At 49.3% G+C, this 57,671-nt stretch carries 47 protein-coding genes, 1 pseudogene, 1 riboswitch and 1 other annotated feature (2 of these 50 cut by a window edge); of the genes and pseudogenes, 40 read left to right on the top strand and 8 right to left on the bottom strand.

What is annotated here, in order from left to right; genetic code table 11:
- The 6 genes from HW447_RS09615 to glgB all read left to right on the top strand — a co-directional run.
- Positions 1–1,799, top strand: partial view of an alpha-amylase gene (locus HW447_RS09615; RefSeq protein WP_176255083.1) — the 3' portion only. Its footprint begins 181 nt before the window's first position; only the last 1,799 of its 1,980 coding nucleotides appear in the window; its start codon lies beyond the left edge, outside the window; it ends in the stop codon at positions 1,797–1,799.
- Positions 1,789–2,940, top strand: coding sequence for a M20/M25/M40 family metallo-hydrolase (locus HW447_RS09610; RefSeq protein WP_330589151.1), 1,152 nt, complete (start codon positions 1,789–1,791; stop codon positions 2,938–2,940). Before HW447_RS09615 ends, HW447_RS09610 begins: the two co-directional genes overlap by 11 nt.
- Positions 2,941–3,119: 179 nt before the next feature.
- Positions 3,120–5,789: a cation-translocating P-type ATPase gene (locus tag HW447_RS09605; protein ID WP_176255082.1), complete on the top strand. Its 2,670-nt coding sequence runs from the start codon at positions 3,120–3,122 to the stop codon at positions 5,787–5,789.
- Positions 5,790–5,894: 105 nt separating this feature from the next.
- Positions 5,895–6,794, top strand: coding sequence for a fumarylacetoacetate hydrolase family protein (locus tag HW447_RS09600; protein ID WP_176255081.1), 900 nt, complete (start codon positions 5,895–5,897; stop codon positions 6,792–6,794).
- A 25-nt stretch (positions 6,795–6,819) separates the two neighbouring features.
- Positions 6,820–7,284, top strand: coding sequence for a methylglyoxal synthase (locus HW447_RS09595; protein WP_176255080.1), 465 nt, complete (start codon positions 6,820–6,822; stop codon positions 7,282–7,284).
- 25 nt (positions 7,285–7,309) lie between these two features.
- Complete coding sequence (gene glgB / locus HW447_RS09590; protein WP_176255079.1) at positions 7,310–9,964, top strand: 1,4-alpha-glucan branching protein GlgB; 2,655 nt, start codon at positions 7,310–7,312, stop codon at positions 9,962–9,964.
- A 106-nt stretch (positions 9,965–10,070) separates the two neighbouring features.
- Here the strand turns inward: glgB and HW447_RS09585 are convergent, their stop codons facing one another.
- From HW447_RS09585 to HW447_RS09575, 3 genes are all read right to left on the bottom strand, one after another.
- The gene (locus HW447_RS09585; RefSeq protein WP_176255078.1) at positions 10,071–10,427 is read right to left on the bottom strand and encodes a cupin domain-containing protein; all 357 of its coding nucleotides are present in this window, start codon (positions 10,425–10,427) and stop codon (positions 10,071–10,073) included.
- Positions 10,428–10,494: 67 nt separating this feature from the next.
- Complete coding sequence (gene lsrK, locus HW447_RS09580; RefSeq protein ID WP_176255077.1) at positions 10,495–12,057, bottom strand: autoinducer-2 kinase; 1,563 nt, start codon at positions 12,055–12,057, stop codon at positions 10,495–10,497.
- 4 nt (positions 12,058–12,061) lie between these two features.
- A complete protein-coding gene (locus tag HW447_RS09575; protein WP_176255076.1) occupies positions 12,062–12,973 on the bottom strand; it encodes a sugar-binding transcriptional regulator in 912 nt (303 codons plus the stop codon).
- Between the two features lie 305 nt (positions 12,974–13,278).
- On the opposite strand from HW447_RS09575, the gene HW447_RS09570 reads away from it, so the two are divergent.
- From HW447_RS09570 to HW447_RS09465, 22 genes are all read left to right on the top strand, one after another.
- Positions 13,279–14,805, top strand: a complete 1,527-nt coding sequence (locus tag HW447_RS09570; RefSeq protein ID WP_176255075.1) for a sugar ABC transporter ATP-binding protein — start codon at positions 13,279–13,281, stop codon at positions 14,803–14,805.
- A 1-nt stretch (position 14,806) separates the two neighbouring features.
- Positions 14,807–15,838 (top strand): ABC transporter permease, encoded by a 1,032-nt coding sequence (locus HW447_RS09565; protein WP_176255074.1) that lies wholly within the window; start codon positions 14,807–14,809, stop codon positions 15,836–15,838.
- Positions 15,835–16,851, top strand: coding sequence for an ABC transporter permease (locus HW447_RS09560; RefSeq protein ID WP_176255073.1), 1,017 nt, complete (start codon positions 15,835–15,837; stop codon positions 16,849–16,851). The genes HW447_RS09565 and HW447_RS09560 overlap by 4 nt, the downstream gene beginning before the upstream one ends.
- Positions 16,852–16,930: 79 nt before the next feature.
- On the top strand, positions 16,931–18,100 hold the full coding sequence (locus HW447_RS09555; protein WP_207714802.1) for a substrate-binding domain-containing protein: 1,170 nt from the start codon (positions 16,931–16,933) through the stop codon (positions 18,098–18,100).
- A gap of 98 nt (positions 18,101–18,198) precedes the next feature.
- Positions 18,199–19,083, top strand: a complete 885-nt coding sequence (lsrF, locus tag HW447_RS09550; RefSeq protein WP_176255072.1) for a 3-hydroxy-5-phosphonooxypentane-2,4-dione thiolase — start codon at positions 18,199–18,201, stop codon at positions 19,081–19,083.
- Positions 19,084–19,536: 453 nt separating this feature from the next.
- Entirely contained in the window at positions 19,537–20,520 is a 984-nt protein-coding gene (locus tag HW447_RS09545; protein WP_176255189.1) for a TRAP transporter substrate-binding protein, read from the top strand.
- A 225-nt stretch (positions 20,521–20,745) separates the two neighbouring features.
- Positions 20,746–21,351 carry a cytidylate kinase-like family protein gene (locus HW447_RS09540; protein WP_176255071.1) on the top strand — a complete coding sequence of 202 codons (606 nt, stop codon included), beginning with the start codon at positions 20,746–20,748 and terminating at the stop codon, positions 21,349–21,351.
- A 117-nt stretch (positions 21,352–21,468) separates the two neighbouring features.
- Positions 21,469–22,551 (top strand): AI-2E family transporter, encoded by a 1,083-nt coding sequence (locus tag HW447_RS09535; RefSeq protein ID WP_176255070.1) that lies wholly within the window; start codon positions 21,469–21,471, stop codon positions 22,549–22,551.
- Positions 22,552–22,622: 71 nt separating this feature from the next.
- A complete protein-coding gene (locus HW447_RS09530) occupies positions 22,623–23,366 on the top strand; it encodes a MurR/RpiR family transcriptional regulator (RefSeq protein ID WP_176255069.1) in 744 nt (247 codons plus the stop codon).
- A gap of 133 nt (positions 23,367–23,499) precedes the next feature.
- Entirely contained in the window at positions 23,500–24,906 is a 1,407-nt protein-coding gene (ascF, locus tag HW447_RS09525) for a PTS cellobiose/arbutin/salicin transporter subunit IIBC (protein WP_176255068.1), read from the top strand.
- A 17-nt stretch (positions 24,907–24,923) separates the two neighbouring features.
- Entirely contained in the window at positions 24,924–26,336 is a 1,413-nt protein-coding gene (ascB, locus tag HW447_RS09520) for a 6-phospho-beta-glucosidase (RefSeq protein ID WP_456298423.1), read from the top strand.
- A gap of 113 nt (positions 26,337–26,449) precedes the next feature.
- A riboswitch (purine riboswitch) is annotated at positions 26,450–26,546 on the top strand.
- A gap of 176 nt (positions 26,547–26,722) precedes the next feature.
- Positions 26,723–28,003, top strand: a complete 1,281-nt coding sequence (locus HW447_RS09515) for an amidohydrolase family protein (RefSeq protein ID WP_176255066.1) — start codon at positions 26,723–26,725, stop codon at positions 28,001–28,003.
- 107 nt (positions 28,004–28,110) lie between these two features.
- Positions 28,111–28,665: a DNA-3-methyladenine glycosylase I gene (locus tag HW447_RS09510; RefSeq protein ID WP_176255065.1), complete on the top strand. Its 555-nt coding sequence runs from the start codon at positions 28,111–28,113 to the stop codon at positions 28,663–28,665.
- Between the two features lie 178 nt (positions 28,666–28,843).
- The gene (locus HW447_RS09505; RefSeq protein WP_176255064.1) at positions 28,844–29,743 is read left to right on the top strand and encodes a hypothetical protein; all 900 of its coding nucleotides are present in this window, start codon (positions 28,844–28,846) and stop codon (positions 29,741–29,743) included.
- A 634-nt stretch (positions 29,744–30,377) separates the two neighbouring features.
- Positions 30,378–30,599: a binding site (T-box leader), on the top strand.
- Positions 30,600–30,671: 72 nt separating this feature from the next.
- On the top strand, positions 30,672–32,111 hold the full coding sequence (gene proS, locus HW447_RS09500; RefSeq protein WP_176255063.1) for a proline--tRNA ligase: 1,440 nt from the start codon (positions 30,672–30,674) through the stop codon (positions 32,109–32,111).
- On the top strand, positions 32,111–33,415 hold the full coding sequence (locus HW447_RS09495; protein ID WP_176255062.1) for a CCA tRNA nucleotidyltransferase: 1,305 nt from the start codon (positions 32,111–32,113) through the stop codon (positions 33,413–33,415). Before proS ends, HW447_RS09495 begins: the two co-directional genes overlap by 1 nt.
- Before the next feature lie 221 nt (positions 33,416–33,636).
- Positions 33,637–34,005 carry a RidA family protein gene (locus tag HW447_RS09490; protein WP_176255061.1) on the top strand — a complete coding sequence of 123 codons (369 nt, stop codon included), beginning with the start codon at positions 33,637–33,639 and terminating at the stop codon, positions 34,003–34,005.
- Between the two features lie 142 nt (positions 34,006–34,147).
- Positions 34,148–34,723, top strand: coding sequence for a methylated-DNA--[protein]-cysteine S-methyltransferase (locus tag HW447_RS09485; protein ID WP_176255060.1), 576 nt, complete (start codon positions 34,148–34,150; stop codon positions 34,721–34,723).
- 59 nt (positions 34,724–34,782) lie between these two features.
- The gene (locus tag HW447_RS09480) at positions 34,783–35,613 is read left to right on the top strand and encodes an arginase family protein (protein ID WP_176255059.1); all 831 of its coding nucleotides are present in this window, start codon (positions 34,783–34,785) and stop codon (positions 35,611–35,613) included.
- A 12-nt stretch (positions 35,614–35,625) separates the two neighbouring features.
- Complete coding sequence (locus HW447_RS09475) at positions 35,626–36,381, top strand: MurR/RpiR family transcriptional regulator (RefSeq protein ID WP_176255058.1); 756 nt, start codon at positions 35,626–35,628, stop codon at positions 36,379–36,381.
- Positions 36,382–36,560: 179 nt separating this feature from the next.
- The gene (locus tag HW447_RS09470; protein ID WP_176255057.1) at positions 36,561–38,144 is read left to right on the top strand and encodes a PTS transporter subunit EIIC; all 1,584 of its coding nucleotides are present in this window, start codon (positions 36,561–36,563) and stop codon (positions 38,142–38,144) included.
- A gap of 26 nt (positions 38,145–38,170) precedes the next feature.
- Positions 38,171–39,505, top strand: coding sequence for a 6-phospho-alpha-glucosidase (locus HW447_RS09465; protein WP_176255056.1), 1,335 nt, complete (start codon positions 38,171–38,173; stop codon positions 39,503–39,505).
- A 123-nt stretch (positions 39,506–39,628) separates the two neighbouring features.
- Here HW447_RS09465 and HW447_RS09460 read toward each other — a convergent pair whose 3' ends face one another.
- Entirely contained in the window at positions 39,629–40,675 is a 1,047-nt protein-coding gene (locus HW447_RS09460; protein WP_176255055.1) for an FUSC family protein, read from the bottom strand.
- Between the two features lie 158 nt (positions 40,676–40,833).
- Between HW447_RS09460 and HW447_RS18485 the strand changes: the two are divergent.
- Positions 40,834–40,947: pseudogene (locus HW447_RS18485) on the top strand (sulfite exporter TauE/SafE family protein); the annotation flags it as partial.
- A 14-nt stretch (positions 40,948–40,961) separates the two neighbouring features.
- On the opposite strand, the gene pnuC reads toward HW447_RS18485, so the two are convergent.
- Entirely contained in the window at positions 40,962–41,678 is a 717-nt protein-coding gene (pnuC, locus tag HW447_RS09455; protein ID WP_176255054.1) for a nicotinamide riboside transporter PnuC, read from the bottom strand.
- Between the two features lie 375 nt (positions 41,679–42,053).
- On the opposite strand from pnuC, the gene HW447_RS09450 reads away from it, so the two are divergent.
- Positions 42,054–42,923, top strand: coding sequence for a hypothetical protein (locus HW447_RS09450; RefSeq protein WP_176255053.1), 870 nt, complete (start codon positions 42,054–42,056; stop codon positions 42,921–42,923).
- Positions 42,920–43,486, top strand: a complete 567-nt coding sequence (locus HW447_RS09445; RefSeq protein WP_176255052.1) for a hypothetical protein — start codon at positions 42,920–42,922, stop codon at positions 43,484–43,486. The genes HW447_RS09450 and HW447_RS09445 overlap by 4 nt, the downstream gene beginning before the upstream one ends.
- Before the next feature lie 112 nt (positions 43,487–43,598).
- Here the strand turns inward: HW447_RS09445 and spoIIID are convergent, their stop codons facing one another.
- The 3 genes from spoIIID to HW447_RS09430 all read right to left on the bottom strand — a co-directional run bounded on the left by spoIIID (position 43,599) and on the right by HW447_RS09430 (position 46,282).
- Entirely contained in the window at positions 43,599–43,883 is a 285-nt protein-coding gene (spoIIID, locus tag HW447_RS09440; RefSeq protein ID WP_176255051.1) for a sporulation transcriptional regulator SpoIIID, read from the bottom strand.
- A gap of 107 nt (positions 43,884–43,990) precedes the next feature.
- The gene (locus HW447_RS09435; RefSeq protein ID WP_176255050.1) at positions 43,991–44,404 is read right to left on the bottom strand and encodes an EamA family transporter; all 414 of its coding nucleotides are present in this window, start codon (positions 44,402–44,404) and stop codon (positions 43,991–43,993) included.
- A gap of 78 nt (positions 44,405–44,482) precedes the next feature.
- Positions 44,483–46,282 carry a sigma-54-dependent transcriptional regulator gene (locus HW447_RS09430; protein WP_176255049.1) on the bottom strand — a complete coding sequence of 600 codons (1,800 nt, stop codon included), beginning with the start codon at positions 46,280–46,282 and terminating at the stop codon, positions 44,483–44,485.
- A gap of 242 nt (positions 46,283–46,524) precedes the next feature.
- On the opposite strand from HW447_RS09430, the gene HW447_RS09425 reads away from it, so the two are divergent.
- The 9 genes from HW447_RS09425 to HW447_RS09385 form a co-directional block, all read left to right on the top strand.
- Positions 46,525–47,778, top strand: coding sequence for a four-carbon acid sugar kinase family protein (locus HW447_RS09425; protein ID WP_176255048.1), 1,254 nt, complete (start codon positions 46,525–46,527; stop codon positions 47,776–47,778).
- 48 nt (positions 47,779–47,826) lie between these two features.
- Positions 47,827–48,987 (top strand): sialidase family protein, encoded by a 1,161-nt coding sequence (locus tag HW447_RS09420; RefSeq protein ID WP_176255047.1) that lies wholly within the window; start codon positions 47,827–47,829, stop codon positions 48,985–48,987.
- Between the two features lie 64 nt (positions 48,988–49,051).
- Positions 49,052–50,212, top strand: a complete 1,161-nt coding sequence (locus tag HW447_RS09415) for an iron-containing alcohol dehydrogenase (protein ID WP_176255046.1) — start codon at positions 49,052–49,054, stop codon at positions 50,210–50,212.
- Positions 50,213–50,317: 105 nt separating this feature from the next.
- Positions 50,318–51,226 (top strand): 4-hydroxy-tetrahydrodipicolinate synthase, encoded by a 909-nt coding sequence (gene dapA, locus HW447_RS09410; protein ID WP_176255045.1) that lies wholly within the window; start codon positions 50,318–50,320, stop codon positions 51,224–51,226.
- An 18-nt stretch (positions 51,227–51,244) separates the two neighbouring features.
- On the top strand, positions 51,245–52,315 hold the full coding sequence (gene pdxA / locus HW447_RS09405; RefSeq protein WP_176255044.1) for a 4-hydroxythreonine-4-phosphate dehydrogenase PdxA: 1,071 nt from the start codon (positions 51,245–51,247) through the stop codon (positions 52,313–52,315).
- 433 nt (positions 52,316–52,748) lie between these two features.
- Positions 52,749–54,026 (top strand): SLC13 family permease, encoded by a 1,278-nt coding sequence (locus HW447_RS09400; RefSeq protein WP_176255043.1) that lies wholly within the window; start codon positions 52,749–52,751, stop codon positions 54,024–54,026.
- 58 nt (positions 54,027–54,084) lie between these two features.
- Positions 54,085–54,432 (top strand): VOC family protein, encoded by a 348-nt coding sequence (locus HW447_RS09395; RefSeq protein WP_176255042.1) that lies wholly within the window; start codon positions 54,085–54,087, stop codon positions 54,430–54,432.
- Positions 54,433–54,860: 428 nt separating this feature from the next.
- Entirely contained in the window at positions 54,861–56,567 is a 1,707-nt protein-coding gene (locus HW447_RS09390; RefSeq protein WP_176255041.1) for a DUF2264 domain-containing protein, read from the top strand.
- A 12-nt stretch (positions 56,568–56,579) separates the two neighbouring features.
- Positions 56,580–57,671 carry the 5' portion of a glycoside hydrolase family 88 protein gene (locus HW447_RS09385; protein WP_176255040.1) on the top strand. Its footprint extends 81 nt past the window's final position, so 1,092 of the gene's 1,173 nt are visible here — the first part of the coding sequence; the start codon lies at positions 56,580–56,582; the stop codon falls past the right edge of the window.

The raw sequence follows: 57,671 nt of genomic DNA, 5'->3' as shown, positions 1-57,671 counted from the left end.
TGGGCGATGTGCATTTTATGACGGTAAGGGGCAGCTTTGATGATCTGGAATACGCCTTCTGGGAGGATGACAGGGAGACGCCGGATCCCTTTGGACGCCGGTTTACAGGATGGGACAGATGGGGGAAAAGGGACAGTGCAAGGCGATGCATTCGCACTCCCTTTGATGTGCTGCGGGAGAATTTTGACTGGGAAGATGACTGCCGTCCGGCCATTCCTCCTCAGGACTGTGTGGTTTATAAGATTCATGCCAGAGGCTTTACCAAACACATTTCTTCCGGGGTGAGTCCGCAGAAGCGGGGAACTTTTGCGGGGGTGGCTGAGAAGATTCCTTATATGAAAGAGTTGGGGATCACCACAGTGGAAATGATGCCGCCGTCTGAGTTTGATGAGGTGATCCGTTCCCCAAGGGGCGAGGTGTTCGGACTGCCTAAGGAGGGAGCGCCTGCGCGCGGATACTGTGCCGCAGCCGGGGAATCCCGCGGGAGGCGGGCGGGATCGGAAAAAGCAGAACCGGTAAAGGTAAACTACTGGGGCTATTGCCGGGGCTTTGCCTTTGCGCCAAAGACCTCATACGCATCCGACGGGGCCTGTGAAATAAAAGACCCTGTAACCGAGTTTAAGAGCATGGTAAAGGCCCTTCACAGGGCAGGCCTTGAACTGGTGATCGAGCTGTATTTCGACGGAACAGAGACGCCGGGATATGTGCTGGATGCAGTTCGTTTCTGGGCGATGGAATACCATGTAGACGGGGTGCACCTAGTGGGGTTTGCGCCGCTGTCCCTGCTGGCTGCAGATCCTTATCTGAAGGATATAAAGCTGTGGGGCGAGGGATGGGAGACGGAAGGGGATTTTCGCCGAATCTGTGAATACAATTCCGGTTTTATGCAGGATATGAGACGTTTTTTAAAGGGCGACGAGGGGATGCTCAATGCCTTTGCGTACCATCTGCGCCGCAATCCAGGGGGCATCGGCGTGATCAATTATATGGCGAATGTAAACGGATTTACGATGATGGATATGGTTTCTTACAATGAGAAACACAATGAGGACAACGGCGAGGAGAACAGGGACGGAACAGACTGCAACCAGTCCTGGAACTGCGGAGCCGAGGGGACGGTGCGGAAGAAGCGGATCCGTCAGCTTAGGATGCAGCAGCTTCGCAACGCAGTGCTCCTTCTGTTTTTAAGCCAGGGAACGCCCCTTCTTCTATCCGGCGATGAATTTGGACAGAGCAAGCGGGGAAATAACAATTCCTACTGCCAGGACAATGAAATATCCTGGCTGAACTGGGATCTGCTGGAGCGCGACAGCCGCCTGTATGAGTTTGTCAGGGCGGCCATTTCCTTTAGAAAGTCCCACGATCTGTTCCATATGGAACAGGAACCGGGGTTAATGGATTATAAGGGAACAGGACTGCCGGATCTGTCCTATCATGGAGAGAAGGCGTGGCAGCCGGAGTTTGACCGGCACTGCCGTCAGCTTGGTGCATTTTACTGCGGAGCTTATGGAAAAGGTCGGGATGGAAAAGGAGACGCCAGCTTTTACACCGCCTATAATATGCACTGGGAGCCGCATGAATTTGCTCTGCCCAATCTTCCCAAGGGAAGGGAATGGCGGATGGTGTTTAATACGGCAGAGGACAGCGTAAACGGCTTCTGGGCGGAGAAGGATGCACCGGTACTGAAGGATCAGAAGAAGGTTATGGCGGCAGCCCGGTCGGTATGCGTATTTATGGAAGGGACGGTTCATGGAAAAGGGCCTGCGTCGGAAGAAAGAGGGCAAAAAAATGCTGAATGAATCAATGGAGCAGTTTATAAGAGAACATAAGGAGGAGGCCTTTGAACTGCTTAGGACCATTGGCCGGATCCCTGCGCCCTCCAATCACGAAGAAAAACGGGCCGCTTTCTGCTGCCAGTGGCTGAAGGAACAGGGGGCGGAAGGGGTAATTATCGACGAGGCTCTCAATGTGGTTTATCCCGCTGTGACCCGCGAAACGGCTGGTCTGGAGGTCTATATGGCTCACATGGATGTGGTATTTCCTGATAAAGAGGATCTGCCTCTCACAGAGAATGGAGACTTTATTTTCTGTCCGGGAATCGGGGATGATACTGCCTGTCTGGTATGCCTTCTGATGGCTGCAAAATACCTGGCAAGGGCCATAAAAGAGGATCGTCTGGAAGAGGTTTATCCCTCTCATCTGCCAGGGCTTTTGCTGGTGTGCAATTCAGGGGAAGAGGGGCTGGGAAACTTAAAGGGCGTCCGTAAGATATGTGAAAAGTATGGAAACCAGATCAGCGCTTTCTGCACCTTTGACAGTCAGCTGGATAAGCTCGTAGATCAGGCGGTGGGTTCCGAGCGTTTTCGCATTACCGTCCGCACCCAGGGCGGCCATTCTTTCAATGATTTTGGCCGCGATAATGCGATCGAGAAGCTGGCGGAAGTGATTTCCCTGCTGTACCGGATTCCAGTTCCTGAAAATGGCCGCACCACCTTTAATGTGGGTCAGATCCAGGGCGGAACCTCCGTCAATACCATTGCTCAGGAAGCCCATATGCTGTATGAGTTTCGCTCAGATCGCAAAGAAAATCTGGATTATATGCACAAACAGTTCGATGCTGTGATAGAGGAAGCCAGAGCGGCTGGCATAGAGATTCAGACGGAGTTTCTGGGACTTCGGCCCTGCTCTGGAAAGATCGATCCTGGCCGTCAGGCGGAACTTCTTGGGCGGGCGGTGGCTGCGGTGGAGGCAGTCACTGGGATGCGTCCCCGGACAGGTTCGGGTTCCACGGACTGCAATATTCCCATGTCCCTTGGAATCCCCAGCGTATGCGCCGGATGTTATCGGGGCGGGGGCGCTCATACAAGAGAGGAGTTTATAGAGGCCTCTTCGCTGACTGACGGCTGCCGTGTGGTATTTCATATGATGTTTCAGCGATGATCCTCTGTCTGCCCGCTGTCATAAGGGATAGCGTCATTTCATAAATTAAACAGAGTGCACCGACCGGATGCTTCCGGGACCGCTCAAGGAATGGTCCCGGAAGCATTTTTCGTTTCCATGCATTAAAAAAGCTGCGGCGATAAAGGGAAAAACATAAAAATAAGAAGGGGGATGCCGGCATGACAGAGTGGTACAGCAGGTCAGAGGAAGAAATCTTACGGGAGCTTTCTTCCAGCCGCCGGGGGCTGACAGAAGAGGAGGCGGCTATACGTCTGGAAAAATATGGGGAAAATACGATCCATGAAAAGCCGCGCCTTCCCTGGTGGCAGGTTTTTTTGGAGCAGTTTAAAGATCTTCTGGTTGTGATTTTGATTGCGGCAGCCGCGGTGTCCATGGTGACGGGAGATCCGGAAAGCGCTATGGTTATCTTTGCTGTGCTCTTTTTAAATGCCCTTCTTGGTACCATTCAGCATGAAAAGGCGGAGAAGTCTCTGGAAAGCCTGCAAAAGCTCTCATCTCCTGAGGCCAGAGTGGTAAGAAACAGCCAGTCCCTTACCATTCCTTCCTCCCAGGTAGTCCCTGGAGATGTGCTGATTCTGGAGGCCGGAGATCTGGCGGCGGCTGATGGACGCCTGCTGGAGGTCTATGGACTGACGGTAAATGAAAGCTCTCTCACCGGGGAGTCGCTTAGCGTGGAAAAGCACTCGGGTACGCTGCGAACCGGGAATAAGGAACGGCTTTCTCCGGGAGATCAGTCCAATATGGTATTTTCCGGTTCTCTTATCACCTCCGGCCGTGCTCTGGCGGTTATTACCGCTACAGGCATGGCTACGGAAATCGGTTCCATTGCTTCGCTGATGAACGGGGCGGGAAGTCAGAAAACACCCCTGCAGGTAAGTCTGGATCATTTCTCCGGCCATCTGGCCCTGGGGATCATGGCCGTCTGCAGTCTGGTCTTTGGGCTCAGTGTCTGCCGGAAGGAGCCGGTGCTGGATGCTCTGATGTTTGCCGTTGCTCTGGCAGTGGCGGCGATTCCTGAGGCCTTAAGCTCTATCGTCACCATTGTTCAGGCGATGGGAACCCAGAAAATGGCGAAGGAAAATGCCATCATAAAGGATCTGAAGGCCGTGGAAAGCCTGGGCTGTGTATCTGTGATCTGTTCCGATAAGACCGGAACTCTGACCCAGAACCGAATGGAGGTGGAGCAGGTCTTTATAAACGGAAGAAATATGGAGCCGGAGGCGCTGGCTGTGCCGGCGGCGGAAGGCAGAAGCGATGTGAACTTATTTCTCATGGCAGCGGCTTTGAATAACAATGCGTCTCCTTCAGCCAGAGAAGAAGAGGGGGATCCGGCAGAAAATGCCCTCCTGCACATGGTTCAGGCTGCGGGAGCGATCCCGGAACAGCTGCGCCTGCGCTGCCCCAGAAGGGGAGAGATTCCATTTGATTCTGTGAGAAAGAGGATGACTACGGTAAATTGCGTGGGAGAGGAAAAAATACTGTTTGTAAAGGGGGCTGTGGATGTGCTTCTGGAGCGGTGCAGCCGCATGGCGAATCCGGCGGGATCCGGCGCGTTTGGACTGCAAATTCCTTCCCGTTCCCTTTCTGCCTCTGACCGCGCCGCTATCTTGAATCAGAATCGCCTCTGGTCAGAGCAGGGGCTTCGGATTCTGGCATTTGCCTGCCGCCCGGTTGACGAGAGTCTGCCAAGCCCCCTTTCCTCGTCACTGGTTCCGGATCCGGAATCCGAGCTCATTTTCCTGGGAATGGCGGCCATGATGGATCCGCCCCGCCCCGAATCCCGCTCCGCGGTATCCGCCGCCCGCCAGGCAGGTATCCGTCCTGTGATGATTACCGGCGACCACCGGGTTACAGCCATGGCTATCGCGGGCCGCATCGGCATCTATTCCCCCGGAGATCTGGCCCTTACAGGCGCACAGCTGGATCATCTGACAGAGGAAGAGCTCCTAAGAGAGCTGCCCCGGATATCGGTCTATGCCAGAGTGTCGCCGCAACACAAGATTCGTATTGTAGAAGCCTGGCAGAAACTGGGGCATATCGTTGCCATGACCGGAGATGGGGTAAATGACGCTCCGGCCTTAAAAAAGGCGGATATCGGCATTGCCATGGGACTGGGCGGCACGGAAGTCTCAAAGGAGGCTGCGTCCATGATCCTGGCAGATGATAACTTTGCCACGATCATCAAGGCTGCTGCCAACGGCAGAAATGTCTACCGCAATATTAAAAATGCCATCCAGTTTCTCCTTTCCGGTAATATGGCGGGTATCCTCTGTGTCCTTTATACCTCCTTTGCAGGCCTTCCGCTGCCATTTGCCCCGGTTCATCTGCTGTTTATCAACCTGATCACGGACTCGCTGCCGGCAATTGCCATCGGGATGGAGCCGGCAGAGGAAGATTTGCTGCGTCGGCCTCCGAGAGATCCGGGAGAAGGCATATTGACGCCGGGATTTGTATTCCAGCTTCTGATCCAGGGCGGTCTTATGGCGGCTGCTACCATGTGGAGCTACCGTATGGGGCTGAGACAGGGAGGCGAGGGAACAGCCTGTACCATGGCGTTTTCCACACTGACGCTGGCGCGGCTCTTTCACGGCTTTAACTGCCGCAGCTCCCATTCCATTGTCGCTCTGGGACTTTTTACCAATCCAAGCAGTCTCATGGCGTTTTCGCTTGGGGCGGTTCTATTGGCCGCTGTCCTGTTTGTGCCGGGACTTCAGACCTTCTTTGCCGCTGCGGATCTCCTGCCCTTTCAGACGGCCGCCGTGGCCGCAGCTGCTTTTCTGCCGACAGTAGTGATCCAATTTATTAAGATTCTCAGGGAAACCACGTAAATAGACTGAAAAAGTAGAAAAAATCGGAAAAATGTGGTACAGTATGAAATAAGCGGGAGAACCGGGAGATTCCGAGCGCAAATTAGAAAGCACAGGAGGCCGACAATGAGACTTGTTACATATGAGATCGAACATAAAAAGGGACTGGGCGTCATCAGCAGGGATGGGGAGTGGATCTATCCTCTGCGCTCTCTTGACATGGATTATAAGACGATGCAGGAGCTGATCGAGGGCATCAGTGAGTCTGAAAAGCAGCTCCTGGAATATGCATCAGGGCAGGATCCCTATAAGGTCAAAGGGGCAGTTCCCATGAAGGAGGCTCTTCTGCTGGCGCCGATTCCCCATCCTGTACAGGATGTGATCTGCCTGGGCATCAACTATATGGCCCATGCGGAGGAATCTGCCAGATATAAGAAGGAAGCATTCGGCGGGGAACGCCCCTTTGCGGTATATTTCTCTAAAAGGGTAAACCGTGCCACAGGCACAGGGGAAGAGATACCAGGCCACAGGGACCTGGTGCAGGATCTCGATTATGAGGCCGAGCTGGCGGTGATTATTGGGAAAGAGGCGAAAAATGTACCTGCTGCTGAGGTCAGAAACTATATTTTCGGTTATACTGTAATCAATGACGTCAGCGCCAGAACTCTCCAGACCCGCCATAAGCAGTGGTACTTCGGCAAGAGCCTGGATGGGTTTCTGCCCATGGGGCCATGTATCACCACTGCAGAAGAACTGCCGTATCCTCCCAGGCTGTCCATCCAGTCAAGAGTCAACGGCCAGCTGCGCCAGGACAGCAATACAGAGTGTATGATCTTTGATATTGACCATATAGTCAGCGAGCTTTCGGCAGGTATGACCTTAAAAGCAGGAACCATCATTTCCACCGGAACGCCTGCAGGCGTAGGAATGGGATTTGACCCGCCCAGATTTCTGAATCCCGGGGATATAGTGGAATGTTCAATCGAAGGCATCGGTACTCTTGTAAACAGGGTATCAGAATCATAAAAACAGGAAAAGGGAGGCCAGGGAAATGGACTTTTTACCAATGACAATTAAAAAACAGAAAAATATTGCGCTGATCGCCCACGATCAGAAAAAGCATGAGCTTATGGACTGGTGTTTACAGCACAGGGAGATTCTGTCAAAGCATTTTTTGTGCGGGACAGGCACCACTGCAAGAATGATTACAGATTACACAGGACTGCCGGTAAAGGGGTACAACAGCGGTCCTTTAGGAGGAGACCAGCAGATCGGAGCGAAGATTGTTGAGGGAAAGATCGATTTTGTGATCTTCTTTTCCGATCCTCTGACTGCCCAGCCTCATGATCCGGATGTAAAGGCCCTGCTGCGGATTGCACAGGTATACGACATTCCAATTGCAAACAACAAGGCCAGCGCCGACTTCATGATTACATCCCCTCTTATGAATGAAGAATATGAGCATGATGTAATCAATTTCAAACAGAATATTTCAGAGAGGGCGCAGACACTGTAACCAGACAGAAGGGGGAATTGTATTTATGGAACAGACATTGTACGATTTAATGGATTGGGCGGGGATTGAAGAGCTGACCTACTCAGAGTCGGCCGATCCTCACAGGATGCTGGGGCCGCATCTTACGGACAAGGGGCTTTTGATCCAGGCGCTGATTCCAACTGCCGAGGCTGTGACGGTAAAGCTGACCGGCACTGGAAAGACGTACCCCATGGAAATGGCTGATGAGGCCGGATTTTTTGCTGTTCTGATCCCCAGGAAGAATAAAACGGCATATATCCTGGAAGTGACTTATGACAACGGTACAAAAGAGGAACTTCAGGATCCCTACGCCTTTGCCCCCCAGTATACCGAGCGGGAGCTTAAGAAATTTGAAGCCGGTATTTTCTATGATATTTATGAGAAAATGGGCGCTCATCCCATGACTATTGACGGCACAGACGGTGTGTATTTTTCCGTATGGGCCCCCTGTGCCATGAGAGTCAGTGTGGTAGGGGATTTTAACCTCTGGGATGGACGGCGTCACCAGATGAGAAGGGTAGGAGAAGGCGATGCCTGTATTTTTGAACTCTTTGTTCCGGGCTTAAAGCCAGGCTGTCTTTATAAGTATGAGATCAAAACCAGGGCCGGAGAGCCAATGTTAAAAGCTGACCCTTATGCCAATTTTGCAGAGCTTCGCCCCAACAATGCCTCGGTTGTATGGGATATTGGCAAATACCAGTGGCAGGATCAGGAGTGGATGAAGAAACGGGCGGTTTCTGACAGTAAGGACAAGCCCTTTAATATCTATGAGGTGCATCTGGGTTCCTGGATCCGCAGGGAGCCAGCGAAAGACGAAAATGGAAATTATATCGTCGGCTCAGAGTTCTGCAATTACCGGGAACTGGCTGTAAAACTGGCGGCCTATGTGAAAGAAATGGGTTATACCCATGTGGAGCTTCTGCCGGTTATGGAGCACCCCTTAGACGCCTCCTGGGGATATCAGGTTACGGGATATTACGCTCCTACCAGCCGTTACGGAACTCCGGATGATTTCATGTACTTTATGGACTATATGCATCAAAATGGAATTGGCGTGATCCTTGACTGGGTGCCGGCTCATTTTCCAAGAGACGCCTATGGGATGGCCTGTTTTGACGGTACCTGCGTCTATGAACACGCCGACCCAAGGCAGGGTTCTCACCCCCACTGGGGCACGCTGATCTACAATTACGGCCGCCCCGGCGTTTCCAATTTCCTCATCGCTAATGCCCTGTTCTGGGCGGACAAGTACCATGCTGACGGCATCCGCATGGATGCAGTAGCCTCTATGCTGTATCTGGATTACGGCAAAAGCGACGGCGAATGGGTGGCGAATATGTACGGCGGGAACGAAAATCTGGATGCAGTAGAGTTCTTAAGGCATTTAAGCAGCGTGTTTAAGGGAAGAAAAGATGGAGCGGTGCTTATTGCCGAGGAATCTACCGCATGGCCTATGGTTACAGGTAACCCAAAAGACGGCGGTCTGGGCTTTGACTACAAGTGGAACATGGGCTGGATGAATGATTTCACCAACTATATGCGCTGCGATCCTTATTTCAGGAAAAATAATTACGGCGGACTGACCTTTTCCATGCTCTATGCCTACAGTGAGAACTTTATTCTGGTATTTTCTCATGACGAGGTGGTTCATGGCAAAGGCTCCATGATGGGGAAAATGCCTGGAGAGACGCTGGAGAAAAAGGCGGAGAATCTGAGGACGGCCTATGGTTTTATGATGTCTCATCCGGGTAAAAAACTGCTCTTTATGGGGCAGGATTACGGACAGATCGACGAGTGGAATGAAAATGCCTCTCTGGAGTGGGGACTGCTGCAGTATCCTCTGCACAAAAATATGCAGAATTATGTAAAGGCATTAAATAAAATGTATATGGAGCATCCGGCGCTCTATGAAGCGGACTTTGAGCCTGAGGGATTTGAGTGGATCAACTGCAGCTACCAGGATGAAAGCATGGTGATGTTTGTCCGCAGAAGCAGGGGAGGAAAAGAGACGCTGCTTTTTGTCTGCAACTTTGATCATATGGAACACGAAAAGTTCCGTCTGGGAGTGCCGTTTGCGGGTAAATATAAGGAAATTTTAAACAGTGATGCCAAAGAGTTCGGCGGCGGCGGAAGAGTGAACCCGCGCCTTAAGACCTCTAAAAAGATAGAGTGGGATGACAGGGAAGATTCCATTGAGCTTACCATTGCGCCCATGAGTTTTCTTGTATTCAGCTGTACCCCGCAGGCGCCGGTTAAGAAAGCAGGAAGAACGACGAAAAAGGATAAAGATGCGGGGACAGAGAAAAGCGTGAAGAAGGAGTCAAAGACCGTTTCCGGCCGAAAGAGCGCCTCCGGCCCCAAGAATACCCCAAAGAACGCTCAAAAGGCGGTTGGCAGAGAGGAATTGAAACTGCTGACGACAGCCAGGGAGGAGCCGAAGAAGCTGGAAACGGCAAAGGAAGAACCCAAGCGTCTGGGGACAGCCAAGGGGGAGCCAAAGAAGCTGGAAACGGCGAAAGAGAAGCCGAAGCAGCTGGCGACAGCCAGGAAGGAGCCGAAGAAGCTGGAAACAGCGAAGGAAGAACCCAAGCGTCTGACGGCTGCCCCGGAGAAGTCCGCGTTAAGAACTGAGGCAGAGCACAGTGAAAAAGACCGTTAGACGGGCTGGTTTCTGCGGCAGGGCAGTTTAAACAAAGCGAAGAAACAGAGAAACCGGAGATCTCCCCATGATGCAGAGGTCTCCGGTTTAATTTGTTTTCATCAGGCTATTTCTCATAAGTATAATTGTCGACTTCAACCTTATCCGATTCCTGATAAGGGGCTAAGGTAGAAATCATTTTGACAGGGGTATCGTAGTTATTGATACAATAATGGATCTCTGAGGGTTCAATATGGATCAGATCTCCCGCAGATAACGTATTTACCTTCCCATCTACTACAATATCGATTCTTCCCTCTAAAATGAAAAAGTTCTCTTCCATAACATTATGATAATGGGCTTTAAAATCCTGGCCGGGCATAAACTGCACAACTGCAAAGTTCATGCGCGGCCCTTTCATCAGATATTTTGGGCCGCTGTCTCCAAAACGATATTCTTTTTCGTTTTCATTTACAATATACATAAGTTCCTCCTTTTGTGCATAGCACTGTTTGGTTTATAATATATTTGCGCTCTTTGCTTTAGATGACTCAGACACCCGGAGCAGACCACATGGGGGCAGTCAGACCTTCGTTCGTAAGGGCCAGCTGGGCGGCGTAAAGCTTCTTCCAGACAAGATAAATTTCATTGTACAGTCTGTGATTTTCCGTATCAGGGAGGTAGGTGTGATCAATTTTTGCAAGCTTTTTAGCGGTATCAGATATATTGTCATAGATTCCAACCCCATATCCGGCAATCAGTGCGGCTCCCAGAGCAGTCGCTTCCTTTACTGCGGGAACCTTAACCGGGATACCAAGCACATCTGCGAGAATCTGGCTCCAAAGGGGGCTTTTTGAGGCACCTGAAGCAAAAATTACCTCAGATGGCATATGACCGGTGGATTCTTGTACCAGTTCCATATGGCCTTTTGTGACCAGAGCCGTATTTTCAAGGATAGCTCGGTAGAAGGTATAACGGTTAAATTTTGCAGGATCCAGCTGAAAATTCGTAAAAGTCGGAGCAGCGTGTTTCCAGCTGATAAAATTCATTACATCTGAAAAAGTACACATCATGCCATAACAGCCGGCGGGAATTTTCTCTGCCTCCTGATTCATCAGGTCATAGACGTCACAGCCGATTTCAGAGGCTCTTTGCTTCTCCAGCTGGCAGAAACCGTCACGAAACCAGCGCATGACCAGTCCCGGCTTAAAAGCAAGCGCTTCGTACTGCCAAACATCCTTGATTGCATGACAGTTTACGCGGACACGACACTGGGAATCCGTGACTGCACGATTGGTGTTATACTCATACTGCCAGAAGCTTCCGCCGAAAATGGCGGCTTCATTTGCGTCTACCGCTCCTACGCCGATACACCCAAGCTGTGCATCTCCTCCTCCAACTACAACGGGAGTTCCCTCTGCCAGGCCGGTCTCGGCGGCTGCTTTGGAGGAAACAGGGCCAACGATGGAGCCGGCTTCCATCACAGATGGAAAGATATCGCTTTTGAGTTCACAGCGCTCCAAAATTGATGGATCCCAGGTGCGGGTCTTAAGATTCATAAGTCCTGTGGTGGAGCCGTTGGAGGGTTCTGCGGATAAAATGCCCGTAAGCCTGTAAATCAGCCAGTCATTGAACATACCTATTTTGGAGGCTGCCTGATAGATATCCGGCTGCTTGTTTTTGACCCAGAGGAGCCTTGGAAGGGCGTCCAGTGCGTAAGACTGTCCTGATTCGCGGTAGAGTTCTTTTTCCAGTCCGGGATATTTCCGGAGAAGTTCAATTACTTCATCATTTGCTCTGGCATCCACATTTGCGCAGGCCCAGATCTCCCGGCCCTGCGCATCATACAGTATGATCCCTTCCCGCATACAGGTGGTAGAACAGGCTGCAATTTCGCGGGGATCAATGTGGGCAGATGAGATAGCTTCCCTGATACATCCCTTCGCCAGATCCCAGTTATGGATCCAGTCAAAATCCATGCTTCCCGGATATCTGGGGTCTTCTGAATGTTCCCATTCATGCTGGGAGCAGGAAAGCTGGTTTCCTGCCAGATCGAACAGGACCGCGCGCACGCTTCCTGTACCGGCATCGATTGCCATTAAATACTTTGCCATATCCTTATTCTCCTATCAGTTTTTTTGCAGTATCTTCATCTGTAATCAGGGAATCGATATAACCTCCTTTTAACGCTGCCTTGATTACAGTTGTTTTCTGTTCGCCTCCTGCTATTCCGATTACATTGTTTAGTTCTTTTAAGGTTTCCAGGGGTGTGCTGACCAGCCGGTCTTCAATGCTGGTGACCACAGGCGCTCCGTCCTTGTCGATAAAATGCGTCAGCACATCTCCTACAGCCCCTTTCATGGTAAGGTATGTAAAATCATTTTTACTGAGAATACCATTGGAAATAATGGTTGCATCATTGTTCATGGCGCCGATTCCAACAATGGAAAAAGAAGACAGCCTGACCATGCGGCGGATTTCTGTGACGCTGGGTTCCTGTAAAATCGCCTGGCATACCTCCTTGGAGGAGAGAAGCAGGGGCGCCGGATACAGATGAAGCCTTGCCTTAAATGTATTGGAGGCGCTGTTTGGAAGGTAGTAATTCACTCCCCCGGTGAAAGAGACAAAGGAAACCGGGACATCTGTGATGGTTGCAAGGTGGTTTAAAACGCGGGACGGCGTGTCGCCATAGCCCATATTGATAAACGTATTTTCTGTGATCTGGTCAGCCAGATAGTTGGCGGCCGCCATGGCCAGATATTCGTTGATCTTGCTTTTGTTGTCCGGAGTAGGGACAATCAGGACGTTTTTTAAATTCCACATCTCTTTCAGCTTCTGCTCTGCATGAAGGTGTTTTCCCATATCCTGCGAAATCTTAAACTGGATTACCCCGGTCTCTTTGGCTGTTTCCAGAAGACGGATGACCTTCATCCGGGAGATTCCCAGCTTCAGGGCGATGGACTGCTGTGTCATATTTTCAATGTAATAGTACCATGCGGCTTTCAAAACCAGCTCATCATCATATCTCATAATAGGATACCTCTTATCATTTATTTATAAAACCAATCCATGCGATTATAACACATAACAAATGTTTAAATAAATAACAAATGTATCATAATACAACAAAAACGGAAACAAGGCAAAATTGAATTGTTTTGTTTTTCGATGTATAAAATATATAATAAAATAAATAAAAAAGCAAGAGTATTATGCAAAATAAATACTAAAAAAAGTAAAAGCCTTGACAAAGATAGTGAATATGATTATACTGGGCTTATGATAAAAATGTTTAATTGTAAAACAAAAATACAATTTTCAAAGGAGAGGTCGACATGAGCCAGGCAGTCCGTGGGCAGACGAACAAAGAGCTGCTTTCTGTATGTGGGATTACAAAGAGATTCGGTCTGAATGTTGTGCTGAAAGGGATTGATCTGAGTGTGGGAAGAGGGGAGGTTCTGACGCTGATCGGGGGGAATGGTGCCGGAAAATCCACTCTTATGAAGATCATTATGGGGATCTACCAGCCGGATCAGGGGGAGCTGTACATAGATGGGGAGAAGATTTCCAGTTTTAAACCGGTTGTTTCTCTTCAGAAAGGAATCTATATGGTTCCTCAGGAGCCGATGCTGTTTCCGAATATGACAGTGGAGGAGAATATCCTGATTGGTTTTTCAGGAGTGAAGTCAGAACTGCATAACCGTCTGGTAAAAATAATCGGCGATATAGGGTGGGAACTGGATCTGAACAGAAAGGCTCTTAGTCTCTCCATTGCAGAACAGCAGATCGTAGAACTGCTTCGGGGCATGATGAGAAACGCGAAGGTGCTGATTTTGGATGAACCAACATCTGCTCTTACGTTTGACGAGGTAGAGGCTCTGTTTAAGGTTGTTGCAGACTTAAAAAGCCGAGGTATCGGAATTATCTATATTACACACCGCATGGCAGAGGTTTTTACAATCGGTACTCATGTGGCCATTATGAGAGACGGTATTATCACCCTGAAAGGCCCTATCGGTGATTTTACCAGAGATATGCTGGTAAAAGGGCTTCTTCCTCCAAATATGGAAGAGGTGGAAAAAAGGGAAGAGAAAGAAACGGCTATCGATTATACAGATTTAAAACCGGTTCTCAGGCTGGAGCATTTTTCGGGATATGGCTTTGAGGATATTAACCTGGAGGTATATCCGGGTGAAATCCTGGGGGTGGCCGGGCTGGTAGGCGCAGGGAGAACGGAACTTGCCATTACCATTTTCGGAAGGGAAAAGCCTCTTGGGGGAAAGGTTTTTCTAAAAGACAGAGACGTGACCGGACTATCCACAAGAGAAGTGATTGAAGCTGGAATCAACTATGTTCCTGAGGACAGAAGACAGAACGGTCTGTTTGGCATGAGCAGCGTTGCCGCCAATACTACCTCCTCTCTGCTTTTTAATATAGCTATGGGAAAGGTGTTCCTGAATAAAAAGAAGGAGCAGGAAATCACACAGAAGTATATTGATGACTTTCGGACAAAAGTAACCGGGCAGGAACAGTCCTGCGGCAGTCTTTCCGGTGGAAATCAGCAAAAGGTTGTGATCGGAAGATGCCTTTCCTCACTTCCTCAGCTTGTGATTCTGGATGAGCCGACGCGGGGGATTGACGCAGCGGCCAGAGGGGATGTATATTCCATTATTCTGGAACTGAAGAAAAAGGGTGTGGCTACGATGCTGATCTCCTCGGATATGGAAGAGATCATTGAACTGTCAGACCGTGCAGTAGTTATGTTTCAGGGGCATATGACAAAAACACTGTCAAAGTCCCAGATTGATCAGAATACACTGATGAATGCGTCGTTTGATGTGGATGAAGAAGAGGAGGGCTGACATGGATCGAGTGAAGAAAATATTGAAAGCCCGTGAGGCGGGAAGCCTGCTATTTCTTATCCTTCTGGTGCTTTTGGTAGGTCTGATAAATCCGGATTTCTGGCAGCCAGCCAGCCTTTTGAACTGTCTGAATGATTCGGTTGTGTTTACCCTGCTGGCGGTTGGGATTGCCTTTGTTATTCTTACGGGGGAGATTGACGTATCCATTGGAGCTACCCTGGGAATGAGCGCGGCCGTAGGAGCTACCATACTCCGCGACGGAGGGAGCATAGGCGCTGCAATTGGGACGGCGGTTCTTGTGGGGGCGGCTATTGGCCTTGTAAATGGAGTGGGCGTTTCCGTTTTTAAGATCCCTTCGCTGATTTTTACATTGGGTGTTAATGGCGTTGTAAGAGGACTGATTTATGTTTTTACAGGCGGCGCATGGGTAGAAAACCTCCCGGCGTCCTATACCAGGGCTTCCAATATAAAGGTTGTGGGAGAGCTTACGCTGTTTTATGCAGTAACCATCCTTGCAGTTCTTATTGCGAACTATATTGTATCCAGAACCAGAAAAGGCAAATATTTTACTGCGGTGGGAGATAATATTTCCGGTGCGACACTGGTGGGTATCCCGACCATACGCACAAAGATACTGGCGTATGTGATCTGTGGCATTATGGCAGCTGCTGCCGGTATGGTCTATGCTTCAAGAATTGGCTTTATCACACCTACGGCAGGAAACAACTACGAGATGAAGGCAATTGCGGCCTGCGTTCTGGGAGGCGTGGCTCTGACGGGAGGTCAAGGAAGTCTTTTGGGGGCAGCGATTGGTGCGATCATTATGTCATCTATCAGCCGGATCCTGGTATTTCTCGGTTTTTCATCTGATTATGATAATACGATTACCGGCATTATGCTGATTGCCATCGTTGTTGTAACGACGGTTGCCCAGAATCACGCCATCGTTAAAAACCGGCATGAAATACTGATGGCGAGAACTAATAAGGCTGAAAACAATACAAATCAGAAGAAAGGAGAGCAGAAATCATGAAAACATCTTTTCCTGAAAAGGCGAAAAAGTTTTTTTCCAGCTGGGAATTTGTTCTGCTGCTGATCCTGTTCGCTGAAATTGTAGTATTTGCAACGAAAAATCCAAAGTTTCTAATGCCGAGGGTTTTGTTTGGAAGCCTGAATGATATCATTTCCATCTGCATCATTTCTCTGTTTGTGACGTTTGTAATGATTACCGGAGGAATTGATATTCAGGCGGGTTCTATTGTGGGCCTTTCTTCTATCGTACTGGGAGTCGCATGGCAGGACGGCGGTATGAATATCTGGGCAGCAGTTGCCCTGGCAGTTGCAGTGTCGGCTGTCTGCGGAGCGCTTTCAGGCTATTTTGTGGCCTACTGCGGTGTCCAGCCGATGGTTGTAACGCTGGGAGGAAGCTTTCTCTTTACAGGAATTGCCCTTTTGGTTTCCAATCTGTCCGCTACAGAGAGTTACAAGGGGATAAACGGATTTCCGGACAGCTTTTTGCAGCTGTCCCGATTTAAGCTTTTTGGCATCATTCCCTGTCAGGTGCTTATCTTCCTTGCTCTGGCGGTGACAGCGTATATTCTGCTGAACAGAACGAAATACGGAAGAATGATATTTCTGATCGGTATCAATAAAGAGGCTGCTGAATTTTCGGGAATCAATACCAGACTTGTCACAATGAGCACCTATATTCTCTCTGGAGTGAGCGCGGCCATTGCAGGTATTATCTTAACCTCTTATATCGGAACGGCAAAATCAGATATTGGCGTTACATTTACACTTCCCATTATTACGGCGGTTGTGCTTGGAGGAACACTTTCTACTGGCGGAAAAGGATCGGTTGTGGGAACGGCCCTGGCTGCGGTAGTGATTGGTGTATTGAAGTTTGGACTGCCTCTCTGCTTTAAGGTTCCGCAGCAGTATCTGGATATTCCGGTAGGGCTTCTGCTTTTGGTGGTGGTGATCGGGCGCTCGGTTCTTACTAATCCAAGGGTGGTTGCTATATTTCATGGGAAGAGCAAAAATTAGTATCTTAATGGAAAGTCCATTAATATAGAAAAATGGTATGCAGCAGACTGCATACAGAATGAGAAGGAGGATTTATCTTATGAGGAAAAAACTGATTGCAGTAGCGCTTGCAGCGTCTATGGCAGCTTCATTGAGCGCCTGTGGCTCCAAACCGTCAGAGGCTCCGGCGGGAACAACAGAGGAAACCGCTAAAGTGGAGACTGCGGCAGAAAACGGGGACAAGACGGAGACTGCTGCAAAGGGCGGGGAGGAGAAATCGATAGAAGGACTTACTATTGCGTTCGTTCCAAAGCTGACAGGAAATGCTTTCTTTGAGTCCGCTAACAATGGCGCGCAGAAGTATGCCGAAAAGTGGGGATTTACGGTTGATTATCAGGGATCTTCCAATGCGTCTGTTGCAGATCAGGTGCAGGTGATCAACAATGCGGTTGCTTCTGGTGCAGACGGGATCTGTATTTCATCTGTGGATGCAACAGGACTTGATTCTGCCCTGACAGATGCGATTTCCAGCGGCGTAACGGTCGGAACGTGGGATTCGGACGTGTCCGACACAGCCCGTACGCTGATGGTTTCTCAGGGAACTCCGGATATCCTGGGGCAGATGCTGGTAGATATGGGAGCGGACTCTTTAACCAAGAGAGGAAAAAATCCTGAGACGGATACGATTAAATACTGCTGGCATTATTCTCAGGCAACTGTCGCGGATCAAAATTCCTGGCAGGTAGCAGGAGAAGCCTATATCAAGGAGCATTATCCGAACTGGGAAAATGTGGCTCCTGACAATTATTATTCTGAACAGGATGCCGAGAAGGCCGTTTCCATCGGAGCATCCATCCTTGAGGCTCACAGTGACATCGATCTGATTATCTGTAATGATTCTACTGCGCTTCCGGGGCAGTGCAAGGCTGCTCAGAATAAGGGGCTGACAAAAGAGGATGTTACCATTTCAGGCTTTGCCTCCCCCATGTCGATTAAGGATTACTGTGAGGCGGGCGTGATCGAGCAGTGGGGGCTTTGGGACTGCGGTGTTCAGGGCGCTATGGGCTGTTATCTGACTGCATATCTTGCGGCGGGCAATACTGTAAAAGTGGGAGATAAGATCAACATTCCTGAGATTGGAGAGGTTGAGGTTATGCCTAATGATTGTCTGGTCGAGGGCGCTCAGACTGCCCCTGAGAATAACGGTGTTGTGCTGATGCCAGAACGGCTCATCTTTAATAAAGATAACGTTGCCGATTACGATTTCTAACATATGGGCTGCTGGCCGGATCGGGGGTCAAAGCCTGATCCGGCATTGCAGAGGTTCTGCATTCTGATTTAAAAATGAAAAGACGGGAGAAAAGAATTATGGCAGATCTTGAAGGTGTAAAAGTTGCAAAAAATTATCATCTGGACACTCCTTTTGCAAATCAGGAGGGATTTTATGTAAAGGGAGCCAATGGGCTGGATTGGGGTATGAAAAAGCACCTGTCCAATATTTTTGATACAAAGAGCGGCAATACAGTCATGTTTGCGTTTGATCATGGTTACTTTATGGGATCAACATCAGGGCTTGAGAGGCTGGATCTGGTTATTCCCAGGCTGCTTCCCAATATTGACGTGCTGATGGGAACGAGAGGAGCGCTTAGAAGCTGCGTAGATCCGGCACTGATTGGCGGGAAGGGAATTGCCCTGAGAGCTACATCCGGTTCCTCCATGCTGAATGATGATCTGTCCCATGAGGTATTAGTGGTAGATGCGGCAGAAGCCTGCAGGATGAACGCAGACTGTCTTGCGGTTCAGACATTTGTAGGCGCAGAAGGGCAGCTGTCCAGCTTGGATAATCTTTCAAAGGCGGTTAATTTTGGACAGCAGTATTCGATCCCGGTTATGGGCGTGGTTGCTGTGGGAAAACAGATGGAAAGAACAGACCGCTTCTTTAAATTGGCAACCCGTATGCTTGCAGAGCTGGGAGCCAACATTGTAAAGTCTTATTACTGTGAGAATTTCGAGGAAGTTGTCGCAGCCTGCCCGGTTCCTATCGTAGTTGCAGGCGGAAAGAAGCTTCCGGAGGATGAAGCTCTGACACTTGCATACAGGGCAATTCAGGGCGGGGCGAAGGGACTTGATATGGGAAGAAATATCTTCCAGTCCAATCACCCAGTCGAAATGAGTGCGGCGATCAGAAAGATTGTTCATGAAGGCTTTACCGATAAGGAGGCATTTGCATTCTATCAGGAGGCCATTCACTGATAACGGGATAATGGTAAGAAAAATGTAACGATTCAGGACGGGGTCTCTTCTTGAATGCCTTCCGTCATTTAAGAAGCATCGGAGATTCTCCTGATGTGAAAACAGGTGCCCTGAACGGTTAAAAAGAAATGTAAAAAGAATAGATGGTACTCCTGACAGAGAGGATACGGCATTTGCGGTATTGAAAGACAGGAGTACCATTTTTTGCTGTGCAGGAAAGAGTGCCTGCAGAGGTCTTTTGGAATTGATAGGGTGTCATAATGAAAGCGGCATAAAGAAAATGTTAAAATACATATCGAAAACATGAAAAATGTGTTAAGATTAGGATGTATAATCTGTAACGCGTTTTGGGAAAAAGCGGGGGATGCAGAGCTTCTCTGGAGCATAAATCACGGAAAATAAAGGAGAATACCATTGAAAGGAAAAAAAGGAATCCCGGCAGCCGTTTTGTGGATGGCTTTCTGTATTGCGCTCTGGGGCTGTGCTGCGCAGAATACTTCCAGGGAAACGGAAAATGTGCCGGAATTTGTTCTGACCTATGCGGAGAACCAGGCGGAGGATTATCCCACTACTCAGGGAGCATATAAATTTGCAGAGCTTGTAAAGGAGCGCACCGATGGCAGGGTGGAGATTATTGTAAATGCGCAGGGAACTCTTGGGGATGAGAGGACGGTTATTGAACAGATGCAGTTCGGAGGAATTGATTTTGCCAGGGTGTCCTTGTCTCCTCTGTCGGAATTTGTTCCCGAACTGAACGTTCTGCAGCTTCCCTATCTCTACACGGGGGCTGACCATATGTGGAAGGTGCTGGAAGGGGAGATCGGCGATCGGTTTTTAAATTCCTTCGATTATTCCGGCCTTGTTGCTCTTTCCTGGTATGATGCCGGAGCCAGGAATTTTTACAATTCTTCCCATTCCATTGAGAGACTAGAGGATATGAAGGGAATGGTTATCCGAGTTCAGGAGTCAGAACTGATGAGCGACAGCATCCGCGCTCTTGGGGCGGTGCCGAAGCAGATGGCATATGGAGAGGTTTATTCGGGACTTCAGATCGGTGAGATTGACGGAGCGGAAAATAACTGGCCGTCCTATGAGTCTGCCAGACATTTTGAAGTGGCAAGGTATTACACCATAGATGAGCACACCCGTGTGCCGGAACTGCAGCTGGCGGCCCGTTCCACCTGGGAGAAGCTGCCGGAGGACTACCGAGACGTGATCCGGGAATGCGCCGAAGAATCTGCCCGATATGAGAGAAGGCTTTGGAGGGAGCGGGAAGTGCTTTCCGAGAAGAAGATCCGGGATGCCGGGGGAATCATTACCCAGCTGACGCCAGAGGAGAAGGAGCGGTTTCAGGCGGCTGTTATGCCCATGTATCAGAAGTATTGCAGCGATTATACAGATGTGATCGAGCGTATCGTGGAGGCTGGAAAAACGTAGGAGAATAACAGTGCGAAAAGTGTTTGGAAACCGCTAAAATCAGTCCGGGTTTACAGGATTATTCTTGTGAAAAGTGCAGAAAGTGTGATATACTGTCCACATAGCCTGACGGCCGCCGGGATCCTCGTGACAGAGCATCCGATCCCCGGCAGGTGACTGTATCCGGGGAGAACGGTTCCCATGGCCGGCGCAGGCCCTTACAAATGGAAAGGGGCGGTGAACATTATGGACAAAGTGATCACAATAAGCCGTGAATTTGGCAGCGGAGGACGCGAGCTTGGGGTGAAGCTGGCAAAGGTTCTGGAAATTCCGTTCTATGATAAGGAACTGATCTCCATGGCTGCGGATGATATCAATATTGCAAAAGAGGCCTTCCTCCGCTATGACGAGCATATCGTGACGGATGATCCTTTGGATCGAAATTTCTACCATGCATTCTCTGATATTTATCAGGTTCCTATGTCGGATCAGATTTTTGTGGCCCAGTCCAGTGTGATCCGCCGCCTGGCATCCCGCGGGCCCTGTGTTATTGTGGGCCGCTGCGCGGATATGGTTTTGGAGGACAGCATCAATATTTTTGTTTATGCGAAGATGAAAAACCGGATCCGCCGTCTGATGGAACTGGAATCGGGTTCTGATGAAAAAGAGATGGAGCGCCGGATCCGGGAAGTTGACCGTAAAAGAAAGGACTATTATCAGTATTATACCGGCAATGCATGGGGAAGAGCTCAGAACTACCATTTGTGCGTGGAAAGCGGACTGGTGGGAGTGGACGGCTGCCTTCGGGCCGTGATGGCATATCTGAAAGAATACACCTCAGAGATCGGCTGATGACGCGGCGGTGATTAAAAGGTTATTGAGATTACATGAAAACAATGCATAATATTTCTCTGACGGCTCATACTAGGAGTGTACAAAGGAAGTACAAATCAAAAAACAGGTGAGTCCATGGAAAAGCCCGGTAAAAAACTGAAGAAATTTTTAATTATAACAGGAACCACAGGAATGGTCTACGCAGGTCTTAAATACCTGCTGCCTCTTGTGGCTCCTTTTTTCATTGGTTATACACTGGCTCTGATTCTGCGTCCTACGGTTCGTTTTCTGCGCTACCGTCTGAGGCTTTGCTTTTTTGGAAGGACGTGGCAGCTGCCTTCGGGGCTGATCGGCGCTGCTGAAATGGCTCTGATCTTTGCGGGGCTGGTTTTTTTTGCCTGGCAGGGTATCCTGCGCCTGTGCCGGGAGATACAGCTGCTTACAGTCCGGCTTCCACTGTGGCTGGATGCTTTTGACCGTTGGATAACAGACAGCTGCGGCAGGCTGGAAAGGGCGGCTGGCCTGGATTCCGGCTGCCTGTCTGATGCGGTAGGTGAAATGGCCCTGACGCTGGGGGAGAAGGTCAAAGAAAGCCTTATGCCGTTTCTCATGGTTAATTCTCTCCCTGCGGCGGCCTTCTTTGCGCGTCTTTTTTTGGTCTGCCTGGTTTCATTTCTGGCTGCTGTCCTGAGTCTTCAGGAAATGGAGGAGCTTCGCTGCCGAAGGGATCAGTCGTTATTTCGCAGAGAATTTAACCTTATTGGGAACCGCTTGGTTCAGACGGGGAAGGCCTGGTTTAAAAGCCAGGGAATCATCCTTTTTTTAACCTGTATTCTCTGCACCGGCGTCATGATCTGGATGGGAAATCCCTACGCTATTTTGGCGGGAACGGCCATCGCCCTTCTGGATGCCCTTCCGCTTTTTGGCGCAGGAGCTATCCTCCTTCCCTGGGCATTTCTGTGCGCTGTGGGCGGACAATGGCGAAACGCTCTGATTCTTGCTGGCCTTTATCTGGCCTGCTATTTTATCCGCCAGTATCTGGAAGCCCGGTATATGGGGAGCAAAGTAGGGCTTTCAGCTTTGGAAACACTGGCTGCGGTATACGTGGGACTGGAACTGTTTGGATTTTTTGGGTTCATCCTGGGGCCTTTGGGGCTTTTGCTGGTAGAGGATCTGGTGGAGGTTTGGGCAGGGGAAAAAACAGAGACAGGGAAGTGAGTTTGTCTTGACATTTTATGGATGAAACTGCTAGACTGACAATGAATTTCAGGATTGGGGGTGACAGAAAGATGTTTGGTGTGGATCAGGTGAAGGCGCTGAATGATCTGGAAATGCTGGTCTACGGATATGTTATGGAATACCCGGAAAAGGTTAGATATATGAGGATACGGGAATTGGCGTCAGAAGCTCATGTGTCTACGTCTACCATCCTGCGTTTTTGCAAAAAAATGGGATGCGGCGGTTATACGGAGTTTAAGCTTCAGTTAAAAGAACACTTAGAACATCGTGGTCAGGTTCGGATAAAAGATGATATTTCAGAAGTGATTGATTTTCTGCAAAAGACCTGTTCAGATGCATTTGAGAATAAGCTGGAGATGCTGGCAGAAGTGATTTTCAACGCAGATCATGTTTTTCTGGCAGGCAGCGGGATGTCTGGAATTGTGGCTAAATATGGCGCACGTTATTTTTCCAGTATGGGAAAATTCTGTCTTTATATTGATGAACCTCATTATCCCACAGAGAGCCGTTTTCTGGAACATTCTCTGGTAATCGTATTCTCTGTTTCTGGAGAATCCAGGGATACCATTGGTCATGTAACCAGATTTAAGGAACAGGGATGTATTATTTTAAGTATTACTAACACAGAAAACTGCACGATTGCGAAATTGTCAGATTATAATATTCCTTATTATGTCACTTATATGAGACTGAAGGATTATGATGTCACTACACAGATTCCGGCAATCAGCATTGTGGAACGTCTGGGGAAAAAATTGTATCAGTATACGTCAAAAGGTCCAGGCCCCATTTAAAAATAAAACATATTGTTACATATAAAAAACAAGTGATAAACGGTGTCACTTGTTTTTTTGAATGTGAAAACCAATGACAAATTGCAGGCTATTTCGTATAATGCAGCTATCAAATCCGTAAGGGGGAACAAAAATGGCAAAAGATTATACAGTTGTATGCAAGAAAATCCTAGAGCACATCGGTGGAATTGAAAACATTGCAAGTGTAACTCACTGCATGACCCGCCTTCGTTTTGTTTTGAAGGATGAGAGTCTGGCAGAGGATGAAGCGATAAAGGCTGTGGATGGGGTTATGGGACTGGTGAAACAGGGCGGACAATATCAGGTGATTATTGGAAACCACGTGGGAACTGCTTATCAGGAGATTTTAAAACTGGGAAATTTTGGTGAGCAAAGTCAGATTGCAAAAGGAGAGAAGAAGGAGCCTTTGACTCTGAAAAAAATCGGAAACAATATTCTGGATGCCATTGTGGGAACGATGTCGCCGCTGATTCCGGCCATTATTGGCGGCTCCATGGTAAAGCTTTTGGTAATGCTCCTGGGAATGGCTGGTATTCTTCATTCTGATTCTGAAACGTATCGCATAATCAATACGATCGGAGATGGAGCCTTCTATTTTCTTCCGGTTATGGTGGCGGCATCTGCGGCAAAAAAATTTAAAACAGATATGTTTCTGGCCATTGCGATTGCGGGCGTTCTGATTCACCCTGATTTCAGAGCGATGATGGAAACGGTTACAGTGGGCGACACGGCGGCCCATTTTGCAGGTATTCCCATTGCATCTGTAAAATATACTTACACAGTTATCCCGTCTCTGTGTATGACCTGGATCTTGTCTTATATTGAACGGGGAATTGACAGGATCACCCCCGCAGTAACGAAAAATTTCCTGAAACCAATGTTGATTCTGCTGATCGCGGCCCCGATTGCGATTTTGATTATCGGGCCGGCTGGAATCTTTGTGGGGCAGGGTATTTCAGCATTTGTATTCTTTGTCCAGTCTAAGCTTGGTTTTCTGGCAGTTGGAATCATGGGAGCCATTTGGCCTCTGCTTGTGATTACCGGTATGCACCGTGTATTTACACCAACTATTTTACAGACCATTTCCGAGACTGGTATGGAGGGAACGGTAATGCCCTCTGAAATAGGAGCTAATTTATCTTTAGGGGGCGTGTCTCTGGCAGTTGCTTTAAAAACAAAGAATCGTGAATTGCGCCAGACCGCTTTGGCGGCAGCTTCTTCCGCATTGATCGCGGGAACAACGGAACCGGCTTTGTATGGCGTGGCAGTTCGGCTCAAACGCCCTCTGCTGGCTTCTCTTATTACTGGTTTTGTTTGCGGATGTCTGGCAGGAATTGGAGGGCTGGCCAGCCGTTCTATGGTATCGCCGAGCGTGCTGACAGGTGTCCAGTTCATTGATCCTGCAAATCCGGGGAAAAGTATCGCATGGATTGCGGGGATCACCGTGCTGGCGGTTATCCTTTCCTTTATATTAACATTGGTAATTGGCTTTGAAGATATTCCAGAAGAGGAGAGATAGCGTTGAGTAAATTCAGAATACCAGAAGATTTTTTGTGGGGGGGAGCTATTTCCGCTAATCAGGCAGAGGGAGCTTACCGGGAAAATGGGAGGGGGATCAGCAATATTGATCTAATCCCTCATGGAATCTCCCGGATGGATGTGAAGCTTGGGAAAGTACCCAATCCTGTTCTGGATAAAAATGCCTATTATCCCAGCCATGAAGCCATTGATTTCTATCATCATTACAAAGAAGATCTGGCGTTGATGGGAGAATTGGGGCTTAAGGTATTTCGGACGTCCATTTCGTGGTCAAGGCTCTTTCCGCGGGGAGATGAAGAGCAGCCCAATCTGGAGGGGATTGCTTTTTACAGAAATGTATTTAAGGAGTGCCGAAAATACGGTATGGAGCCCTTGGTTACACTGTGTCATTTTGATATTCCGGAAGGGCTGATCCGTACATATGGTTCCTGGAGAAGCCGGAAGGTAATCGATTGTTTTATTCGGTATGCAAAGGTCTGTTTTCGGGAATTTTCCGGTCTTGTAAAATACTGGCTGACCTTTAATGAAATTAATATTGTGCTCCATAGTCCTTTTTCAGGAGCGGGAATTGCCTTTGAGGAAGGTGAAAACAGAAATCAGGTAATTTACCAGGCAGCACATCATATGTTGGTGGCCAGTGCCCTGGCGGTCAAAGCTGCACATGAACAGGATCCAGAAATTAAAATTGGCTGTATGCTGGCCGGGGGAAGCTTTTATCCTTATTCCTGTAATCCTAAGGATGTATGGGAGTCGGTGAAAAAGGAGCAGGAAAATCTGTTTTTTATCGATGTACAGGTACGGGGGCATTATCCCAGTTATGCGGGAAGAATGTTTGAAGAGAAAAAGGTCTCCCTGAAAATAGAGGATGGAGACCTGGAAGCATTAAGGCATACCGTAGACTTTATTTCTTTCAGCTATTATGCCAGCCGCTGCGTATCGGCAGATGTGGAGAACAAGACGGCTAATGATGGAAATGTGGTTCGGTCTGTAAAAAATCCATGGCTGCAGACCAGCCAATGGGGCTGGGCTATTGATCCTTTAGGACTGCGTACTACCATGAACCAGTTATATGACCGTTATCAAAAACCGCTGTTTATTGTAGAAAATGGCCTTGGGTCTAAGGATGAGATCGCTGAGGATGGCACGATTCAGGACGATTATCGAATTGATTATCTGAAACAGCATATTGGAGCAATGAAAGAGGCCATGGAAGATGGAGTGGAGCTGATGGGATATATTGTCTGGAGCTGCATTGACCTGGTGTCTGCTTCAACGGGAGAAATGAGCAAGCGTTATGGTTTCGTTTATGTAGACCGGGATGATGAGGGAAAGGGGAGTTTGCAGCGCAGGAAAAAAAAGTCCTTTTACTGGTATCAGAAGGTGATAAAGGACAATGGGGAGTATTTGTAAGAATAAAAAACTGTATACGCAAAAAATTGTGAAAAATATCCATATGACAACCCTATTTTTCAAGCGATTTTATCATAGACAAATAAAACTCTACTGGCTATAATGAAAGTAACTTCATAAAAGCAGACTTTTTATGTATATCCTGGAGATTGGTCCAGAGTTTCTACCAACTGCCGTAAATAGTTGACTACATAGTTTCATGGGGCCGGCTTTTAATGGCCGCCATGCAGCTGTGCGCGGTCTTTGGGGGCAGATGTGAATGGATAAGGAGTTCCGCGTGGGCGGGGCTTCTTTTTTTGCGCAGAGAACGAACCAGGCGCCGGCTGGCTGTTAATGAGGAGAGCAGCAGTTGGAGATGGAACAGGCCCGTAAGGAGGATGGGGTGTATGGAGAAAAAAACATTTGCACTAAAGGGGAATATCATTTTTACAAAGGAAAGAGAGCACTTTGAAATTATAAAACAGGGGTATCTGATCTGCGAAAACGGAAAGGTTCGGGAGGTTTGTCCAGTTCTTCCGGAAACATTCCGGGGAATCCCAGTGGAGGATATGGGGGATCGTCTGATCCTGCCGGGGCTTACAGATCTTCATATCCATGCACCCCAGTATACCTTCAGAAGTCTTGGCATGGATCTGGAACTGCTGGAGTGGCTGGAGACTAATACCTTCCCGGAGGAGGCAAAATATAAGGATTCGGAGTATGCAGCCAGGGCCTATGGCATATTTGCGAAACAGATGAAAAAGAGTGCGACGGTTCGGGCCTGTATTTTCGGAACGATTCACAGTGAGGCCACGCTGACGCTGATGGATCTATTGGAGCAGGCAGGACTGCGCACCATGGTTGGCAAGGTAAATATGGACCGAAACAGCCCGGATTATTTAAGAGAGCCTTCGGCCAGGGCTTCGGCAGATGCGACGAGAGAGTGGCTGAGAGCTGTGGCGGATAAGGGATATCACCACACAAGGCCTATTTTAACTCCCAGGTTTATCCCCAGCTGTACCGATGAGCTTATGGAGCTTTTAAAGGAGATTCAGCAGGAAAACAGCCTTCCCATCCAGTCGCATTTGTCTGAAAATCCGGGTGAAATTGCCTGGGTAAAGGAACTGTGTCCCTGGTCTGCCTTTTACGGAGATTCCTATGACAGGTTCGGGCTATTTGGCGGCGACTGCCCCACGATCATGGCCCATTGTGTTTATTCCGGCGAGGAGGAGGTGGAGCGCATGAAGAAGCGGGGTGTATTTATTGCACACTGTCCGGAATCCAATACCAATCTTTCCTCTGGCGTGGCTCCGGTGCGCCGGTATCTGGAAGAGGGGCTTTGTGTGGGACTTGGAAGTGATGTAGCGGGCGGCACAACCGAAAATCTCTTTGCAGCTATGGCCCAGGCCATACAGGCATCCAAACTCAGATGGCGGCTTTTGGACGACAGCCTGAAGCCCTTGACAGCGGAAGAGGTATTTTTCATGGCATCCAAGGGCGGCGGCGCATTTTTTGGAAAAGCAGGCAGCTTTGAGCCGGATTATGCCTTTGACGCGGTTGTCATTGATGATGGAAGGCTGTCGCATCCTCAGTCCCTGAGCATCAGGGAGCGGATGGAACGGGTTATTTACCTGGGGGATGAACGCGAGGTATATGCGAAATACGCAGATGGAGAAAAGATTTTGTAACAGGGTGCGGCTGGACATTTTTGACGGATGCCGCAGGGGAATGCACTCCCGGAAGGTGATGGAACCTTAAATACGGGAGTGCGGTTTAAGACAGGAGGAATACCAGGATGGAATGGAAGGACGGAAAATGCAGATGTCGGTGGGCGAATCCTCGGAATGAGCGATACATTCGTTATCATGATGAGGAGTGGGGCAGCCCGGTTCATGATGATAAGAAACTTTTTGAAATGCTGATCCTGGAATCCTTTCAGGCCGGTCTTTCCTGGGAATGTATTTTGAATAAACGGGAAGCGTTTTTTAAAGCCTTTGACGGATTTGATCTGGAAAAGGTATGCGCCTATGATGAAGAGAAAGAACGGATTCTGAAGGAGAATGCAGGAATTGTCCGCAATTTAGGGAAAATACGCGCAGCTGTTGTCAATGCCCGCATTTTCAGGAAGATTCAGGAGGAATACGGGAGTTTTGACGGTTACCTGTGGCGCTGGACAGATGGAAGGGTGATCTGCGAGAATGGACTCACCTCTTCGGAACTGTCAGACCGGATATCAGAAGATCTCAGGAAACGTGGAATGAAGTTCGTGGGTACAACCATTATTTACGCTTATCTGCAGGCAGTAGGAATTATATGGGGGCACGAGGATGGGTGCTTTTTACAGCCATAATCAGCCGTGTATGTACAACGGTGTTTCTTACATTTTTCTGTACTGTTTACATTTCCTATACATTTTCTTACTTATTTTAAAATCCATTGCCAATTTCGATAAAATTAGCTATAATCTGCTCATAAAACACGGATAAAATAAACAAAGTTTACAAAATAAGTAAAAGGAGGATTATAGCATGAGAAAACGTAGCCTAACCAGTTTATTATTTGCAGCAGCAGTTGTAATGGCAGGGACACAGCTGGGAAGTGTTGAAGCCCAGGCCAAACCTCATCATGGACACGGCTGGGAGGATCGCTGGGATGATGATGACGATGACGATCGCTGGGATGATGATGACGATGACGATCGCTGGGATGATGATGACGATCGTTGGGATGACGACGATGACGATCGCTGGGATAATAATGGCGACCACTGTCCGGCAGCAGGCGGCGCAGTAAATGTGGTGTACTTTTGCGAGGAGGATAATACAGTATGGGCCAACGGAGAGATCTGGGCGGCCGGTCTGATAAACGGAAAGGGAAATGTGAATTCCAGCGAATTGACAAACATACCGGAAGGCTATACGTTAAAACAGGTAGGAGACTTTTACTATGACGGAGGTTCCGAGCTTCGCGTTCAGGTTGTTCCTAAAGAGAAGCATGGGGGCATGGTCAATGTAGTGTACTTCTGCGAGGAGGAGAATCACGTATGGGCCAACGGAGAGATCTGGGCGGCCGGTCTGATAAACGGAAAGGGAAATGTGAATTCCAGCGAATTGACAAACATACCGGAAGGCTATACGTTAAAACAGGTGGGAGACTTTTACTATGACGGAGGTTCTGAGCTTCGCGTTCAGGTTGTTCCCAAAGAGAAGCACGGGGGCATGGTCAACGTAGTATACTTCTGCGAGGAAAATAATACAGTATGGGCCAACGGAGAGATCTGGGCGGCCGGTTTGATAAACGGAAAGGGAAATGTAAATTCCAGTGAATTGACCACGGTTCCCGAAGGATACAAATTAAAGGAAGTGGGAGATTTTTACTATGACGGCGGCGCAGAACTGCGTATTCAGGTTGTTCAGTGGTATCGTTAAGCTGTGCGAATGACGGAACTGCCGGAAAGGATCCCTCGCAGATAAGACACCTTTCCGGTAAAAAAATATTTTTGCAGCATACGGCATAGTCAGTTTTGGCTATGCCGCTTTGCGTCTGGTGCCTGGTAAGCCAATTCCATCAGCTGCAAATGTGCTGCTCTCATAGTAAAAACAGATGGCAAAGGCTGCGGCTATGTGTTAAAATAACGGCATATACAGAGGCAGATTGGAATATGCTTGTGATTACGAAGTACATGAAGAGTTGGGATAAAAGAGAGCGTGTTAGGTTTACTTTGACGGGCAGTCTGCAGACGGGCTTCACATATCCGGGCGGAATCGGTTAAACGCAGCAAATGATAGGCACCCTTATTGCCGCATTTATCGCAGAATCAGCTCCTGGATTCTTTCTGTTACATAGGTTAATACATCCTTTGTCATGGCAGTCATCCATTCTGGCTGTTCATTTTTGCGAAAAAATAAGCATTTTAAGAACTGTTTCATGTGAAATTATACTATAAATGCACTGAAACCGCAATCGCAGGAGCATTTGCCGACTGCTGGATGTTGACAAACCCTTTATTCCGTCGTAAAATTTACAGTAACTGAAGAGACATTCTTTCCATGATGCTATATGAGAAAGGCAGAGAAGGGGAATAGTAAGCCCGGAGCGCGTTGCAGAGAGAGGAATATTGGTGGAAGTTCCTTACGAAGGCCCGGACCCAACCGGCCCTGGAGCCCTGTATGAGGAATACAGCGCAGATCCGGCGTTAACGGATAAAAGAGAGAGTTTTTATTTTGCTGTAAGAACAGATGAAAGCTAATCAGGGTGGTACCGCCGAGCTGTTCGGTCCCTTGCAGAGAGCATAGATGCATGGGATTGGATGGCTTTTTTGTTATTGCAATGTGGAAAGAGAAAAGGAGAACGATTATGGCAGACAACAAAAAGATGGTAGAAGCCATCACATCTATGGACGCGGATTTCGCCCAGTGGTACACGGATGTGGTAAAGAAGGCAGAGCTTTGCGATTACGCCAGTGTAAAGGGATGTATGGTGATCAAGCCCGCAGGCTATGCGATCTGGGAAAATATTCAGAAGGAACTGGACCGCAGATTTAAGGAGACAGGGGTGCAGAATGTATATATGCCCCTGTTTATCCCGGAGGGCCTTCTTGAGAAGGAAAAGGATCATGTAGAAGGCTTTGCGCCTGAAGTTGCATGGGTAACGCACGGCGGTCTGGAGCCTCTTCAGGAGCGTCTGTGCGTAAGGCCTACCTCTGAGACGCTGTTCTGTGATTTCTACGCAAAGGATATTCATTCCTACAGAGATCTTCCGAGAGTATACAATCAGTGGTGCTCGGTTGTACGATGGGAGAAAACAACCCGTCCCTTCCTGCGTTCCAGGGAGTTCTTATGGCAGGAGGGCCACACGGCTCACGCTACCGCTGAGGAGGCAGAGGCAAGAACGGTACAGATGTTAAATGTATACGCTGACTTCTGTGAGGAGGTTCTGGCAATTCCAGTGGTTAAGGGACAGAAAACGGATAAGGAAAAGTTTGCAGGCGCAGAGGCAACCTATACCATAGAGTCTCTGATGCATGACGGAAAGGCCCTGCAGTCCGGCACCAGCCACAACTTCGGCGACGGCTTTGCAAAGGCATTCGGCATCCAGTTTGCAGATAAAGACAATACCTTAAAATACGTTTACCAGACCTCATGGGGAATGACCACCCGTATGATTGGGGCCATTATCATGGTTCACGGCGATGACAACGGCCTTGTGCTTCCTCCAAGGATTGCTCCGGTTCAGATTATGGTAGTTCCGATCCAGCAGAAGAAGGAAGGTGTGCTTGACAAGGCGTATGAACTGAGAGACCGTCTGTTAAAGTCCGGTTTTTCTGTAAAGGCAGACGATACTGACAAGAGTCCTGGCTGGAAGTTCGCAGACTGCGAGATGCGCGGTATTCCGCTGCGTGTGGAAATCGGCCCCAAGGATATGGAGCAGAATCAGGCAGTTTTGGTACGTAGGGATAACCATGAGAAAACGGTGGTTTCCCTGGATGAGCTGGAGGCGAAGGCAGGAGAGCTTCTTGAAACGATTCAGAGAGATATGCTGGAGAAGGCAAGAAAACACAGAGATTCTCATACCTATACAGCAGAGGAGTGGGATGAGTTTGTGGAGACGATTAACAATAAGCCGGGCTTTGTAAAAGCCATGTGGTGCGGCTGCAGGGAGTGCGAGGATAAAATCAAGGAGGAGACAGGCGCTACCTCCAGATGTATGCCTTTTGAACAGGAGAGTTTATCCGACCACTGCGTATGCTGCGGCAAACCGGCTAAAAAGATGGTTTACTGGGGACGGGCATATTGATGAAACCTCAGATTCCTGCCGCTGCGGAAAAGATTATCGGAAGGCTGTGTGAGCAGGGCTATGAGGCCTATCTGGTAGGTGGCTGTGTACGGGATATGCTTCTTGGTCGGGAACCCGAAGACTGGGATATCACTACCAGCGCCGAGCCGGCCCAGGTAAAGGCGGTATTCCGGCGAACCGTGGACACAGGCATCCAGCATGGAACTGTGACCGTGATGATGGGAAAAGAAGGATATGAGGTCACTACCTTCCGAATTGACGGTGATTATACCGATGGCCGTCATCCCGACAGCGTCACCTTTACGCCTGATCTTATTGAGGATTTAAAGCGCCGGGATTTTACGATCAATGCCATGGCGTATAACAGAGAGAGAGGTTTGGTGGACGCGTTTGGAGGGCAGAAGGATCTGGAGCATGGCGTGATCCGCTGTGTAGGCGCGGCCAGAGAGCGGTTTACGGAGGATGCTCTGCGTATCCTCCGCGCCATCCGTTTTTCTGCTCAGCTGGGCTTTGCTGTCGAGGAAACTACCTATGAGGCTATTAAAGACATTGCTCCCAATCTGGTTCATGTGAGCAGGGAGCGGGTGCAGGTGGAGCTTACAAAGCTTCTGACCAGTCCGCTTCCTGGCTGTATGCGGCTGGTCTACGAGACCGGGATCAGTCCCTGGGTATCCAAGGCGTTTCATCGGATTCCTGAGGTTTCAGGAGATGTCTGCTTTGAGATTCCACCATCTATCCCCGCCCGGAAATCCCTTCGCTGGGCTGCTTTTATGCGAAAATGTACGCCGAAGGAGGCTGCAGAGATTCTTAAGGGACTGAAGCTTGATAATGATACCATTTACCGAACAAAGCTGCTGGTACAGTGGATTGGGACGTCGGTGTGCGGGGAACCGGCTGCAGACGCCCTGGAACCGGCGGAAGCTTTAGCAGAGCGTTTTAAAAGTGAACTAAGAGGACAGCTTTTGGCAAAAAAGGCGCAGATCCGCAGGGTGATGAGCCAGATGGAGCCGGAACTGTTTGATGATCTGCTTACCATGAAACTGTGTCTGATCGAAACGTGTCCGCCGGCAGCGGACTGCTTAAGGGAGGTCTGCCGTCTTAGGGATGAGATCCGTCTGTCCGGGGACTGCATTGGTTTAAAGACACTGGCAGTAACAGGTGACGATCTGATCCGGGCGGGCATGAAACCGGGAAAGGAAGTTGGGATTCTGCTGAAACAGTTTCTGGAAATGGTTCTGGAAGCACCGGAGAAAAACACAAAGGAGTACCTGCTGTCGCAGCTTCCGGCTGTGAGAGATGTATAAAAATAAAATGTTGTATTTCTATCAACCATTGCAATGCTGATAAAAATTGGTTATAATGGTTCCATGACGAAAGGAAAGGGAGGATCCCTTTTCTTTCTGTGCATTTCCGAATACATGGGGGATGTGCTTGTGCGTGCCGGAAGGAGCTTTTGCGCAGGGTATATGCTTATGCGGAGCAGGACAGTTTCTGGCGCGCGATGTATAAAAAGGAGGATATCAAAATGAACGTAATCGACACAAAGAATGCGCCAGGTGCAATCGGCCCTTATTCTCAGGCATATGAGGTAAACGGAGTGATCTACACCTCAGGACAGATCCCTGTGAATCCGGCGGACGGTACAGTAGCAGACGGCATTGCCGCTCAGGCAGAGCAGAGCTGTAAGAACGTGGGCGCGATCCTGGAGGCGGCAGGAAGCGGCTTTGACCGGGTATTTAAGACCACCTGTTTCCTGGCTGACATGGGCGATTTTGCAGCATTTAATGAGGTATACGCAAAGTATTTTACTTCTAAGCCCGCAAGAAGCTGCGTAGCGGTAAAGACCCTTCCCAAGGGTGTTCTCTGCGAGATCGAGGCTATCGCCGTAAAATAACAGGCGTTTTGACTGTTTATACAAAGTGGAAAGGGAGCCCCAGGGCTTCCTTTTTGAATATAGGACTGCCTGATATCCTGTGACGGAAGGGCAGGCCAAAGCTTAAAAGACAAAGAGGTGAAAAATGAGAGGAGCGGAACAAATGAATCACGGGGAAAGAGTTATTTATCGGGCGGTTTACGATTCCCCTATCGGTCTGCTGACGCTGACGGCACTGGATGACGCCCTTGGAGCCCTGTCATTTCCAAGAGAACGATATACCAAGGATGCAGAGCTTCTTAAGGCTGGGAAGGAGGTCTGTATTCCGCCAAAAGACAGGCTTCCGGCTGTCCTGAGAGATACGTTTCGGTGGCTGGATATTTATTTTTCAGGAAAAATACCGGATTTTATGCCGGCTCTTGCGCCGCAGGGAAGCGAGTTTAGACGGATGGTCTGGAATCAGCTGCTTAAGATCCCTTATGGCTGTACGGTTACGTATGGTGAGCTGGCGAAGGCAGTAGCCTATGAGAAGGGAATTTCCCGGATGTCGGCCCAGGCTGCAGGGGGAGCGGTGGGACATAATCCCATCGGGATCATTATTCCCTGCCACCGGGTAGTGGGTGCAGGAGGGAATCTGACTGGATTTGGCGGCGGGATCAAAGCCAAGGAGGCTCTTTTGGAACGGGAAGGGATGGATATGGAAAGATTTTATGTTCCAACCAGGGGAACGGCGCTATAGGGCACATATCTGCCCCGTTGGCAGCGGATACGATCGGGAAAGAAGGAGTCGGGAGCGAAATGAAGGAAAATTCGGTGATCCTTATGAATTTCAGCGGGATTTATGAAACAGAGACGTTTTATGAAAAATGGCAGGGCATGGAGGTTCTGTGGCTGGACTGCAGGGACATCCAGGGGACAAACTGCTATTGTGATGAAGTGGGGGAACGAGCTTTGAAACAAAGGATAGAGCCCCTTGGGCCCGGGGGAATCCATTTTCTGGATTCGGGTAATTATCATTATGTTACAAAGCTGTGGCTGGATCAGATAAAGGAGCCTTTTGAGCTGCTGGTATTTGATCACCATACGGATATGCAGCAGCCCGTGTTTGGGGATATTCTTTCCTGCGGCGGATGGATTTTAGAGGCGCTGGAACAGAATGAGCATCTGAACCATGTTTTTCTGGCAGGCCCGCCTGAGGAGGCAGTTAAGAAAGCAAAACAGGAGATTTCGGAGGAACTGCAGAGGAAGGTGACATGGATTTCGGAGAAGGAAATGGGGAAAGGATTAGATTTTCAGAGCGGGCAGACGGAATTATCCGGCCAGACCCAATCCCCTCTTCCGGTGTACATTTCCATTGACAAAGATATCCTTTCCCCTTCTTTTGCCCGTACCAACTGGGATCAGGGAGAGGCCGATCCTGCCGATGTCTGCCGCCTGATCCAGACTTTTCTTGCGCGGCGGCCTCTCATAGGGATGGATGTATGCGGCGAGAATCCGGAAGGGGCGGACGGTCCGGAGGCAGAAGAGGAGCGAAGGATCAATGACGCTGCCAATGAGGCGGTTCTTAAGCTGTATAGCGGACATATTGGACGGATGCAGGCCTGCCAGGGGAAAGAATATTACCAGTAAAGGAGAGCATACATGAATCTGGATCTTAATAAACTGACCTGCACAGCCTCTTTGACAGATACGGAGCGGGCGGTGCTGGAATTTCTTCTGACGCATATTGACGAGGCCTTAAAGCTGGGGGTCCGCGGGGTGGCAAAAGCCAACTTTACTTCGACCTCTACGGTGATGCGGCTGTCCAGAAAGCTGGGCTACAATGGATTTATTGAGATGTATTACAAGCTTTTGGGGGCTGCCGGCAAGGGAACGCCCGTCTATGAACTGAATGAAGGCTTTCTCAGTCATTTCGCCGGGGATGGGAATGTGTCCATGGAGAATTACCGAAGTCTCCGTCTGGCTGCACAAAGGATCCATAAGACCGATCAGATGGTTTTTATCTATGGTATGGGTTTTTCTTCCATGATGGCAGAATATTTGGCCAAAAAGCTTCTGGTTCTCGGAATCAAATGTATTTTTTCCGATGGAGCGGATTCCATCGGGGTATTTGAAAATAATCTGGAAGATATTGGGGTTTTCATTGCGTTTTCCCGTTCCGGTCGTTCTCCGTATGTGCTGAACCGGGTCAAAATGGCAGAGGAAAACTCGGTTTTTACCATGGGATTTACTAATGACGGAGCAAGTCCCCTAAAGGAGTACTGCAGCTGCGTGATCGAAGTGCCGGACGACAATCCTCTGGATGACAGGAACATGAAACCTACCCTCTTTTTTTCCAAGACAATAACCATGATCGAGCTTTTGATCTATGAGTATTATCAGATATCGATCGGTTAAATGCACCCCCTTCTTAAAACGTGTTACACATCCGGGTAACACGTTTTCTTTTGGCTCTGGCCTCTGTACTTTTTCCTTTGGTCTGCGTATAATCCAATCATCGGCCACGCGGGGTTAAACAAGATGTATTTCCGATACGAATCTGTTTCGGAGATCGATGAATAACGGAGAGGTATGAAATGAAAGAAAAAATAATGAGCACAATGCAGGCATTTTCCAAGGCAATGTTTATGCCGGTGCTGATTCTTCCCATTGCCGGTCTGTTGATCGCAGTTGGAAACGTATTTACAAATGCAAGACTGATCGAAATTCTTCCATTCCTGGATAATCCGGTCACAAAGGGCTTTGGCGCCATCCTGTCGGGAGCGCTGGTGGCTATTTTGAATAATCTGGGTCTTATCTTCTGTGCGGGAATTGCTGTGGGACTGGCAAAGAAGAAAAAGGCGGAATCCGGCTTTACCGCCGTGCTGGCTTTCCTGGTATTTATCAATGCCATGAATAAATTTATGGATTTAAGAGGGATCCTGGCAGATCCGGCCGCATTGAGAGGAACGGGCCAGGCCATGGTTCTGGGAATACAGGTGTTGGATATGGGCGTGTTCCTGGGAATTATCCTGGGCTGTGTGACCGCCTTTGTACACAATCGTTTTATTGATACAGAGTTTAACAATGCCTTTCAGATTTACGGCGGCGCAAGATTTGTATTTATTGTTCTGATCCCTGTGATTATCGCTTTAGCGGTTGTACTGACCTTTATCTGGCCTGTGATCCAGGCTGGAATCGATCAGGTAGGGCTGTTTATCAATAAAGCGGGGAATTTCGGTATTTTCCTTTACGGTGCATTAGAGCGTCTGCTGATTCCTACCGGCCTTCACCATCTGGTGTATACTCCGTTTCTTTACACCAAGCTTGGGGGCACGGCTGAGATTGCGGGCCAGGTATACGAGGGCTGCCGCAATATTTACTATGCGGAAATGGCGGACCCTGCGGTTGCGGTATTATCTTCTTCTGTGGTATGGGATGCAAGAGGACTTTCCAAGATGTTCGGTCTGGTAGGAGCCTGTCTGGCCATGTACCACACGGCAAGGCCGGAGAACCGCAGCAAGATTAAGGCAATCCTGATTCCGGCCGCGTTTACTTCTTTTATTGCAGGCGTAACAGAACCGATTGAGTTTTCATTCCTGTTTACAGCGCCCATCCTGTTTGTAGCACATGCGCTCTTAAGCGGTCTTGGAATGGTGGTATTTAATCTGCTGGGCTGCCGTGCCATTGGGCCTAACGGTTTTATTGATTTCCTTCTTTATAACCTGCCTCTGGGAATAGCGAAAACACATTGGCCGACGTATCTGCTGATTGGTATTGGCGAGTTTGTGATTTACTACCTGCTGTTCCGTTTCATGATCACAAAGTTTCATTTAAAGACCCTGGGGCGCGAATCTGAGGGCATGGAAATGAAGCTTCACACCAAGGCAGAGTACAAGGAGAAGCAGGAAAGCAAAAAAGGCGGCAAAGACGACGGGATTAACGCGGCTCTGATCGTGGAAGCTCTGGGCGGAGCGGACAACATTTTAAAAGTGGATAACTGTTTTACCCGTCTGCGTCTCGTTGTAAAGGACAGTGCCCTGGTACAGGACGATGTTTTGAAACAGAAAACGGGAGCGGCCGGCGTTATGAAAAAAGGCGAGACGGTACAGGTGGTTTATGGCCTCCATATCAATCAGGTAAGGCAGGCGGTAGATAAGGAACTGGGCCTGGATCAGTAAAGAAGCTAAGAAGGGAGTATGCATATATGGCAGAGAAATTATTTAACATAGTAATCGCAGGCGGCGGCAGCACCTATACGCCTGGAATTGTAAAAATGATGCTGGAGCATCAGGAGGATTTTCCATTAAATTCTGTTACCCTTTACGATAATGACGGGGAGCGTCAGGCCGTAATCGGGGAAGCCCTGGAGATCCTGATGAAGGAGGAAGCGCCCCAGATCCATTTCTCCTACACTACGGACCCCAAAGAGGCATTTACGGGCAAGGACTTCTGTATGGCGCATATCCGTGTTGGGAAATATGCCATGCGTCAGTTAGACGAGAGGATTCCTTTAAAGTACGGCGTAGTGGGTCAGGAGACCTGCGGGCCGGGAGGGATTGCTTACGGTATGAGAAGCATTACAGGTATGCTGGAAATTATTGATTACATGGTAAAATATTCTCCTGAGTGCTGGATGCTCAACTACTCCAACCCCGCTGCCATTGTAGCGGAGGCCTGCCGTGTCCTGCGTCCTGACGCAAGGGTGATCAACATCTGCGATATGCCCGTAGGAACCAGAAGAAGAATGGCCTATATCGTAGGAAAAGACTATGAGGATCTGGATGTGCGATACTTTGGCCTGAACCATTTCGGATGGTGGACCAGCGTAAAGGACAAGACAACCGGCGAGGATTATATGCCAAAGCTTTTAGAGTATGTGTCTGAAAACGGCTATCTTACCCAGAAGGCCATCGAGACCCAGCACATGGATGAGAGCTGGCAGGCGACCCATAAAAAGGCGAAGGATCTTCTGGCTTTGGATCCCCGGTTTTTACCTAATACTTATCTGAAATATTATCTCTATCCCGACTATGTGGTAGAGCATTCTGATCCAAACCACACCCGCGCCGATGAGGTGATCGAGGGCCGTGAGAAGGAAGTGTTCGGAGCAGCCAGAGAGATCATCCGCAAGGGGACTGCAACCGGAGGGGAGTTTACGGTGGATAACCATGCTTCCTTTATTGTATCTCTGGCAAGGGCGATTGCCTACAACACCCATGAGATCATGCTGTGCATTGTAGAAAATAAGGGCGCAATCAGCAATTTCGATTCAGATGCCATGGTGGAAGTTCCCTGTGTGGTAGGAAACAATGGCCCTGAGGCCATGTGCCAGGGCGAGATCCCAACCTTTGAGCGGGGAATGATGCAGGAACAGCTGGCGGTTGAGAAGCTGGTAGTTGAGGCTTATGTGGAGCACAGCTATTTAAAGCTGTGGCAGGCATTAACTCTGTCAAAGACGGTTCCAAGCGCCGGAGTGGCAAAGCAGATTCTGGATGATCTGATAGAGGCCAATAAGGAATACTGGCCGGAACTGAAGTGATTTTATAAACAGGCAAAAACAGGCGGCCTCCGGTTCACTCAGACTGGAGGCCGCTTTTGTTTCATGAAAATGTGTGAAGTCTGTTTGGATCTGCTGATGCCGGTGATTTCGCGGGCTGGAAAGCTATTCTCGGCACAGAATCCGGTCGGATGTCCGGTCAATCAGGCGGCTCATAAGGACGGTATAAAGGGATGCCGCCATATTGGTGCCGATCCGAAGAAATACTGCGCCTACAGCCCCAAAGAGCCCGGAGGCGATGGAGAGAGCGCCGAAGGTATTAAATATGGTCTGCCAGGGATAGCCGGCAGAGTAGCCTACGCCGATGCCGCCCAGAAGACCGATCATGGGATGAAGCTCCTTTGGCAAAAGGGTGTAGATAACAAGAAAGATCAGAGAACCCAGGATATTGCAGACCCAGCGTGCTTTGGCTCTTTTTGCCATATCCTCCTGAAAAGGCAGGCACACGGACATACAGGCGATCCCTATCCACATGGCCCGGGGGATATCCAGAAGAGACGCGATCAGCAGAGCCGTAGAAACGCACAGAGTCAGCTTGATATACCACCGGTTCCTTACGGAACGGAGATCAAATTCATGAAAAAGATCCTTAAATTCCCGCTTATGGGGCCGGTGTTTCTGATTTTTAAAAAATACAGCCATGCATAAAAGCATACCCACAGAGAGTCCTGCAGTCCGCATAATCCAGGAGTGGCCGCTTACATCATAGCCCTGGAGGATCAGATAGGACAGTACAAAGGTGGAGTGGTTCGACATGATCACATTATGGCAGCCAAGGGTCATGAGGATAAGAATACAGATCACATTGATAAAAAACGCGGCGGCAGGCGATACCATATTGGACAGTCTGGGGCCGGCCATGAGAACGGCAAAAATGCCGGCGATACACAGTAGGCCATGGGAGGTATGGATTCCAAAGTCAGCCTGCCGAAGGACTAAAAGCGCCAGCAAAACCACTACGCCGGCAATGCTGTTTTCGCGTCCAAAAATCATGCTGAACAGAGTTACCGCCGCAAAGCAGAAAGCCACCACCAGATAGACCTTGAAGTTATAGATGAGTATGTGGCGCCGGCGCTCCTTTTTGTCCTTTGTAATGCGGATCAGAGCTTTGGAGCCGGCAGAATTCAGCTGCAATTCCTGATAAAATGTCATATGTAAAACCTCCTTGCGTTTCAGGATGAACAGTAAAGAAGATTGTACCCCTTTTTAGGAAATAATACAAGGGTAACTGTTTGAAGCGGCGGGGAAACAGGTAAAAAAGCAGGCATTCAGGAAGAAACCTCATTACCAGCCATATCTGTGCTTTGTCCGGCGCAGGCGTCTGCCTGGGGAGTAAAAATGCAGTGCGCATCAACCAGGGGGTTCTGAAAAGGGGAATCGCGGTATTCTCTGTGCTGATTGCAGTTTGGAAGCTGTTCTTTTAGGGGACTGACTTCTTTTATGACAGAACAGAGGAAACGTTTTGGGCAGCCTGTCTCTGTCCCATTTTGCGCCAGTTTAAAAATCCATAGATATCATTTATAAAGAAGGCTGCAAAGCAGACCGTGACGGACAAACAGCTGATGTCTTTAAAGGTGGCTATGGTCCACAGAACGATCAGAACCAGGTCGTTGGCAGCATAGCCGGCAGCATAGAAGGGGCTGCGCTTAAAGGTCAGATATGCGGCGAGGAAGCTTGTGGTGACAGAGATGGTGCTGGGAATCAGGCTGGCAGTGTGAAATGCCTTCAGAATAAAATAAAATACAAAGGTTACAGCAGCAGCCAGAGCCAGCATAAAACATACTTCACTACGCCGGATGTGATATACCTCTACTTCAGAGCGATTGCCGCAAAAGGGATTTTTCATCCAGGTTACGAGGGAAAATACTGCCATGGGCATGGTCATCCCCAGATATGTGATCATTTCTCCGTAATAGGCAACATTCAGGGAGATGATTCCGTAGAGCAGGCTGAACAGGATCATCAGAAACTGGCCGAAGGGATTGCCCTTGGCGCAGAAGATTAAAGACGTTACTCCGATCAGGGAAGCCCACAGCGTCATATAGTTGGTTCGGTCAAAGAGACAGAACGCGCAAAGAATCAGAAGAACGGAAGCCGTCCAGAGAATAATCTCTGTTTTTGAAAAATAGTGTTTGAGTGCAGTAAGTGATTTCATGTTTCCTCCTTAAACAAAAAAGCATCCATATACACATCTTCAAAGACCTATCGATGCGTATGTGAATGCTTTTAACATTCCTACCCGGTGGCAGATAATTTTATTTATACAAAAAATAAGTTGGAATCCACTCTGACAGAGGGATCACTGATTTCGAGGTATAGTATACTGTCACTTTCTAAAAAAATCAAGAGAAAATTTTAACGATTCTGAATAAGGCATCTTTTTGAATGCCTTTGGCTATTTAAGAAGCATCGGAGGTTCCGGCAATGTGAAAACAGGTGCAAAAAGTTTTATAATTGTGAAACTTTTACAGAGAGAAAAAGATCTATAGGTTACATTCTAAAGTGAACAGCAAAGGCAAGGAGGAGAAAAATGAAGAAAAACAGACATAAAAAAGCATCCATATGGGCAGCCACAGCTGTATTTACTATAGGAACAGCCATCAGTGTGCAGGCGGTTCCGACAGATGCATCCGCCGGAGCACAGCTTTCAGGAACCGTGGAGAGCCGGACGGAAGATCAGCTCACGGTCAATAACGAGAATCCGGGAGCCTATGAAGGGGAATTTATCGTCCATCTGTCCGATGAGACCCGGATACTGGACGGAACAACGGGGATGCCAGTAAAGCCGGAAAGCATTGAGAACGGGGAACGGCTGAAGGTGTATACGTCGGCCGCCGTAACAGCCAGTATCCCGCCGCAGGCCGGGGCCAAGCTGGTACTGACGGATATTCCTGAGGATGGCAGCGCTCCTTTCTATGCAGAGCTTGCAGAGGTAAAACGGCAGGCTGGAGGCTATGAGCTGACAGATACAAGTGGAAACAGGTACGCCGCGCCGGATGACTGCAGTATATTTCCGTATCTGACCAGAAACATGATTTATCTGGATCAGCTGTATGAGGGAGCCGACTGCCTGATCTGGACAGATGGAAATGGAACGGCAGAAAGGATCATGATGTTCCCGCCGTATGAGAGGGAGGCTCAGACACGGACTGGATGGAAATTAGAAAGCGGCGCTGCGGGGACAGAGGATGCCGTCTGGGTATATTATAAGGAGGATGGCACAAAGCACACGGGCTGGCTGCTCGATCAGGGGAAGTGGTACTATCTGGAGCCAGAGACAGGGATTATGAAAAGGGGATTTCTTCACCTGGACGGGAAGACCTATTACCTTCTTCAAGACGGAAGCATGATGATGGAAAGCAAAACATTTACACCAGATGAGAATGGAGTGATACAATGAAAAGAAGATGGAATGTATTTTTTATCGCAGGAGCGGCAATGATGCTGGCTGTGGGATGCAGCCCAAAGGCGCAGGAAACGGCAGAGACGACAACGGCACAGGAAATGTCAGAAATTGTGGATGAGTCGAGGGAGGCAGAGACTTTGGCGGGGGAAACGCAAAAGCAGGAGAAAGCGGAGGTTCCTTCCTTTGGGACAAAGGAAGCAGAGGCTGAGGAAGATGATAATTTCTCCGCAGACCCAGCCAGTGTGGAGGCCTTTGGCCGTTCGGTAAAAGAGGCGGTAGCAGAAAAAGATCTGGAAACTCTGGCTGATCTGGCGGCATATCCCTTATATATCGGATTTGCTGATGGAGGCGTATCTGTTGAGAGCCGGGAAGAGATGATCGCTCTGGGAGAAGAAAAAATCTTTACTCAGGAATGGATGGATTCTATCGCTCAGGCGGATGAAACTGCGCTGTCTCCCAGCATGGCCGGCTTTGTCCTTTCGGGAGAAGGCGGAGGCGGCAATCTTGTATTTGGCCTGAGGGACGGAAAACTTGCAGTTTCTGGTATTAACTATTAAGCAGAGTAAACGGAAAGTAAAAAAAGGGGGGTGTCGGAGAATATTCACCGGCACCCCCTTTGTTTTTGAACAGAAATGATGCGCCTGCATAAACAGCAGGCTGACGCAAAAGTCAAAGATTATGTTCATCTGATTTACTGCAGATTGCCAGTCTGTGCTGGTATTTCTCGCGGGTGGCCAGTCCGCCGCGGATGTGCCGTTCCGATTTATTCACATCCAGCACTACTCTGGCTTGTGCGGCCAGTCTGGGATTGATGTGGATCAAACGGTCTGCAACGTCTTTATGCACCGTGGATTTAGAAATCCCAAACCGCCGTGCCGTCTGGCGCACGGTGGCATTGTGGTCAATGATGTAATTAGCAATGGCGATCGCCCGTTCTTCGATATACTCTTTCATGGTATTTCACCTTGAGAACGTTTTTACCATCCTATTACAAGCTGGGGAGTTTTATGACTGGGAAAGGAAGTTATCCCAGATGATGTGTCAAATGCCGGATGGGGCTGCTACACTACCATAATCAATGTTCCAGCCCCGATTAAAACACAGCCAATCAGGGACTTTAAAGTAAATTCCTCATGAAGAAACACAAATGCAAGAATCAGGGTCAGCACGACGCTGAGTTTATCAATGGGCACTACCTTTGAGGCGTCTCCCAGCTGCAGGGCGCGGTAGTAGCAGAGCCAGGAGGCGCCGGTGGCGAGACCTGAAAGGATGAGGAAGATCCAGCTTTTTCTGCTGATGGAAAAGAGACCGCTCTGGGTATGGGTGAGAAATACCATTCCCCAGGCCAGCAATACCACCACGACCGTACGGATGGCCGTGGCCAGGTTTGAATTTACACCGTCAATGCCGATCTTTGCCAAAATAGAAGTAAGAGCCGCAAAGAGGGCAGACAGCAGTGCGAAAATAATCCACATATTAATCGTTCACTCCATTCTCTGATGATTTGCAGACGTATCATAAAACGGCTTTTTAGGAATGTCAATCGCTTTGATTCATGTATCCATTTCCTCTCCGCTCCTGTTCAAATACCTCCAGAGCGTAGTCCGGCTTATTCCAAGCTGCCTGGCCGCTGCTGCGCGGTTCCCTTTATTGGAGGTAACCGCATCCTGGATCACCTGGCGGATGATCTCATCCAGGGTGCGGTTTTCGGCCGCGGGAGCAGAGGACTGTAAAAGAGGGCGGCGCAGGGTGCGCTCCTTGGACAGCAGTTCCGCCACAGAACTGCTGCGTATATAGGCGGAAGAGGTTAAGGAAGCCAGGGTCTGCAAAATGTGCTTAAACTGCGTATAGTTATTGGGCCATTCGTACTGACGCAGCATTTCAATGGCACGCGGCTCAAAACCGGAGATCTGCTTGCCAAGTTCCAAATTCAGACTGCTGAGATAGAGGCTGGCCAGAGAGGGGATCTCATCGGAACGGCTGCGCAGAGGCGGCAGATTCAGGGAGAGGCAGCCCAGCCTTGCGCTGAACAGGCGCATCACATTTGGAACGGGCTCGCTGTCTCGGCAGGCGCAGGAGAACAGAAGCCGTACCCGGCGGGCCAGTCCGGTTTCCTGGATCGCGGCCAGCAGAGCCGGGATGCGTGTCTCTGGCATAGTCTCCAGATTTTGAAAGTAAATGGTATTGCCCGTAGTATTTAACGGAGAGTTATAATGCTCCAGAAGAAAATCCCAGCTCTTATCATTCATCCGCTCACAGTTTATCAGCACAAAAGGCTTGTTGGAAAATGAACTGTGCAGGTAGAGGAAACGTGCGATCTGCTCCTTGCCCGTACCCGGCTCTCCGCTGATCATCACAGGCTGTCTGGCCCCGGCAAAGGTCTGGATCTCACCTCCCAGCGTTCCCATTGCACCGCTGATGCTGTAGAAGCTGTTCATCAGCAGGTATTCACATTCTCCCCGGTTCATGGTTCTGAGGCCGGTCCAGTGGGTGTGAAGGGGGATTCGGGAAGGGGTACAGTAGAAGAGGCAGTAGCGAGCCATATTGATCAGCAGCGTCTGGGCGGTGATGCAGTAAAGCTGATCCCTCTCTGTGTGATAAAAACGCAGAGAACTGCTGGGCGGCACCTCTTTAAGGTGGGACCGCAGAACGTCTAAAAGCTCCGCCGGCGGTTCTGAAGGACTGCTGTAAAAAATGGCGCCCTCTGTGTCCAGTACCACTACCCGGCCATTCTGATCCTGGGTAATGGCTCGCAGGAACATATTTTCCCGCTTCAGCCGTCCGAACCAGGAACTGATATGCAGAGCTTGGTCAATGGCTGTGTGCAGGCTTTCCACCCCGGAGGTGATAAGAAAAGCATCCAGCCCCATTTGCCGAGCCACGGTGTGAGTCACCATGTCGCAGACAACCATATGGCAGCCATTTGCCTTTAGCTGTGCTAACATTTCAGGCACTTCCTCCGCGCTGTGAACGGTCAGGATGTCCAGCTTATAGCCCAGAAGGTCGCAGATGGTATGGGCGGGTTCCGTGATGCCGGGGAAACCGGCAATGGCATACTGTCTGGAATAATTTTCCGCCAGCTTCATGGCGCGAAGCACATCGTAGACAGAGATCTGGATTTCCACTACTGGAAGATCTGTGACCTGGCGGATCAGTTCTGCTGTTCCTCCTCGCGAAATAATACAGTCATAGGCTCCCTGAGGCATCCGCTCTACAATGGCGGCTCCTTCCTTTAAATCCCCCGTATATACATCCAGATGAATATCAGGATAAGCCTGAGCTGCCCGCTCAATGGCTGTCTGCATCCCCTCGTAGGGGGCAATGCCCAGGATGCTGGTGCGTGTTTCTACCATAATGAAAATACCTCCGTTTCTCTTTGAAACTATTATACCACGGAATTGGACAAATTGCACCATATATATGTTAATATATGAAACGATACCTGGGTAGTTTTTGCTTAAAAATGAAAAATGTTTAAAAATGCAACGTATTTGTTTGTTTTTTTCGATGCGAAAGCCTGTAAGATAAGGCATAATAATGGCAGAAATAAAGAGTGCTTACTTAAAGCATATGTAACGATTCAGGAGGAGGCCGTATGTTTCAATTATTGGTGATAGCGGACGATTTTACCGGCGCCCTGGATACGGGAGTGCAGTTTGCCGTAAACGGCATACGAACCCGCGTGGTGGTAGATCCTAAAACTGATCTTACAGGCTGTGAGGCCGATGTGCTGGTCGTGGATACGGAAACCCGCCATCTGCCGCCGGAGGAGGCCGCAGCTGTGGTAGGAGGACTGACCGGGCGGGCGGTAGCCGCAGGGGTGGAGCGGATCTATAAGAAAACGGATTCTGCCTTAAGAGGAAATGTAGGCGCGGAGCTGGAGAGTGTTCTCAAAGCCAGCGGCCAGACGTTTCTTCCCTTTCTTCCGGCATTCCCGCAGATGGGAAGGATCACGCGGGGCGGTATCCATTATATAGACGGTGTGCCCGTGACGGAGAGCCCCTTCGGCAAAGATCCGTTTGAACCGGTAACTCACTCGGCAGTGACCGAGCTGGTCAGAGAACAGAGCAGCCTGCCGGTCAGCCATTTTCCAGCACTGCGCCAAGGGGAGCGTATTCCTTTAGCAGAAGGGATTCTGATATTTGACGCCGAGCGGGAGGAAGAGCTGATCACTACAGGCCGCCAGCTTCTGACACAGACCGGATTGCCGGTGATGGCGGGATGTGCCGGCTTTGGCTCTGTTTTGCCGCAGCTGCTTGGAATGAAAAAAAAGGAAACCGTACCGGCCCCCAAACTGGATCCCAGACTCCTTGTGATCTGCGGCAGTGTCAATACCATCACGCTGGCCCAGCTGGATCGGGCGGAGAATGCCGGTTTTGCACGTATGCGGCTGACGCCCCGCCAGAAACTGGAGCAGGGATACTGGGAGAGCGATGAAGGAAAAGAGGAGTTAAAACAGATAGAAGCCTTTGTGGAAAACCATCCCCATGCCATGATCGAGACCAATGATCCGGGCGGCAATGAGCCTACGGCTGCCTATGCAGGGCTGCTTGGCCTGGATCGTGAGGCCATGCGGGTACGGATTGCCGGAAGCCTGGGTCATATGGTAAAAGCGCTCATCGCCGGTCCTGGTGTTGGAACCCTGCTTCTGACTGGAGGAGATACCCTTTTGCAGTGCATGAACTGCATCGGTGTCCGGGAACTGGAGCCGGTGTGCGAGCTGGAAAAAGGGATCGTGCTGGCGCGGTTTGCCTGGGAGGGATGCCCCCGGTACGTGATCACAAAATCAGGCGGTTTCGGCCAGGAGCAGCTTTTTACAAAGCTGGCAGAACGGATCAAAAACAGTTAAAATAGACAGATGCAATAATATCTGTACAGATAAGAAGGAGAAGAGATTATGACCTATCCCAAGCTTCCCGGATTGACCTGGGACGGAACCATCTATGAAAATGACGAAATGGGAACTCTGGAGGCGCTGCTTCCCACTGGAGGATACCCCACAGCCCATGCGCCCGCTATGGCGGAACTTCCAGACGGCAGTCTTTTGTGCTGCTGGTTTGCGGGAACATATGAGGGAAGCGCGGATATCCATATCGTGTGCTCCATTCTGCCAAAGGACAAAACGGCCTGGACAGAACCGGTGAATATTTCCGGGGATCCGCAGCGCAGCGAGCAGAATCCCTCCCTTTTTTATGGCCCTGACCATGCGGTATGGGCTATGTACACGGCTCAGCTGGATCGGCAGGCGGGCAAGGACAATATGCAGTATACAGCGGTGGTACGCTGCCAGAAGAGCACCGACGGAGGCCGTACCTGGGGGCCTTACGAGACTGTATTTCCAGAGGAAGGCACATTTTGCCGCCAGCCCATTCAGGTACTTTCAAATGGCCGCTGGATCTTCTCAAACTGGCTCTGCACCGATTCAGAGGAAGGGCTTTCCGGAGATCCAACCGCTTTTCGGATCTCCGATGATGAGGGAAAGACCTGGCGCATGGTTCATATGCCAAAGAGCAACGGCCATGTACACGCCAATGTGGTAGAACTGGAGCCGGGGCATCTGGCGGCTTTTATGAGAAATCGTGAGGCCTACCGCATCCACCGCAGCGAGTCCTTTGACTGGGGCGAGACCTGGAGCGTTCCGCAGCCCACGCCTCTGCCGAACAACAACTCCAGCATCAGTGCAGTTAAGCTTCAGAGCGGCCGTGTTGCCATTGCCTATAACCCTACCTGCACCCCGGATCCTAAGCCGGGAAAGGCCGCATGGCCTGGACTTCGCTGCCCGGTGGCTGTGGCGCTGTCTGAGGACGGCGGACTGACCTTCCCGATCATCCGGTGGATGGAGCGGGGCGAAGGCTTTGTGGGAGAGGAAAATAAAACAAACAACAGGCAGTATGAATATCCGTATCTGATGCAGGGAAAAGACGGTATGCTCCATTTGACCTATGCCGCCAGAACCCGCCAGGGAATCAAATATATCCGTTTTAAAGAGACAGACGTGCTGGGTGAAAAGCGGGAGAAGATAGGGCTTTATAATCCCACAGCGGCCCAGACCCGCTAGTGCAGCCACGGTGTATCCTCACAGGCTGTGAGGGCACAGACTATAATTTAAGGAGGCTTTTATCATGCTTACTACATACAATCTGAAAATGCCCCATGCCGTTTACGGCGGCGACAACGCAATGGATAACATTACAGACATCCTAAAGGCTCAGGGAACGAAGAAAGTAGCCATGTTTACCGATAAGGGAATTAAAGCCGCCGGCCTGTTTGCTCTGCCGGAAGAGGCGGTAAAGGCGGCGGGAGCCGATTACTATGTGCTGGATGATCTGCCGGCAGAGCCAAGTTATATGGCTGTCCAGAAACTGGTAGATACTTTTAAGGAAAGCGGAGCGGATATGATCGTAGCCTGCGGAGGCGGAAGCGTGATGGATGCCGCCAAGCTGGCAAGTGTTCTTGTGACCGATGAATACGGCGTAAAGGAGCTTCTGGACGATCCGGGACGGGCGAAAAAATGCGTTCCCGTCATTATGATCCCAACCACCGCAGGAACCGGCGCGGAAGTAACTCCCAACGCCATCGTGGCCGTGCCGGAGAAGGAACTTAAGGTAGGTATCGTCAATCCCAATATGATCCCGGATCATGTGATTCTGGACGCCCGGATGATTAAAAATCTGCCAAGGAAGATTGCGGCGGCTACGGGTGCAGATGCTCTGGCCCACTGTATCGAGTGCTTTACCAGTGCCAAGGCTAACCCGTTCAGCGATCTGTACGCGCTGGAGGGCCTGGATCTGATTTTAAATAACATAGAAAAGGCTTGCGACGATCCGGATGCCATGACAGAAAAGAACCGGATGCAGATTGCTGCCTACTACGGCGGGCTTGCCATCACAGCCAGCGGAACCACAGCCGTACACGCGTTAAGCTATCCTCTGGGAGGCAAATACCATATCGCCCACGGTGTTTCCAACGCAATCCTTCTGGCACCGGTAATGCGTTTTAACGAACCGGCCTGCAGGGAGCGTCTGGCTGCGGCCTATGACCGCTGCTGCCATGAGGAAAAGACCTGCCGCACGGCAGAGGAAAAGTCCGCATGGATCATCTTAAGGCTGGAGGAGATCGTAAAGCATCTAGATATTCCCACAAGCTTAAAGGAATTTGGTGTATCGGAGGAGGATCTGGAGCAGCTGGTTGAAAGCGGAATGCAGGTACAGCGGCTTCTGGTAAACAATCCCAGAAAGGTAGAGCCTCAGGATGCCAGAGCCATTTATAAAGAGGTGCTGTAAATAAAAGGATTTAAACCCAAAACGATTAAAATTATACAAGGCCGCGTGCGTCTTTAGCTTTTTGGAGGATGGGAACGCGCAGTCGGAAATCAGGAGGAAAAGCGCATGAAAAACTTGGAACTCAAAGGTATTATCCCGCCGATTATCACCCCTATGTATGAGGACGAGACGATCAATACAGAAGAACTTCGCCGCCAGGTAGACCGCATGATCGAGGGCGGAGTACACGCTTTATTTCCCTTCGGGACAAACGGCGAGGGATACATTTTAAACGCAAAGGAAAAACAGCTGGTATTAGAGACGGTAATTGACCAGTGCAACGGCCGTGTACCCGTATACGCAGGCACCGGCTGCATTTCCACAAAGGAGACCATTGAGCAGAGCCGCATGGCTCAGGCCGCAGGTGCAGATGTGCTCTCCATCATCACTCCAAGCTTTGCAGCAGCCAGCCAGGAGGAGCTGTATGTGCACTACAAGACCATCGCAGAGGCGGTAGATATGCCGATCGTACTCTATAACATTCCCGCCCGTACCGGGAATGCCCTTGCTCCTGCTACCGTAGCCCGTCTGGCTCAGATCGATAACATTGTGGGCGCTAAGGATTCCAGTGGAAACTTTACCAATATCTTGGGCTATATCGATGCGGGGGAGAAGAAGGAAAACGGAAAATTTTACACTCTGTCAGGAAATGACCAGCTGATCATCTGGACCCTGCTTGCAGGCGGCACCGGAGGTATCGCAGGCTGTGCCAATGTATATCCTCATACCATGGCTTCTATTTACAACCTGTTTATGGAAGGGAAGATCGAGGAGGCAAAGGCGGCCAACGCCAGCATCCAGAGCTTCAGAGCCTGCTTTAAGTATGGCAATCCAAACACCATTGTTAAGACCGCTACCCGCCTTTTAGGCTATGAGGTAGGCCCCTGCCGTGCGCCATTTAATCAGGTGCCTGAAGAGGGAATCCAGGCAATCAAGAAGGTTATGGCTGAAAATGCGGCAAAGGGTATGTGCTAAAGAAAGGGGAACAGGACTATGAATGAAAAGCCGATCGTTGGGATCACCATGGGCGACCCCGCAGGAAACGGGCCGGAGATTACCGTTAAGGCCCTGGCTCATGAGGAATTGTATGACCGCTGCCGCCCCATTGTGGTAGGCGACGCAAAAATGATCGAACAGGCAGCCCGTTTTGTCGGCCGTCCTGATATCAGGATCCATCGCTGCCAGAAGGTGGAGGACGCATTGTTTGCTCCGGGAACCATTGATGTACTTCATCTGGAGCTGATTCCTGACGCGGCTTCATTTTCCATTGGGAAGGTAAGTGCCGAAGGCGGAAATGCGGCGTTCCAGTGCGTAAAAAAGGTGATTGAACTGGCGCTGGCTGGTGAGGTAGACGCTACCTGCACTAACGCCTTAAACAAAGAGGCCATGAATATGGCTCTGGAGCAGGATCATGGGAAACATTCTGACGGTTATACTCATTTTGACGGCCATACGGAAATTTACGCAGCCTATACAAATACAAAAAAATACACTATGATGCTGGCTCACCATGACCTGCGGGTGGTGCACGTTTCCACCCACGTATCCCTGCGTGAGGCCTGTGAGCGGGTAAAGAAGGCCAGAGTGCTGGAGGTAATTGAAATTGCGGATAAGGCCTGCCGCGATATGGGAATTGAAAATCCCAGGGTTGCCGTTGCGGGCTTAAATCCCCACTGCGGGGAAAACGGACTGTTCGGCACTGAGGAATTAGAGGAGATCGGGCCTGCCATTAAAGAGGCAAAGGAAAAGGGCATCAATGCCATCGGCCCTATTCCGCCGGACAGTGTGTTCTCCGAGGCTCTTGGCGGCTGGTATGACATTGTAGTGTGTATGTACCACGATCAGGGCCATATCCCCTTAAAGACAGTGGGTTTTGTCTATGACAGAGAGGCGCAGAGCTGGAAGGCCGTGGAAGGCGTCAATGTAACGCTGGGACTTCCCATTATCCGTACCAGTGTAGACCACGGCACAGGCTTTGCATTGGCCGGAAAGGGTACAAGCAACGAACTCAGTCTTGTAAATGCCATCGATTATGCGGTTTGCATGGCGAAAGGGAGAAAATAAACAGGGTGCGCAGCGGTCTGCGATTCATCAAGGGGCGGGGAGTAATCCCCGCCTGTTTATGTTTGGCGCAGCCCGCCAGAACCAGATTGGATAAACCTCATCCTTGTCCAGTCTGTCATTGCAGCAGTATCGTTTTAAATGTTTTAAGCTGAAACGCATTGCTGTAAGTTTACTCATATATGTTTCAAAAAATGACATATTTTATCATTAGTTTATAAATACTTTATAATTGTTTCTAAATGTAACACACAAAAATGCCTTGCTTATTGTGTAATTTGCTGTCATCCTGTATACTTTGATCAAGATGAATTGCACGTGATTGTGCAAAACAACAAAACTGCGAAATGTTCTGGCGGACCGGGGAACAGCGGTTTTATGGATTTCCTGGGGAGCTGACTTTGGGAATACACCTATGAAACAGGAGGATAAAGAAATGACACTTCAAATGATTATTGCGCTTGCAATTACAGCGTTCATGGTCATTCTGATCATGACAGATAAGCTGCCTTTTGGCGCGCCGCCTCTGCTTGCCTGCCTTTTGCTGGTTATTTTCGGAATTGCTGACATTAAATCAGCCTTTGCGGGATTTTCAAATGCTACCATTATTATGCTGGCAGAATTCATGGCAATCATTGCTGCGCTTCAGAAAACCAGTTTTATTACAGCCTTTAAAAAGACCATGTTCAATATGGCCAATAAGGGCGGAATGAAGGCCTATGTGCTTATGATCCTGGTTGTAATGTTAGGCTGCAGCCTCTTTGGCACAGGCTCTACTGCATACTACGTTATGGTGATCGGGCTTCTTTCTACCATGCCATACAGCAAAAAACTTCCCCCATCCAAAATCATTATGACAGCGGGATTTGCAGCAAACCATCCGCTGCTTCCCTTTAATACTGCTTTACAGTACGGCATTGTTCTGGCTGTGCTGGGAAGCGCCGGTGTAACTGCAAATGTTCCTGTTGCAAAATTCGCTATGGTAAACCTGTTTTTGTCTCTGGGATTCTTATTAAACTGCCTGATCCAGTATAAGATTCTTCCGGATCATCCCATAGCAGCCGCCACAGAAGAGGCAATGACTCAGGGGACTGCGTCTTCCTCTCTGCCGAAATGGAAAGAGCAGGTTACATACGCAGCCTTTGTGGCAGCCGTAATCGGCATGATTCTTCAGAGCAAGATCGGAGATGCCGGTTATGCCGTTGCAGGACTGTCTGTTGCGGTGATCCTGGTGACTGGGGTTATGGATTTTAAGGAGATCCGCGATTCTATCAGCGCTCCCATTATACTGATGTCGGCGGGAGTCATCGGTGTGGCAGATGCTTTGGGAAGCACTGGTCTTACTGACCTGGTAGGCTCTGCCGTAGCCGGTATGTTAGGCGGACATATCAATCCGTTTATTATGATTTTTACGTTCTGTATCCTGACAAGCGTACTTGCAACCATGACCGGCTCTACCATTGGAACAGTGTATGTATTTGCACCCCTTGCTATTGCAACCTGTACAAACCTGGGGCTGGATCCGACAGCTGCTGCCTGTGCCATTGTTGTTTCAGGGTGGTGCGGACATTTTCTTCCAATAGATGGTATGCCTGCCATGATTATGGGCGTAGGAAATTATAACATCAGGGAATTCTGGAAATTTACCATTCCGCAGTATTTTATCCGGCTGCTGGCCCTGACGGCGGGAGCGCTGATCATGTTCCCAATGTAGTGTCTGAGCTGCAAAGGTCAAAGAGCGGATATATATAAAGCGAAAGAGAGGTATGTATATGAACTGTAAATTTGAGTTAGAGCACATCGGCATCAACACCCCCAATGCAGAGGAGGCCGCAAAACTGGCAGAGCTTTTATGCATGATGTTTGGCTTAGAACCCCGACATGGCAATAAATCAGAATTTGCCGGCCCCTACTTTGAATGTATGAAGGCCCCGTTCTTAGGTGCTAACGGCCACATTGCCATGCGCACGCCGGATTTGACTGCGGCAGCGGAGGAACTAAAGGAGAAAGGTTTTTCTTTCAATATGGATACAGCAGCCTACAACGAGGGCGGCACACTGAAAAATGTGTATCTGGCCGGTGAATACGGCGGATTTGCCATTCACATTATGCAGAAATAAAAGAGAATACAGAAAATAGTAATAATACCCCGATAGCAGGATACTGGAGCAGTGTCTGCTATTGGGGTATTTTTAAAATTTGCACATAATGGGTGGGATTTTTAACCGTGCAGAAAATATGATGCGGCATACTTGGTTTGCTTTTTTTGCTGTGTACAACAGGGTCATTATAACTGGAAACCCTGTTTTAACGGAAAAGATGGATCTGTCAGGGAAAACCAAGCAATTACCAGGGAAAATCTGCATATCTGAAAAAAATGCTGATTGTAAAACCAGGCTTTAAATGCTTATAATCGGTCTGTAAAGAACGAGGCGCGCTGTGAATTCTGCAGTATGAATTTGAGACGTCAGAACCAACAAAAACGAGCGGGAGGAGAGAGATTTTTGACGTTGCAGGCAGTGCAGTATGACAGGATAAGGAAAAGCGTATGAATCAGATATTATATGACAAAAAAGACTACCAGGAATTGCTGCTGGAAATGCTGGAACCGCTGCGAAAGTGGTTCAGTGAAGGAAAAGCGAGGATAAGGCTGTCGGGGACGGGAGCAGGCTATTCAGGAAATATCATTGAAATGGAAACCTTTGCCCGGCCGCTTTGGGGGCTGGTACCGTTTTGGGCAGGCGGCGGAAGAAGTGAAGGATGGGAACAGATCTATCATCAGGGAATTGCGTCAGGGACAGATCCGCAGCATCCGGAATATTGGGGACAGTGCGGGGATTATGATCAGCGTTTTGTAGAGATGGCCCCTATCGCAGCGGGAATCCTGATGGCTCCGGAAATTTTATGGGATCCGTTTTCTGCGGAGGAAAAGGACAGGATATGCACATGGATTTCCCAGATCAATGACCATGAACTGCCAAAGTGCAACTGGTATTATTTCAGAATACTGGTCAATCTGGCGCTGAAAAACAGGGGAATGCCATATAGTCAGGAACGGCTGGAATCAGACCTTGCCTATATGGATGCCTGTTATCTGGGCGATGGCTGGTATGTGGACGGCGTTTCGGATCAGAAAGATTATTACTGTCCGTTTGCCATGGAGTATTACAGCCAGATTTATGCTGCTTTTGCCCAGGCAGAGGATTCGGATCGCTGTCGGAGACTGAAGAAACGGGCGGCAGAATTTCAACGGGAATTTATTCTCTGGTTTGACTGGGAAGGAGCGGCCCTGCCATATGGCAGGTCACTGACCTACCGGATGGCCCAGGCCGCTTTTTGGCCGGCGTCCCTGCTTTCAGGAGCAGGAAACTGCGATGTGGGAGAGATCAAGGGAATCGTAAACAGGAATATCCGCTATTGGCTGTCAAAGAATATCTTTGAGAGAGATGGGATTTTGAATGTTGGCTATGCCTACGGAAACCTGACCATGGCAGAACGGTATAACAGTCCGGGAAGCCCCTACTGGTCTATGAAGATATTTCTCATTCTGGCTCTTTCGGATCATCATCCGTATTGGAGCGCGCAGGAAAAGCCGTTTCCACGGCAGAAACGGCTAAGCCGGCTCTTATATGCGGAAATGCTGATTCAGCAGGGAGAACAGGGCGCATTTGCCTATGTGCCTGCTGTGTACAACAAAAATGTACTGGGACATTTTGTGGAGAAATACGGAAAGTTTGTTTATTCCACAAAATTTGCGTTCTCAGTGGCTCATTCCTGTGAGAATCTTGTGGAAGCGGCGCCGGACAGTATGCTGGCCTTTGTTCTGGAAGGAGAACAGCAGGTGTATGTCAGAAGAAGAAGCATCCGTTATGGTGTGGAGACGGATCATATATGGTCCGAATGGAGCCCTGTGAGGGGAATTTCCGTTCGCACAGAGATATGGCCGGTTCCGGAGGGCCATATCCGCAGGCATAAGATTATTTCTGATAAAAGTGCAGCTGTTTTTGACTGTGGATTTGCCGTGGCGATGTATGAGGACGGATATCAGACAGAAAGTGGAAATGGAGAAAGCTTTGCAGAGGTGCGCAATCATCTGCAGCGATGCCGGGTGACAGCTCAGTGCGGCGGAATGGAGCCGTATTTCATCCAGGCAGAGCCTAATACAAATTTACTGTATCCCAATACCTGCATTCCGGCGGTATGGGGCAGGATTGAGGCCGGTATCACAACTCTGGAGACATTTGTGGAAATATAAGGAGGAAAGATAATGAAACGAGAAGAATTTTTGAAATACCCGGAACTGGGAGAAAAACAGCTGTATGAAGCGCTGGAGCGGGCATGGGGGCAGACACGGTTTGCCCTGGAACGTTTCGGAACGGATTTTAAACATATTTTCAGCACCAACCAGTTTTATACGAAAGCAGAGAATAATCAGTGGACCAATGGATTCTGGACGGGAGAATTATGGCTGGCCTACGAGTGTACGGGCGATCCCTGCTTTCGGGATGCTGCCATGGCCCATACGGTAAGCTTTCGGGAACGCGCAGAAAGAAGGATTGAGACGGATACCCATGATCTGGGTTTTTTGTATTCTCCGTCCTGCGTGGCTGCCTATAAGCTGACAGGGGATAAAAATGCCAGGGAAACAGCGCTTCTGGCAGCAGATATGCTGTTAGAGCGGTTTCATGAGAAAGGCCAGTTTCTTCAGGCATGGGGCAGCCTGGATGATCCGGGCAATTATCGTCTGATTATTGACTGCCTGCTGAACCTGCCTCTGTTATACTGGGCCAGCGCAGAAACAGGAGACGATAAGTACAGGGAAAAAGCCCAGGCCCATGTGCGGACAGCGCTGAAGGTGCTTATCCGCCCTGATTATTCAGCATATCACACCTTCTACTTTGATCCGGAAACAGGAGCGCCGCTGCGCGGCGTGACGCATCAGGGATATTCCGCAGATTCTGCATGGGCCAGAGGCCAGGCGTGGGGAATTTATGGTATTGCTCTGAGCTACCGCTATACCAGGGATCCAGCTTATGAAGTGCTGTTTGAATATGTGGCGGATTATTTCATAGAGCATTTGCCTGAAAACCTGATTCCTTATTGGGACTTTGTATTTACGGACGGAAGCAGCGAACCGAGAGATTCATCGGCTTCAGCGGTTGCCGCCTGCGGTATGCTGGAAATGACCCGTTTCCTTCCAAAGGAAAAGGCGGATTTTTATGTGGGAGCGGCAAAGCGTCTTATGAAAGCGCTGTGCGACCAGTGTGCAGTCAGAGGACCGGAAGAATCAGACGGTCAGCTTCTTCATGGCGTATATGGGCGCAAGACGCCGTATAATGACTGTATTGATCATGGGATT

The sequence above is a fragment of the Enterocloster alcoholdehydrogenati genome (assembly GCF_013282095.1).
GTDB classification, from domain to species: Bacteria; Bacillota; Clostridia; order Lachnospirales; family Lachnospiraceae; genus Enterocloster; species Enterocloster alcoholdehydrogenati.
The sequence above is the reverse complement of the archived record's forward strand: the minus strand, read 5'-3'. Positions and strand labels throughout refer to the sequence as shown.

Bases quoted from the DNA above. Each gene is read 5' to 3' on its own strand.
- HW447_RS09610 (WP_330589151.1), top strand. From the start codon at position 1,789: ATGCTGAATGAATCAATGGAGCAGTTTATAAGAGAACATAAGGAGGAG.
- HW447_RS09465 (WP_176255056.1), top strand. From the start codon at position 38,171: ATGGCAGAGAAATTATTTAACATAGTAATCGCAGGCGGCGGCAGCACC.
- HW447_RS09445 (WP_176255052.1), top strand. From the start codon at position 42,920: ATGAAAAGAAGATGGAATGTATTTTTTATCGCAGGAGCGGCAATGATG.
- HW447_RS09575 (WP_176255076.1), bottom strand. From the start codon at position 12,973: ATGAGATATGATGATGAGCTGGTTTTGAAAGCCGCATGGTACTATTAC.
- HW447_RS09485 (WP_176255060.1), top strand. From the start codon at position 34,148: ATGAATCACGGGGAAAGAGTTATTTATCGGGCGGTTTACGATTCCCCT.
- HW447_RS09480 (WP_176255059.1), top strand. From the start codon at position 34,783: ATGAAGGAAAATTCGGTGATCCTTATGAATTTCAGCGGGATTTATGAA.
- HW447_RS09545 (WP_176255189.1), top strand. From the start codon at position 19,537: ATGGCTTTCTGTATTGCGCTCTGGGGCTGTGCTGCGCAGAATACTTCC.
- HW447_RS09570 (WP_176255075.1), top strand. From the start codon at position 13,279: ATGAGCCAGGCAGTCCGTGGGCAGACGAACAAAGAGCTGCTTTCTGTA.
- lsrF (WP_176255072.1), top strand. From the start codon at position 18,199: ATGGCAGATCTTGAAGGTGTAAAAGTTGCAAAAAATTATCATCTGGAC.
- HW447_RS09460 (WP_176255055.1), bottom strand. From the start codon at position 40,675: ATGACATTTTATCAGGAATTGCAGCTGAATTCTGCCGGCTCCAAAGCT.
- dapA (WP_176255045.1), top strand. From the start codon at position 50,318: ATGAAAAACTTGGAACTCAAAGGTATTATCCCGCCGATTATCACCCCT.
- HW447_RS09595 (WP_176255080.1), top strand. From the start codon at position 6,820: ATGGACTTTTTACCAATGACAATTAAAAAACAGAAAAATATTGCGCTG.
- HW447_RS09605 (WP_176255082.1), top strand. From the start codon at position 3,120: ATGACAGAGTGGTACAGCAGGTCAGAGGAAGAAATCTTACGGGAGCTT.
- HW447_RS09390 (WP_176255041.1), top strand. From the start codon at position 54,861: ATGAATCAGATATTATATGACAAAAAAGACTACCAGGAATTGCTGCTG.
- HW447_RS09470 (WP_176255057.1), top strand. From the start codon at position 36,561: ATGAAAGAAAAAATAATGAGCACAATGCAGGCATTTTCCAAGGCAATG.
- ascF (WP_176255068.1), top strand. From the start codon at position 23,500: ATGGCAAAAGATTATACAGTTGTATGCAAGAAAATCCTAGAGCACATC.
- HW447_RS09425 (WP_176255048.1), top strand. From the start codon at position 46,525: ATGTTTCAATTATTGGTGATAGCGGACGATTTTACCGGCGCCCTGGAT.
- lsrK (WP_176255077.1), bottom strand. From the start codon at position 12,057: ATGGCAAAGTATTTAATGGCAATCGATGCCGGTACAGGAAGCGTGCGC.
- HW447_RS09420 (WP_176255047.1), top strand. From the start codon at position 47,827: ATGACCTATCCCAAGCTTCCCGGATTGACCTGGGACGGAACCATCTAT.
- HW447_RS09505 (WP_176255064.1), top strand. From the start codon at position 28,844: ATGAGAAAACGTAGCCTAACCAGTTTATTATTTGCAGCAGCAGTTGTA.
- HW447_RS09600 (WP_176255081.1), top strand. From the start codon at position 5,895: ATGAGACTTGTTACATATGAGATCGAACATAAAAAGGGACTGGGCGTC.
- HW447_RS09400 (WP_176255043.1), top strand. From the start codon at position 52,749: ATGACACTTCAAATGATTATTGCGCTTGCAATTACAGCGTTCATGGTC.
- HW447_RS09435 (WP_176255050.1), bottom strand. From the start codon at position 44,404: ATGTGGATTATTTTCGCACTGCTGTCTGCCCTCTTTGCGGCTCTTACT.
- glgB (WP_176255079.1), top strand. From the start codon at position 7,310: ATGGAACAGACATTGTACGATTTAATGGATTGGGCGGGGATTGAAGAG.
- HW447_RS09510 (WP_176255065.1), top strand. From the start codon at position 28,111: ATGGAATGGAAGGACGGAAAATGCAGATGTCGGTGGGCGAATCCTCGG.
- pdxA (WP_176255044.1), top strand. From the start codon at position 51,245: ATGAATGAAAAGCCGATCGTTGGGATCACCATGGGCGACCCCGCAGGA.
- HW447_RS09560 (WP_176255073.1), top strand. From the start codon at position 15,835: ATGAAAACATCTTTTCCTGAAAAGGCGAAAAAGTTTTTTTCCAGCTGG.
- HW447_RS09530 (WP_176255069.1), top strand. From the start codon at position 22,623: ATGTTTGGTGTGGATCAGGTGAAGGCGCTGAATGATCTGGAAATGCTG.
- HW447_RS09540 (WP_176255071.1), top strand. From the start codon at position 20,746: ATGGACAAAGTGATCACAATAAGCCGTGAATTTGGCAGCGGAGGACGC.
- HW447_RS09430 (WP_176255049.1), bottom strand. From the start codon at position 46,282: ATGGTAGAAACACGCACCAGCATCCTGGGCATTGCCCCCTACGAGGGG.
- HW447_RS09475 (WP_176255058.1), top strand. From the start codon at position 35,626: ATGAATCTGGATCTTAATAAACTGACCTGCACAGCCTCTTTGACAGAT.
- HW447_RS09415 (WP_176255046.1), top strand. From the start codon at position 49,052: ATGCTTACTACATACAATCTGAAAATGCCCCATGCCGTTTACGGCGGC.
- HW447_RS09555 (WP_207714802.1), top strand. From the start codon at position 16,931: ATGAGGAAAAAACTGATTGCAGTAGCGCTTGCAGCGTCTATGGCAGCT.
- HW447_RS09450 (WP_176255053.1), top strand. From the start codon at position 42,054: ATGAAGAAAAACAGACATAAAAAAGCATCCATATGGGCAGCCACAGCT.
- HW447_RS09535 (WP_176255070.1), top strand. From the start codon at position 21,469: ATGGAAAAGCCCGGTAAAAAACTGAAGAAATTTTTAATTATAACAGGA.
- HW447_RS09490 (WP_176255061.1), top strand. From the start codon at position 33,637: ATGAACGTAATCGACACAAAGAATGCGCCAGGTGCAATCGGCCCTTAT.
- HW447_RS09565 (WP_176255074.1), top strand. From the start codon at position 14,807: ATGGATCGAGTGAAGAAAATATTGAAAGCCCGTGAGGCGGGAAGCCTG.
- HW447_RS09515 (WP_176255066.1), top strand. From the start codon at position 26,723: ATGGAGAAAAAAACATTTGCACTAAAGGGGAATATCATTTTTACAAAG.
- spoIIID (WP_176255051.1), bottom strand. From the start codon at position 43,883: ATGAAAGAGTATATCGAAGAACGGGCGATCGCCATTGCTAATTACATC.
- HW447_RS09395 (WP_176255042.1), top strand. From the start codon at position 54,085: ATGAACTGTAAATTTGAGTTAGAGCACATCGGCATCAACACCCCCAAT.
- HW447_RS09585 (WP_176255078.1), bottom strand. From the start codon at position 10,427: ATGTATATTGTAAATGAAAACGAAAAAGAATATCGTTTTGGAGACAGC.
- proS (WP_176255063.1), top strand. From the start codon at position 30,672: ATGGCAGACAACAAAAAGATGGTAGAAGCCATCACATCTATGGACGCG.
- pnuC (WP_176255054.1), bottom strand. From the start codon at position 41,678: ATGAAATCACTTACTGCACTCAAACACTATTTTTCAAAAACAGAGATT.
- HW447_RS09495 (WP_176255062.1), top strand. From the start codon at position 32,111: ATGAAACCTCAGATTCCTGCCGCTGCGGAAAAGATTATCGGAAGGCTG.